Source organism: Cupriavidus campinensis (genome assembly GCF_905397395.1).
Taxonomy (GTDB): domain Bacteria; phylum Pseudomonadota; class Gammaproteobacteria; order Burkholderiales; family Burkholderiaceae; genus Cupriavidus; species Cupriavidus campinensis.
The window spans coordinates 112,409-157,291 of sequence record NZ_CAJPVH010000007.1 but is presented as its reverse complement, the minus strand read 5'-3'; the positions used below and the strand labels follow the sequence as shown (position 1 = coordinate 157,291).

The 44,883-nt window shown below is 65.9% G+C and carries 38 protein-coding genes and 4 tRNA genes (1 of these 42 running past the window's edge); 15 read left to right on the top strand and 27 right to left on the bottom strand.

Going from position 1 to position 44,883, the window contains the following annotated elements; translation table 11 throughout:
* Positions 1 to 280, bottom strand: a 280-nt coding sequence (locus tag KHO18_RS07115) for a biotin/lipoyl-containing protein (protein ID WP_322791028.1), incomplete at its 3' end; no start/stop codon positions are given.
* A gap of 181 nt (positions 281 to 461) precedes the next feature.
* Positions 462 to 3,149, bottom strand: a complete 2,688-nt coding sequence (aceE, locus tag KHO18_RS07110) for a pyruvate dehydrogenase (acetyl-transferring), homodimeric type (RefSeq protein ID WP_144195825.1) — start codon at positions 3,147 to 3,149, stop codon at positions 462 to 464.
* 328 nt (positions 3,150 to 3,477) lie between these two features.
* Here aceE and KHO18_RS07105 point away from each other — a divergent pair, with 328 nt between their 5' ends.
* From KHO18_RS07105 to KHO18_RS07075, 7 genes are all read left to right on the top strand, one after another.
* Positions 3,478 to 6,108: a PAS domain S-box protein gene (locus KHO18_RS07105; RefSeq protein ID WP_211942948.1), complete on the top strand. Its 2,631-nt coding sequence runs from the start codon at positions 3,478 to 3,480 to the stop codon at positions 6,106 to 6,108.
* 164 nt (positions 6,109 to 6,272) lie between these two features.
* Positions 6,273 to 6,905 carry a response regulator transcription factor gene (locus KHO18_RS07100; RefSeq protein WP_092292841.1) on the top strand — a complete coding sequence of 211 codons (633 nt, stop codon included), beginning with the start codon at positions 6,273 to 6,275 and terminating at the stop codon, positions 6,903 to 6,905.
* Between the two features lie 261 nt (positions 6,906 to 7,166).
* The gene (gene folD / locus KHO18_RS07095) at positions 7,167 to 8,021 is read left to right on the top strand and encodes a bifunctional methylenetetrahydrofolate dehydrogenase/methenyltetrahydrofolate cyclohydrolase FolD (protein WP_144195829.1); all 855 of its coding nucleotides are present in this window, start codon (positions 7,167 to 7,169) and stop codon (positions 8,019 to 8,021) included.
* A gap of 133 nt (positions 8,022 to 8,154) precedes the next feature.
* Positions 8,155 to 10,242 carry a M3 family metallopeptidase gene (locus KHO18_RS07090; protein ID WP_211942947.1) on the top strand — a complete coding sequence of 696 codons (2,088 nt, stop codon included), beginning with the start codon at positions 8,155 to 8,157 and terminating at the stop codon, positions 10,240 to 10,242.
* Positions 10,243 to 10,284: 42 nt separating this feature from the next.
* A complete protein-coding gene (locus tag KHO18_RS07085; protein WP_144195833.1) occupies positions 10,285 to 10,683 on the top strand; it encodes a hypothetical protein in 399 nt (132 codons plus the stop codon).
* A 40-nt stretch (positions 10,684 to 10,723) separates the two neighbouring features.
* Entirely contained in the window at positions 10,724 to 11,521 is a 798-nt protein-coding gene (gene xth, locus KHO18_RS07080; RefSeq protein ID WP_144195834.1) for an exodeoxyribonuclease III, read from the top strand.
* Between the two features lie 27 nt (positions 11,522 to 11,548).
* On the top strand, positions 11,549 to 13,453 hold the full coding sequence (locus KHO18_RS07075) for a SulP family inorganic anion transporter (protein ID WP_144195836.1): 1,905 nt from the start codon (positions 11,549 to 11,551) through the stop codon (positions 13,451 to 13,453).
* Positions 13,454 to 13,579: 126 nt separating this feature from the next.
* Here KHO18_RS07075 and KHO18_RS07070 read toward each other — a convergent pair whose 3' ends face one another.
* Positions 13,580 to 13,843, bottom strand: coding sequence for a DUF1488 family protein (locus KHO18_RS07070; RefSeq protein WP_061959393.1), 264 nt, complete (start codon positions 13,841 to 13,843; stop codon positions 13,580 to 13,582).
* Positions 13,844 to 14,100: 257 nt separating this feature from the next.
* On the opposite strand from KHO18_RS07070, the gene KHO18_RS07065 reads away from it, so the two are divergent.
* Positions 14,101 to 14,176, top strand: a tRNA-Lys gene (locus KHO18_RS07065).
* A gap of 73 nt (positions 14,177 to 14,249) precedes the next feature.
* On the opposite strand, the gene KHO18_RS07060 is transcribed toward KHO18_RS07065, so the two are convergent.
* Positions 14,250 to 15,638, bottom strand: a complete 1,389-nt coding sequence (locus KHO18_RS07060; RefSeq protein ID WP_144195838.1) for an 8-oxoguanine deaminase — start codon at positions 15,636 to 15,638, stop codon at positions 14,250 to 14,252.
* Positions 15,639 to 15,762: 124 nt separating this feature from the next.
* Positions 15,763 to 16,662 carry a LysR family transcriptional regulator gene (locus tag KHO18_RS07055; RefSeq protein WP_144195840.1) on the bottom strand — a complete coding sequence of 300 codons (900 nt, stop codon included), beginning with the start codon at positions 16,660 to 16,662 and terminating at the stop codon, positions 15,763 to 15,765.
* 116 nt (positions 16,663 to 16,778) lie between these two features.
* On the opposite strand from KHO18_RS07055, the gene KHO18_RS07050 reads away from it, so the two are divergent.
* The 5 genes from KHO18_RS07050 (at position 16,779) to KHO18_RS07030 (ending at position 24,413) form a co-directional block, all read left to right on the top strand.
* Positions 16,779 to 16,854, top strand: a tRNA-Lys gene (locus KHO18_RS07050).
* A gap of 218 nt (positions 16,855 to 17,072) precedes the next feature.
* Complete coding sequence (locus tag KHO18_RS07045) at positions 17,073 to 18,053, top strand: Bug family tripartite tricarboxylate transporter substrate binding protein (RefSeq protein ID WP_144195842.1); 981 nt, start codon at positions 17,073 to 17,075, stop codon at positions 18,051 to 18,053.
* A gap of 195 nt (positions 18,054 to 18,248) precedes the next feature.
* Positions 18,249 to 18,581, top strand: a complete 333-nt coding sequence (locus KHO18_RS07040) for a hypothetical protein (protein WP_144195844.1) — start codon at positions 18,249 to 18,251, stop codon at positions 18,579 to 18,581.
* Positions 18,582 to 18,872: 291 nt separating this feature from the next.
* Positions 18,873 to 19,394, top strand: a complete 522-nt coding sequence (locus KHO18_RS07035; protein WP_144195846.1) for a MarR family transcriptional regulator — start codon at positions 18,873 to 18,875, stop codon at positions 19,392 to 19,394.
* Positions 19,395 to 19,535: 141 nt separating this feature from the next.
* Positions 19,536 to 24,413, top strand: a complete 4,878-nt coding sequence (locus KHO18_RS07030; RefSeq protein ID WP_144195848.1) for an NAD-glutamate dehydrogenase — start codon at positions 19,536 to 19,538, stop codon at positions 24,411 to 24,413.
* Positions 24,414 to 24,451: 38 nt separating this feature from the next.
* Here the strand turns inward: KHO18_RS07030 and KHO18_RS07025 are convergent, their stop codons facing one another.
* From KHO18_RS07025 to KHO18_RS06950, 16 genes are all read right to left on the bottom strand, one after another.
* Positions 24,452 to 24,850, bottom strand: a complete 399-nt coding sequence (locus KHO18_RS07025) for a hypothetical protein (protein ID WP_144195850.1) — start codon at positions 24,848 to 24,850, stop codon at positions 24,452 to 24,454.
* Between the two features lie 77 nt (positions 24,851 to 24,927).
* Entirely contained in the window at positions 24,928 to 25,146 is a 219-nt protein-coding gene (locus KHO18_RS07020; RefSeq protein WP_144195853.1) for a hypothetical protein, read from the bottom strand.
* A 179-nt stretch (positions 25,147 to 25,325) separates the two neighbouring features.
* Entirely contained in the window at positions 25,326 to 25,742 is a 417-nt protein-coding gene (locus KHO18_RS07015; protein ID WP_144195855.1) for a hypothetical protein, read from the bottom strand.
* Between the two features lie 473 nt (positions 25,743 to 26,215).
* Positions 26,216 to 26,292: transfer RNA gene (locus KHO18_RS07010), tRNA-Pro, on the bottom strand.
* Between the two features lie 64 nt (positions 26,293 to 26,356).
* Entirely contained in the window at positions 26,357 to 26,791 is a 435-nt protein-coding gene (locus tag KHO18_RS07005; protein WP_144195857.1) for a MerR family transcriptional regulator, read from the bottom strand.
* Positions 26,792 to 26,973: 182 nt separating this feature from the next.
* Complete coding sequence (locus tag KHO18_RS07000) at positions 26,974 to 27,390, bottom strand: integration host factor subunit alpha (RefSeq protein WP_144195859.1); 417 nt, start codon at positions 27,388 to 27,390, stop codon at positions 26,974 to 26,976.
* Between the two features lie 74 nt (positions 27,391 to 27,464).
* Positions 27,465 to 29,912 (bottom strand): phenylalanine--tRNA ligase subunit beta, encoded by a 2,448-nt coding sequence (gene pheT, locus KHO18_RS06995; RefSeq protein WP_211942946.1) that lies wholly within the window; start codon positions 29,910 to 29,912, stop codon positions 27,465 to 27,467.
* Between the two features lie 66 nt (positions 29,913 to 29,978).
* Positions 29,979 to 31,004 (bottom strand): phenylalanine--tRNA ligase subunit alpha, encoded by a 1,026-nt coding sequence (gene pheS, locus KHO18_RS06990; RefSeq protein WP_186296762.1) that lies wholly within the window; start codon positions 31,002 to 31,004, stop codon positions 29,979 to 29,981.
* A 181-nt stretch (positions 31,005 to 31,185) separates the two neighbouring features.
* A complete protein-coding gene (rplT, locus tag KHO18_RS06985) occupies positions 31,186 to 31,542 on the bottom strand; it encodes a 50S ribosomal protein L20 (protein WP_092292801.1) in 357 nt (118 codons plus the stop codon).
* A gap of 26 nt (positions 31,543 to 31,568) precedes the next feature.
* Positions 31,569 to 31,766: a 50S ribosomal protein L35 gene (gene rpmI / locus KHO18_RS06980; protein WP_006575466.1), complete on the bottom strand. Its 198-nt coding sequence runs from the start codon at positions 31,764 to 31,766 to the stop codon at positions 31,569 to 31,571.
* 167 nt (positions 31,767 to 31,933) lie between these two features.
* Positions 31,934 to 32,455: a translation initiation factor IF-3 gene (gene infC, locus KHO18_RS06975; RefSeq protein WP_144195865.1), complete on the bottom strand. Its 522-nt coding sequence runs from the start codon at positions 32,453 to 32,455 to the stop codon at positions 31,934 to 31,936.
* Positions 32,456 to 32,502: 47 nt separating this feature from the next.
* Complete coding sequence (gene thrS / locus KHO18_RS06970) at positions 32,503 to 34,410, bottom strand: threonine--tRNA ligase (protein WP_144195867.1); 1,908 nt, start codon at positions 34,408 to 34,410, stop codon at positions 32,503 to 32,505.
* A 375-nt stretch (positions 34,411 to 34,785) separates the two neighbouring features.
* Positions 34,786 to 34,862 (bottom strand) — tRNA-Val (locus KHO18_RS06965).
* A gap of 21 nt (positions 34,863 to 34,883) precedes the next feature.
* Positions 34,884 to 37,115, bottom strand: coding sequence for a RelA/SpoT family protein (locus tag KHO18_RS06960; protein ID WP_144195869.1), 2,232 nt, complete (start codon positions 37,113 to 37,115; stop codon positions 34,884 to 34,886).
* A gap of 16 nt (positions 37,116 to 37,131) precedes the next feature.
* On the bottom strand, positions 37,132 to 37,494 hold the full coding sequence (locus KHO18_RS06955) for a RidA family protein (protein WP_144195871.1): 363 nt from the start codon (positions 37,492 to 37,494) through the stop codon (positions 37,132 to 37,134).
* 39 nt (positions 37,495 to 37,533) lie between these two features.
* A complete protein-coding gene (locus tag KHO18_RS06950; RefSeq protein WP_144195873.1) occupies positions 37,534 to 38,415 on the bottom strand; it encodes an alpha/beta fold hydrolase in 882 nt (293 codons plus the stop codon).
* A gap of 173 nt (positions 38,416 to 38,588) precedes the next feature.
* Between KHO18_RS06950 and KHO18_RS06945 the strand changes: the two genes are divergently transcribed.
* Positions 38,589 to 39,365 (top strand): 3-hydroxybutyrate dehydrogenase, encoded by a 777-nt coding sequence (locus KHO18_RS06945; RefSeq protein ID WP_211942945.1) that lies wholly within the window; start codon positions 38,589 to 38,591, stop codon positions 39,363 to 39,365.
* A gap of 94 nt (positions 39,366 to 39,459) precedes the next feature.
* Here the strand turns inward: KHO18_RS06945 and KHO18_RS06940 are convergent, their stop codons facing one another.
* Positions 39,460 to 40,098 carry a CoA transferase subunit B gene (locus KHO18_RS06940; protein WP_144195876.1) on the bottom strand — a complete coding sequence of 213 codons (639 nt, stop codon included), beginning with the start codon at positions 40,096 to 40,098 and terminating at the stop codon, positions 39,460 to 39,462.
* Positions 40,099 to 40,109: 11 nt separating this feature from the next.
* On the bottom strand, positions 40,110 to 40,808 hold the full coding sequence (locus KHO18_RS06935) for a CoA transferase subunit A (RefSeq protein ID WP_144195878.1): 699 nt from the start codon (positions 40,806 to 40,808) through the stop codon (positions 40,110 to 40,112).
* 211 nt (positions 40,809 to 41,019) lie between these two features.
* Here KHO18_RS06935 and KHO18_RS06930 point away from each other — a divergent pair, with 211 nt between their 5' ends.
* Positions 41,020 to 41,565: a PAS and helix-turn-helix domain-containing protein gene (locus tag KHO18_RS06930; RefSeq protein ID WP_144195880.1), complete on the top strand. Its 546-nt coding sequence runs from the start codon at positions 41,020 to 41,022 to the stop codon at positions 41,563 to 41,565.
* 21 nt (positions 41,566 to 41,586) lie between these two features.
* On the opposite strand, the gene KHO18_RS06925 is transcribed toward KHO18_RS06930, so the two are convergent.
* The 4 genes in view from KHO18_RS06925 to KHO18_RS06910 are tightly spaced (at most 37 nt apart) and all read right to left on the bottom strand, a layout consistent with a single transcriptional unit that may run on beyond the window.
* Complete coding sequence (locus tag KHO18_RS06925; RefSeq protein ID WP_211942944.1) at positions 41,587 to 41,985, bottom strand: acyl-CoA thioesterase; 399 nt, start codon at positions 41,983 to 41,985, stop codon at positions 41,587 to 41,589.
* Between the two features lie 22 nt (positions 41,986 to 42,007).
* Positions 42,008 to 43,036, bottom strand: a complete 1,029-nt coding sequence (locus KHO18_RS06920; RefSeq protein ID WP_144195884.1) for a DctP family TRAP transporter solute-binding subunit — start codon at positions 43,034 to 43,036, stop codon at positions 42,008 to 42,010.
* Between the two features lie 37 nt (positions 43,037 to 43,073).
* Complete coding sequence (locus KHO18_RS06915) at positions 43,074 to 44,378, bottom strand: TRAP transporter large permease (protein ID WP_144195886.1); 1,305 nt, start codon at positions 44,376 to 44,378, stop codon at positions 43,074 to 43,076.
* On the bottom strand, positions 44,375 to 44,883 hold the 3' portion of the coding sequence (locus tag KHO18_RS06910) for a TRAP transporter small permease (protein WP_211942943.1). The gene runs 85 nt beyond the window's last position; 509 of the gene's 594 nt are visible here — the last part of the coding sequence; its start codon lies off the right edge, out of view; its stop codon occupies positions 44,375 to 44,377. The genes KHO18_RS06915 and KHO18_RS06910 overlap by 4 nt, the downstream gene beginning before the upstream one ends.

Genomic DNA, 44,883 nt, shown 5'->3' with positions numbered 1-44,883 from the left:
CGGCAGCGGGGGCCGGGGCAAGTGCGGCGGCGCCGGCACCTGCCGGTTCCAGCATCACCAGCACCGAGCCTTCGGCCACGTTGTCGCCCACCTTGATGCGGACTTCCTTGACGGTGCCGGCCTGCGGGCTGGGCACGTCCATGGTCGCCTTGTCCGACTCCAGCGTCACCAGCGCGTCTTCCGCGTTGATGGTATCGCCCGGCTTCACGTGCACTTCGATGACGGGTACGGCGTCGTAGTCGCCGATATCCGGCACCTTGATTTCAATCGCTTGACTCATTCAGTGTCTCTCCTGGGCAGCCGGCACTCGCGTCTACACACGACAAACGCTCGGCGAGGTTACTCTCGCCTCACGCTTCTGTCACGTTGCCACGCCGCAAGGCGCCGCCGGGCCAGCCGGGGGCGCCCGCGGCGCGGCGGGTGCCGCACTGCGGGGGGGTTCAGGCGTGTAAGTCCGGGAATCAGACCGACATCGGGTTCGGCTTGCTCGGGTCGAGGTTGTACTTCTTGATCGCCTCGGCGACCTTTTCACGACCGATCGCGCCTTCGTCGGCCAGCGCCTTCAGCGCGGCCAGCGTGACCCAGTGGCGATCCACTTCGAAGAAGTGGCGCAGCTTCTCGCGGGTATCCGAGCGGCCGAAGCCGTCGGTGCCCAGCACCACATAGCGGCGCGGCACGAACGGACGGATCTGCTCGGCGAACGCGCGGATGTAGTCCGTGGAGGCGATGACCGGGCCGCGCACGCCCTTGAGCTTCTGGGCGACGAACGACTCGCGCGGCGTCTCGGTGGGGTGCAGCAGGTTGTGGCGCTCGGCGGCATTGCCTTCGCGGGCCAGCTCGGTGAAGCTCGGGCAGCTCCACAGGTCCGACTCGACGCCCCAGTCCTTCTTGAGCAGCTCGGCGGCGGCGATCACCTCGCGGAAGATCGTGCCCGAACCCAGCAGCTGCACGCGCGGCGCGTTGCTGTTTTCCACGCCCTTGCGGAACTGGTACATGCCCTGGACGATGTCGCGTTCCACGCCAGCCGGCATTTCCGGATGCTCGTAGTTCTCGTTCATCACCGTCAGGTAGTAATAGATATCTTCCTGTTCGGCGTACATGCGGCGCATGCCGTCCTGCATGATCACGGCCAGTTCGTACTGGAACGTCGGGTCATACGAGATGCAGTTCGGGATCACGGCGTGGAACACGTGCGAATGGCCGTCCTCGTGCTGCAGGCCCTCGCCGTTCAGCGTGGTCCGGCCCGAGGTGCCGCCCAGCAGGAAGCCGCGCGAGCGCATGTCGGCAGCGGCCCAGCACAGGTCGCCGATACGCTGGATGCCGAACATCGAGTAGTAGATGTAGAACGGGATCATCTGCACGCCGTGCGTCGAGTACGACGTGGCGGCGGCAATCCAGTCGCACATGGCGCCGGCTTCGTTGATGCCTTCCTGCAGCACCTGGCCAGTCTGCGATTCCTTGTAGAACATCAGCTGGTCGTGATCCTGCGGCACGTACTTCTGGCCTTCCTGGTTCCAGATGCCGACCTGGCGGAACAGGCCTTCCATGCCGAACGTGCGCGACTCGTCGGGCACGATGGGCACCACGTGCTTGCCGATCTTCTTGTCCTTGAGCAGCGTGTTCAGGATCCGCACGAAGGCCATGGTCGTGGAGACTTCGCGGCCTTCGCCCGTGGCCTTGAGCAGCGCGTCGAACGCGGCCAGCTCGGGCACCGGCAGCGCTTCCGCCTTCAGGCGGCGGCTGGGCAGGTAGCCGCCCAGCTCCATGCGGCGGGCGCGCATGTATTCGAGTTCCTTCGAGCCATCCTCGAAGGTCAGGTACGGCACGTCCTCAATCTTGTCGTCCGACACCGGGATGTTGAACTGGTCGCGGAACTTGCGGATCGCGTCCACCGGCATCTTCTTCTGCTGGTGGGCCACGTTCATGGCCTGACCGGCATCGCCCATGCCATAGCCCTTGATGGTCTTGGCCAGGATCAGCGTCGGCTGGCCCTTGTGCTCGCTGGCGGCCTTGTAGGCGGCGTAGATCTTGTGCGGGTCATGGCCGCCACGGTTCAGGCGCCAGATGTCGTCGTCGGACCAGTCGGCCACCATGGCCTTCAGTTCCGGCGTGTTGAAGAAGAACTCGCGCACGTAGGCGCCGTCCTTGGCCTTGAAGGTCTGGTACTCGCCGTCCACGCACTCCATCATGCGTTTCATCAGCAGGCCCTTGGTGTCGCGTGCCAGCAGCTGGTCCCAGCGGCTGCCCCAGACCACCTTGATCACGTTCCAGCCCGAACCGCGGAATTCCGATTCCAGTTCCTGGATGATCTTGCCGTTGCCGCGCACCGGGCCGTCCAGGCGCTGCAGGTTGCAGTTGATCACGAAGACGAGGTTGTCCAGCTTCTCGCGGCCGGCCATGCCGATCGCGCCGAGCGATTCCGGCTCGTCGGTCTCGCCGTCGCCCAGGAAGGCCCAGACCTTGCGGTCGCCGGCCTTGGCCAGGCCGCGGCTGTCCAGGTACTTCATGAAGCGCGCCTGGTAGATCGCCATGATCGGGCCCAGGCCCATCGACACGGTGGGGAACTGCCAGAAGTCCGGCATCAGCCACGGGTGGGGGTACGACGAAATGCCCTTGCCGTCCACTTCCTGGCGGAAGTTGTCGAGCTGCTCGGTGGTCAGGCGGCCCAGCAGGAAGGCGCGCGAGTACACGCCCGGCGCCGAGTGGCCCTGCACGAAGACCAGGTCGCCGCCGCTCTGCTCGGACGGGGCGCGCCAGAAGTGGTTGTAGCCCACGTCATAGAGCGTGGCGGCCGACGCGAACGACGAAATATGGCCGCCCACGTTGGTGTGCTTGTTGGCGCGCAGCACCATGGCCATCGCGTTCCAGCGCGTGTACGAGCGGATGCGGTGCTCGATATCCTGGTCGCCTGGAATGCGGGCCTGCTGCTCCACCGGAATGGTGTTGATGTACTGCGTCTCGGCGTGGAACGGCTGGGTCACGCCATTCACCCGTGCGTATTCGATCTGCTTCTCAATCAGGAAAGCGGCGCGATCTGCACCTTCGGCCGCCAGCACGCCCTGCAGGGCATCCAGCCATTCATGCGTTTCCTGGGGATCGGCGTCGTTGGCGCTGCTCGCGCCGAGAATCTGCTCTGGTACGGCTGACATGAGACTGTCTCCTGGTGAATTCCTGGCGAGCGCACGAGATCCGCCCGCATTGTCTGGTCGAAGCGATTCTATGGAAGCACAGCAGAGGCTGACAAGCGAAATTTTCAGATTACGGATTCGTTTCTTATAATGTGAAATATTGCGGCGGTGCACCAGAGCGCGCGCGCCGCAGGCCGATGTCGCCCGCGCATTGATCGGACGCCGCTTCCTCGCCAGCCCTGCCCGGGGCACGATCCGCGCAAACTTGAGCAGGTGCCGCATAGGCGCTTTCCCCAAGCGACGCACCGCAATAATCCCTATACACTGGCCGGTCAGCCGTCAATCCCTTATGCAGTTCTTCCAACGACTCCTCTCCGGCCTGCGCACGGCCATGCTTCCCCCCAATCCCTCCGGGGCCGTGACCCCGGCCACGGTGGAAGCGTCTGCCGCCGCGCACCATGCCGCCCAGCACGCGGCCCACGCCGGACGCGACGGCGATCCCCATGACGACGTAGCGCACGATGGCGCCGACGCCCACGAAGCCGACGGCCCCTTCGCCGCCGCGCCGCGCCGGCTCTGGTGGCTGCGCTGGCGCAACCTCGTGGCGACGAGCTGGTTCATGTTCATCCCGCTCGTGGCCATTGTGCTCTTCACCGTGGCGATGGGCGTCATCCTGTGGTCGCTGCATGAGACGGAGCGCCAGCAGCAGCGCGACGCGCTGTACCGCGACGCCGCCTGGGCGCAGCAGCGCGTGCGGCTCTCGCTGCTGAGCAACCAGGACCAGCTGGCCTCGCTGGCGCGCGACATCGCCGCCGCGCAGCTCGACCAGGGAGCCTATCGCACGGCCGCGCAGGAAATCTTGCGAGAGAACCCGGAAATCGTCTTTGTGAACTGGCTCGATGCCACGCGGCGCGGCCGCTGGTCGCTGCCGTCCACGTCGGAGTTTGCCGGCCGGTTGCGGGAGACCGTCGACCATCCGCTGGAGCCGGAAGTCCTCGACACCTTCGACGCCGCCCGCGAGACCCAGCGCGTGGTCTACTCCCGCCCGCTGATGAACGAGCGCGGCGACAGCTTCATGCTGATGGAAGTGCCGATCGTGCGGGACAACGAGTTCCTCGGCACCCTCGGCGCGCTCTATTCGATCAACGGCATCCTGACCCACCTGCTGCCGCCCGAGTTGACGGAGCGCTACCGCTTCTCGCTCATCGACAAGAACAACCAGACGCGCGCGAGCACGTCGCTGCGGCCCGTGCCGGGCAATGCGCTGTCCTACGAAGTGCTGCTTGATCCACCCGGGCATTCGCTTTCGCTGCGCGCGGATGCCTACCCGCCGCCGTCGAACCTGCCTAACAACATGCTGCTGTGGCTGGTGGTGGGCCTGTCCTGCTTCCTGCTCTGGAGCCTGTGGAGCATGTGGCGGCACACCAGCCGCCGCTCCGAGGCGCAGCGCGCCCTGCTGGCCGAGACCTCGTTCCGCCGGGCGATGGAAAACTCGATGCTGATCGGCCTGCGCGCGCTCGACCTGAACGGCCGCATCACGTATGTGAACCCCGCCTTCTGCCGCATGACGGGCTGGACCGAGGGCGCCCTGGTCGGCCGCGTGCCGCCGTTCCCCTACTGGCCGCCCAACGACCAGCAGGAGATGCAGAAGCAGATCGACCTGACGCTGCAGGGCAAGTCGCCCGCCACCGGCTACGAGATGCGCGTGATGCGCCGCGACGGCAGCAGCTTCTTCGCACGGATGTACGTCTCGCCGCTGGTGGACGGCCGGGGCCGCCATACGGGCTGGATGAGTTCGATGACGGACATCACCGAGCCCAAGCGCGCCCGCGAGGAATTGGCCGCCGCGCACGACCGGTTCACGACCGTGCTGGAGAGCCTGGACGCCGCCGTGTCCGTGCTGGCCACTGACAAGGCCGAGCTGCTGTTCGCCAACCGCTACTACCGGCAGCTGTTCGGCTGGGAGGCCGAGGGGCACCTGAAACTCGCCGGCGACGACTTCGACCGCGAGCAGATGTCGAGCGACAACACTGACTTTGTCGACGCCTACGCCGGCCTGCCGGCCTCGGAGCTGATGCCGTATGCGTCCGATGCGCGCGAGGTCTTCGTGCCGGACATGCAGAAATGGTTCGAAGTGCGCCGCCGCTATATCCAGTGGGTGGACGGCCACCTGGCGCAGATGCAGATCGCCACCGACATCACGGTGCGCAAGGCCGCCGAGGAAATGGCGCGCCAGCACGAGGAACGGCTCCAGTTCACCAGCCGGCTGACCACCATGGGCGAGATGGCGTCGTCGCTGGCGCACGAGCTGAACCAGCCGCTGGCGGCCATCAACAATTACTGCATGGGCGCCGTGGCGCGGCTCCATTCGGGGCGCAGCACGCCGGAAGACCTGATTCCGGTGCTCGAGAAGACGTCGGCGCAGGCCGTGCGGGCGGGCACCATCATCAGTCGCATCCGGGGCTTCGTGAAGCGCAGCCAGCCGCAGCGGCGCGAGGCGTCCCTCCATGACATCGTGGCAGACGCCGTGGGCCTGGCCGACCTGGAAGCCACGCGCCGCCGCGTGACCATTCTCACCCGCCTGCCCGCCCCGCCGCTGCTGCTGTATGTGGACCCGGTGCTGATCGAACAGGTGCTGGTGAACCTGCTCAAGAACGCCGTGGAAGCCATGGCCGGGCTGCCCGCCATGCGCGCCGCCGGCGTGGTGCGCCTGCACGCGCGCATCGAGCCGGTGGAATTCGGCCAGTGCGTCTGCATCGACGTGATCGACCAGGGCCCGGGCGTGGACGAAGCCACCAAGGAACGGCTGTTCGAGCCATTCTTCAGCACCAAGTCCGACGGCATGGGCATGGGCCTGAATATCTGCCGCTCGATCATTGAATCCCACCAGGGCCGGCTCTGGGTGGAAAACAATGTGGACGGGATCGGCTGTACGTTTAAAATCACGTTGCCGCTGCAGCCTGCGCTCCCCGAGCAATAGCCCGGGCACCCCGGTGAGACAGACGCGATGAGACCCTCCGCCGCGGGGCTTGGGTGGGTCGCCGCAGATCTGCCACTCGACCGGGTAGTGTTGCGCATGCCGCGAGGCGGTTACACTTAGTTGCAAACGACTTGGTCGTTAACGAATTTGCCCCAGGAGACTTCATGACCGCAACGCCCAGTCCCACTCCGCATCGTGGCGAGACCGTGTTCATCGTCGATGACGATGAAGCCATGCGCGACTCGCTGACCTGGCTGCTGGAGGGCAATGGCTACCAGGTGCGCAGCTTCAACAGCGCCGAGCAGTTCCTGTCCGCCTACGATGCCGGCCAGGTATCGTGCCTGATCCTGGACGTGCGCATGCCCGGCATGAGCGGCCCGGAACTGCAGGAACGCATGCTGGCCGAGCACATCGACATTCCCATCGTGTTCATCACCGGCCACGGCGACGTGCCGATGGCGGTGTCCACGATGAAGCGCGGCGCGATCGACTTCATCGAGAAGCCGTTCGACGAATCCGAGCTGCGCGCGCTGGTGGAGCGCATGCTCCAGAAGGCCCGCACCGACCATTCCGCCGCCCGCGAGCAGCGCGCCGCCAAGGACCTGCTGGGCAAGCTGACCACGCGCGAGCAGCAGGTGCTGGAGCGCATCGTGGCCGGCCGGCTGAACAAGCAGATCGCCGACGACCTGGGCATTTCCATCAAGACGGTGGAGGCGCACCGCGCCAACATCATGGAAAAGCTCAACGTGAACACCGTGGCGGATCTGCTGCGACTGGCCCTGTCGCGCAACAGCTGATCGGCTGGATGGACGGGGAAAAAACGGCGCAAAGGCGCCGTTTTTTTATGGATCGTCGATCAGGAGGTTGGCGGAAAAAGTAATGCAAACAGCACAATCATGCCGAACTGGGTGTGCCACAAACTGTCCCGTCCGAGCAGCTTGCACCGCGCCAACTGCCCGCCGATGGGCGCCAAACCCTTATAATCCGGCTTTGTCCGCGACGCCGCCGCCACGCGCGCGCCGCCTGCCCCGACTTCCCAGCCTCTCCCGCAGAATCCCATGCCCGCCCAACTGATCGACGGCAACGCCCTTGCCAAACAAATCCGTACCGAAGCCGCCCAGCGCGCCGCCCGCCTGACCGAGAAGGGTCACCAGCCCGGCCTCGCCGTGGTGCTTGTGGGCGAGGATTCCGCCAGCCAGGTCTATGTGCGCAACAAGGTCAAGGCTTGCGAGGACAACGGTTTCCATTCGTCGCTGGACCGCTATCCGGTCGATCTGTCCGAAGCCGACCTGCTGGCGCGCATCGACGCCCTGAACAACGACCCCAAGATCCACGGCATCCTGGTGCAGCTGCCGCTGCCGAAGCACATCGACAGCCACAAGGTGCTCGAAGCCATCGCCCCGGAAAAGGACGTCGATGGCTTCCACGTGGCCAACGCCGGCGCGCTGATGACCGGCGCCCCGCTGTTTCGCCCGTGCACGCCCTATGGGTGCATGAAGATGCTGGAATCGATCCAGTACCCGCTGCGCGGCGCGCGTGCCGTGGTAGTGGGCGCCTCGAACATTGTCGGCAAGCCGATGGCCATGCTGCTGCTGCAGGCCGGCGCAACCGTGACAATCTGCAACAGCAAGACGCGTGACCTGGCCGCCCATACGCGCGAGGCCGACGTGATCGTGGCTGCCGTAGGCCGCCGCAACATCATCACCGCCGATATGGTCAAGCCGGGCGCAGTGGTCATCGACGTCGGCATGAACCGTGACGACGCCGGCAAGCTGTGCGGCGACGTGGACTTCGCCGGCGTGCGCGAAGTGGCCGGCCACATCACCCCGGTGCCGGGCGGCGTGGGGCCGATGACGATCACGATGCTGCTGATCAACACCCTCGAAGCCGCCGAGCGCGAAGCCGGCCTGTAGTCCGCTGGCCGCCGGGTCCTAATCGGCCCCCAATCGGCCCGATAGGAAAGTCGAACTGGAAATTTCCGCGCAGACGCCTCATCTTTGCACGTGTGAACGTATAAAGACCGAGGCTCGCCAACCGAGAACCGCCATGACCGTGAACAACGACCGCGCTACCAATCCCCTGCTCGACTTTACCGACCTGCCCCGCTTTGCCGAGATTCGTCCCGAGCACATCAGCCCGGCGCTGGACGTGCTGCTGGCCGACGCACAGGCCGGCGTGGCCCGCGCCGAAGACCCGGCCACCCCGGCCACCTGGACCAGCGCAGTGGAAGCCCTCGAGGCCGCCACCGAGCCGCTCGGCCGCGCCTGGGGCGTGGTGGGCCACCTGAGCGCCGTGGCGGACACGCCCGAGCTGCGCAAGGTCCACACCGACAACCTGCCCCGCATGACCGAATTCTGGTCGTCGCTGGGCCAGAACCTCGCGCTGTTCGAGAAGTACAAGGCCGTGGCCACCGGCCCCGAGTTCGCGGGCCTGACGCCTGCGCGCAAGCAACTGCTCGAAAACGAGCTGCGCGGCTTCCGCCTCGGCGGCGCCGAGCTGCCCGAAGACCGCAAGCCCCGCTTCGCCGAGATCCAGGAGCAGCAGGCCCAGCTTTCCAAGGCCTTCTCGGACCACGTGCTCGACGCCACCAACGCCTACGCCCTCTATATAGAAGACGAGTCGCGCCTGGCCGGCATTCCCGCCGATGCGAAGGAAGCCGCCGCGATCGCCGCGCAGAAGGATGAAAAGGCCGGCTGGAAGTTCACGCTGCACTTCCCGTCCTACTACCCGGTGCTGCAATACGCCGATGACCGCGCGCTGCGCCAGACCATGTACGAAGCGAGCGTGACGCGCGCCTCCGAACTGGGTGCACAGTACGGCAGCGGCCAGGCCGACTGGGACAACACCGCCAACATGCGCGAGCAGCTGACGCTGCGCCGCGAGGAAGCGCAGATGCTTGGCTACAACAACTACGGCGAGGTCTCGCTCGTGCCGAAGATGGCCGAGTCCCCTGCGGACGTGCTCAAGTTCCTCGACGAACTGGCCGTCAAGGCCCGCCCCTACGCCGAGCGCGACTGGGACGAGCTGCGCCAGTTCTCCGCAGCCGAGCTGGGGCTGGCCGAACTGAAGCCGTGGGACGTGGCCTACGCCTCCGAGAAGCTGCGCCAGCAGCGCTATTCGTTCTCGGACGACGAAGTGAAGCAGTATTTCCAGGAGCCGAAGGTGCTCGAAGGGCTGTTCGGCGTGGTCGAGAAGCTGTTCTCGGTCAGCATCCGCCCCGACGAGGCCCAGACCTGGCACAAGGACGTGCGCTTCTTCCGCGTGGTGTCGCCGCAGGGCGCGCTGCTCGCCCAGTTCTACATCGACCTCTACGCACGCGAAGGCAAGCGTGGCGGCGCCTGGATGGACGACGCGCGTGGCCGCAAGGAGCGCGACAACGGCACCGTGCAAACCCCGGTGGCCTACCTGACCTGCAATTTCACGGCGCCCGTGGGCGGCAAGCCGGCGCTGTTCACGCACGACGAAGTCATCACGCTGTTCCACGAGTTCGGCCATGGCCTGCACCACATGCTGACGCAGGTGGGCGACCTCGGCGTATCCGGCATCAACGGCGTGGAGTGGGATGCGGTAGAACTGCCGTCGCAGTTCATGGAGAACTTCTGCTGGGAATACGAGGTGCTGTCGAAAATGACCGCCCACGTCGAGACCGGCGCCCCGCTGCCGCGCGCACTGTTCGACAAGATGCTGGCGGCCAAGAACTTCCAGAACGGCATGATGACGCTGCGCCAGATCGTCTACTCGTCGTTCGACATGCACTTGCACACCGACTATGACCCGCAGGGCCAGACCTCGGTACTGGAGCTGTCGCGCAAGATCAACGACAGCAAGCACGTGGTGCCGCAGTCGCCGCTGTCGCGCTGGCCGAACACGTTCAGCCACATCTTCGCGGGCGGCTACGCGGCCGGCTACTACAGCTACAAGTGGGCCGAGGTGCTGTCCGCCGACGTCTACGCCGCGTTCGAGGAAGCCGGGCAGCTGTCCGGCAGCGTGCTCGATTCGGCAACTGGTGAGCGGTATCGGCGCGAGATCCTGTCGGTGGGCGGCAGCCGTCCGGCGATGGAATCGTTCGTGGCCTTCCGTGGCCGCGCGCCGCAGATCGACGCGCTGCTGCGCCACGGAGGCATGGCGGCGTAATCGTCACACCTCCATCCCGCTTCGCTGACCAGGCGCCCGGCCATGGACTTTCCTTTCCCGATTCGTCAGGAATGTCCGCCGGGCGCTTGCGTCTGCAACCGGGAGGTCTTGCTGGACGACCCCCAGGCCGACCATCGCATCCTGCGGTTGACGCTACAGGAAGAAAAGAAGCTCGTGGCACGGCTGGAGCAGGTGGCCTCGCTAGAGGAACTGCGGCGCATGGAAGCCCGGATGGCCGAATTGCTGGGCATCGAGGTGACCATCACGCCGAGCGCGAACGAAGTCCGCACGACGCGCGGCTTCCGCATCGAACTGGCCGACCGCCCGGGCCTGTGCCGCAAGACCCGCCAGAATATTCCCGCCGCAATCCGCCGCAGCATGGACGCCCATCCGGAAATCGCCTACGCCATCCTCGACCAGGGCGACCTGCTGGGTGGCTGAGTCCTCTCCCTCTAATAAGAACACTCCACACCGAACAACGATGAGAATCGCCAGCTGGAACGTCAATTCCCTCAAGGTGCGCCTGCCACAGGTGCTGCAATGGCTCGCCGCGCAGGACGCCGCCGGCACGCCCATCGACGCGCTCTGCCTCCAGGAACTCAAGCTGCCCGACGACAAGTACCCGCTGGCCGAACTCGAGGCGGCCGGTTTCCATAGCGTCTACACGGGCCAGAAGACCTACAACGGCGTGGCGATCGTCGCCCGCGACGGCACCATGCCGGTGGCCGCAGACGTGGTGCGCAACATCCCCGGCTACGAGGACGCCCAGCAGCGCGTGGTGGCCGCCACCTACGGCGATGTGCGCCTGATCAGCGCCTACTTCCCGAACGGCCAGGCGCTCGATTCGGACAAGTTCGTCTACAAGCTCGACTGGCTCCAGGCCATCACCCGCTGGCTGCGCGAGGAAATGACGCGCTACCCCAAGCTGGCGCTGCTCGGCGATTTCAACATCGCCCCGGAAGACCGCGACGTGCACGATCCTGCCAAGTGGGAGGGCCAGAACCTGGTCTCGCCCCAGGAACGCGACGCCTTCAAGGCGCTGATCGCGATGGGCCTCGTCGATTCGTTCCGCCTGTTCGAACAACCGGAGAAGATGTTCTCCTGGTGGGACTACCGGATGATGGGCTTCCGCCGCAACGCGGGCCTGCGCATCGACCATATCCTGCTGTCTCCCACGCTGGCGGCGGCCTGCACGACTTGTGGCATCGACAAGGAGCCGCGCCGCTGGGAGCAGCCGTCGGACCACACACCCGTCGTGGCCACGCTGAAACTCGACTGAACGGCGCGGCTGCGGCATCATCGCCGGATGACCGCGCCCCCGCTTTCCCCACAATCCCCCCATTCCCCTAAACCGGCGGCGGATGCCGGGAACCGCCTGCTCCGGCTGTTCCCGTGGCGCCGCCGCGTGACGCCGGCCACGCTGCGCGCCGATCTCATCGCCGGGCTGCTTGGCAGCGTGCTGGTGCTGCCGCAGGGCGTGGCGTTTGCCACGCTGGCCGGCCTGCCGCCGCAATACGGCATCTATACCGCCGTGGTGCCGTGCATCGTGGCGGCGCTGTTCGGGTCGAGCTGGCATGTGATGTCCGGGCCGACCAATGCCAACTCGCTGGCGCTGTTCGCCATGCTGAGTCCGGTGGCGTTCGTGGGCAGTCCCGCCTATATCGCGCTGGCGCTGGCCGTGACGATCCTCGTGGGGGTGTTGCAGCTGGCGGTAGGCGCGCTGCGGCTGGGGTCGCTGGCCAACTTCATCTCGCCGTCGGTGCTGCTCGGCTTCACCTGCGGCGCGGCCACGCTGATCGGGCTCTATGCGCTCAAGGACCTGTTCGGGCTGGCGGTACCCACTGGCACCAGCGCGTTCGGCGTGGTCCGCTTCCTGTTCGAGAATGCCGCCACGATCAACTGGAGCGCTGTCATCGTCGGCGCGGTCACGCTGGCGGTCACGCTGATGGTGCGGCGCATCTCGCGCCGGCTGCCGTTCATGCTGATCGGCCTGGTGGGCGGCTTCGGCGTGGCGCTGGCGCTCAACCACTGGGAAGGCGCGCAGCATGTGAATGTGATCGGGCCGATTCCGTCGGCCCTGCCGCCCTTCCAGGTGCCGGACATCAACTGGCGCACCGTGCCGGACCTGCTCGGCATTGCCGCCGCGCTGACCATCGTCGCGCTCGGGCAGTCGATCTCGATCGCCAAGGCCGTGGCGGCGCGCTCGGGCCAGCATGTGGATGCCAACCGCGAGTTCATCGGCCAGGGGCTGTCCAATATCGCGGGCGGGCTGTTCTCGGGCTATATCTCATGCGGCTCGCTGAACCGGTCGATGCCGAACTTCGAGGCCGGCGCGCAGACGCCGCTGGCCAGCGTGTTCTCGGCGGTGCTGCTGGTGGTGCTGGTCATGGTCAGCGCCCCGCTACTGGCGCAGATTCCGTTGGCGGCCATCGCGGCGATGCTGCTGCTCGTGGCCTGGGGCCTGCTCGATCTAGCGCGGCTGCGCCGCATCGCCAGCCTCTCGCGCACGGAATTCGCCATCGCGGTGGGCACCTTCGCCGCCACGCTGGTGATCCGGCTGGAGATGGCCGTGCTGCTCGGCACCATCCTGTCGCTGGTGGCTTACCTGTATCGCACCTCGCGTCCCGCAGTGCGCAGCCTCGTGCCCGACGCCGACGACCCCGGCCGCCGCTTCACCCCCCTCGACGAACTCCGCCGCCCGCAGCCCGAATGCCCGCAGCTGAAGCTGCTGCGCATGGAAGGCGCGATCTACTTCGGCGCGGTGCAATACGTGACAGACCGGCTGCACTGGCTGCGCACGGTCAACCCCGGCCAGACGCGCCTGCTGGCGATGACCAAGAGCATGAACTTCATCGACCTGGCCGGCGCCGAGATGTGGGAGACGGAACTCGCCGAGCGGCGCGCAGCCGGCGGCGACCTCTACTTCCACCGCCCGCGCACGCAGGTGCTGGAGACCTGGGAGCAGACCGGTTTCACCGACCAGCTCGGCCGCGACCATATCTTCCAGACCAAGCGGCAGGCACTGCACACGATCGTCCGGCAACTGTCGCCGGAAATCTGCGCGCAATGCCGCGTGCGCATCTTCGAGGAATGCGCACAGCAGCCCGGTGGCGCAGAAGCGCCCACACCGGTACCAGCGGATGCCGAAGCGGCTGGCGCACCGGAGACCGGCATGCATGAAACCGCCAAGACCGAGGCCCTGAACCGGTAGAAAAACCGCGAAAAACTAAGGGATCTAAGCCAGAATGTGCGCCGGCCGGCCGGTAGGGAAACCGTGCCGAAACCGGCGGCGGAGGGTTGCTGCCGTCGCCTTACACGGACGCCGTTGCCGGCGCCATCAGACTGGCGCCACGTGGGCGCGCTTCACCACGACCGGCTGGGGCACGCCCTGCTCGATCAGTACCACGGCGGCGCGCTCGATGGTGTCACGGCCCGCGCGGAACGCCTCTTCCAGCGACAGCACCTGGTCGGCACTGAAGCCTTCCCACAGCGCCTCGCGTGTCACCACGCAGGTCACTTGCTCACCATCGACAATCGCGTGGAACAGCAGGCCCTCATTATTGATGTCGTAGCGATCTTGCTCTTGGAATTTGATTTCCATCATCACAGCCCTCCATATGCAAGTGGAGAAGCATCCTAACATGGCTCGACGCCTATCGTCTGCGATCCCCTGCACTGTGCCATGTGAATGCGATTCGTCTCACTGACCAGCGCGACGGCGTGCAAGTTCCGTCGGCATGGCGCCGAGCGCGACAGGGTCGCACGGCGACATGACAATGCCGTGAGCGCCACTGGCGCGGGGCGATGCATGGAATATTTGACAACGCCGAAAACGGTGATAAAATCTCGGTCTTCGTTGGGGCGTTAGCTCAGTTGGTAGAGCAGCGGACTCTTAATCCGTAGGTCGAGTGTTCGAGTCACTCACGCCCCACCAGCGAATTCAAAAGCCCGGAATCAGCAATGATTCCGGGCTTTTCTTATTCTCGGCCCCTCCAGGCGCGCTTGCATCAATCCGCGCCGGCCGCCCGCTCGAACAGCGTGCGCGCCAGCCGGCGGTGATCGCCAAGCACCACGGGGAGGTCGGCTGTCAGCAGTTCGCCATCGCGAACCACCACGCGGCCATTGATGATGCTCGTGGCCACGTTGCCCGGCGTGCAGAAGACCAGCGCCGCCACCGGATCATGCCCGGCGCCCGCGTAGCCCACGCCCGACATGTCGAAGGCGACAATGTCCGCCGACATGCCCGGCGCCAGCGCACCGATGTCGTCACGGTTCAGCACCCGCGCGCCGCCGAGCGTGGCAATCTCCAGCGCCTCACGCGCACTCATCGCCGCCGGGCCAAAGCCCACGCGCTGGAGCAGCATGGCCTGGCGCGCCTCGCCCAGCATATGGGCGCCATCGTTCGATGCACTGCCGTCCACGCCCAGCCCCACCGGCACACCGGCATCCCGCATCCGCCGGATCGGCGCGATGCCAGACGCCAGCCGCATATTCGAGCACGGGCAATGGGCCACGCCCGTGCCGGTGCGCGCGAACAGCGCCACGCCCTCCTCGTCCAGCTTCACGCAGTGCGCGTGCCAGACATCGTGCCCGACCCAGCCCAGCTCCTCGGCGTACTGCGCCGGCGTGAGGCCGAATTTCTCACGCGAATAGGCGATGTCGTTGTCGTTCTCGGCCAGGTGGGTATGCAGGGAGACGCCGTAGTGCCGCGCCATGACCGCAGACTCGCGCATCAGGTCGCGCGAGACCGAGAACGGCGAGCACGGCGCCAGCACCATGCGCAGCATGGCGTGGCGGGAATCGTCGTGGTACTGCTCCACCAGCCGCTGGCTGTCGCGCAGGATGGCGGCCTCCGACTCCACTACCACGTCCGGCGGCAGGCCGCCCTGGCTGCGCCCGACGCTCATCGAGCCGCGCGCCGCGTGAAAGCGCATGCCCATCTGCTGCGCCGCCTCAATCGAATCATCCAGCCGCGCGCCGTTCGGATACAGGTAGAGGTGATCGCTCGTCGTGGTGCAGCCGGACAGCATCAGCTCGGCCATCGCCGTCTGCGTGGACACCCGGATCATCTCAGGCGTCAGGTGCGACCACAGCATGTAGAGGTTGGTCAGCCACGAGAACAGCTCGGCATCCTGCGCGGCCGGCACGGCGCGCGTCAGGCTCTGGTACATGTGATGGTGCGTATTCACCAGCCCCGGCATGACCACGTGGCCACGCATGTCGATGACCTCGGCGCGGCCTTCGTCGGCCATGCGCCGCCAGGCTTCCGGCAGCTCGGCGGTGGGACCGACCCATTCGATGGCGGCACCGCTGGCGACCAGCGCGCCGTCCGCGATTTCGCGGCGCTGCGCGTCCATGGTCACTAGGACATCGGCGTGCTGGAGGATCAGGGTCATGGCGAAGGTGTATCGAAGTTGCGGACACCCCGGAGTCTACTGGCGCCACCCATCGCGCCAAAGCGTCAAATTTCGACGTAGCTGTCCACAATTTGTGGACACCCCGCCGCAACCACCCGGCCAGTCAGCGGAACAGCCCGTCCAGCGCCGTGCCGATGGCCTGCGCCATCAACTCGCCCGCCGCACTCATCGGCCCGCGCGCCCGCGCCACCAGCCGCAGGGTCTGGCGCTGCAGGCCGCCGTCGCGCAGCGGCACGAAGACCAGCGTGCCGCGCGCGCGGTCTTCCATCACATCGAGCGGATTGAGCAGCGCCACGCCGGCGCCGGCCGCCGCCAGGCGCTGGATCAGTACCACGGAGGTCGATTCCACGGCCGGTGTGACGTCGATGGATTGGCGCGCGAAGGCATCGTCCACGAGGGCGCGGATCGACAGCGTCGGCGCGGGGAGGATCAGCGGGTAGCCGGCCACCTCGGCGAGCAGCGCAGATGACTGCGCGGCCAGCGGATGCCCCGGCGCAACCACCGCGCCAATCGACCAGTCCCGGCTTGCGGCCACGCGGAAGGCGGCCACCTCGGGCAGGTCGTAGCCGAGCCCGAGGTCGGCACCGCCCTGCTCCACCGCGGCGACAATGCCGTCCACCGGCAGGTCCGCCACGCGTACGGCAATGCCCGGGTGCTGCTGGCGGAAGTCGTGGACGAGCGAGGGCATCAGCGCGCCGGCCAGCCCGGAGGTGGTGGCCACGGTGACCATGCCGCGCCGCGCGCCCTTGATCTCGGCGATGCGCGCCTGGAGCGCATCGTGCTCGCGTAGCGTCTGGCGCACATGGGCGAGCACTATCTCGCCCAGCGGGGTGAGGTGCAGCCGTTTGTGGATGCGCTCGAACAGCGGCGCACCCAGCTCGGCCTCCAGATCGAGGATCTGGCGATTGATGGCCGTCGGCGCCACGTGCAGATGCTCGGCCGCGCGGCGGATGGAGCCGCGCCGGACCACCTCGTCGAAATACCGCAGAACGCGCGCGTGCATGGAGATGCCCGAAAGCCGAAGTGCGCGCATTGTAATCCGCTGGCATTGCGGTGCAAAAAAATGCGCCGAGGGACTTGCGTCGTATTCGGTACCTTGCTACAATCTTTTTCTTCGTTGGGGCGTTAGCTCAGTTGGTAGAGCAGCGGACTCTTAATCCGTAGGTCGAGTGTTCGAGTCACTCACGCCCCACCAGCGAATTCAGAAAAGCCCGGAATCCACAAGGTTCCGGGCTTTTTGCTTTGCAGCACCCGGTTTGCTTTGCCTCAGCGGCATTGCGCCGCACTTTCCCGCCCGCCCACCGGGTTCTCACCGATTTCCCTACAGAACCCTTTCAGGGTTGAATGCCTGTCGACGCACATCACGGAACGAAGTTCCGTATTGCGGAACCAAGACAATATCGGAGGCATCTCTTGAAAGCAGTTCTGAAAGCGGGCGCGGCCGTCGCCCTGGCCATGCTGGGTCTGGCGCAAGCGGGCATCGCCCACGCGCAGGCGTATCCCAACAAGCCGATTCGCCTGATCGTACCGTTCGCGGCGGGCGGCACCACCGACATCGTCGGACGCGCCGTGTCCGACGCGCTGGGCCGCGAACTGGGCCAGCCCGTGGTGGTGGAGAACCGTGGCGGTGGCGGCGGCGCGATCGGCGCCGATGCGCTGGCCAAGTCCGCGCCGGACGGCTACACGCTCGGCATCGCCACTGTGAGCACGATGGCGACCAACCCCGCCACCAACGCCAAGAATCCGTACGATCCGATCAAGGACTTCGCGCCGATCACCAACCTGGTGAACGTGCCGAACGTGCTGACCGTGAACCCCAAGGTGCCGGCCAAGAATCTCAAGGAATTCGTCGCGCTGCTGAAGGCCAACCCGGGCAAGTACAGCTACGCCTCGGCCGGCAAGGGCAGCATTTCGCACCTGGATGGCGAGCTGTTCAAGTACCTCACCAAGGCCGACATGGTCCACATTCCGTACCGTGGATCGGGCCCCGCGCTGAATGACACGCTGGCTGGCCAGGTCAACGCCCAGTTCGACAACCTGCCGTCGTCCATGCCGTTCATCCAGTCCAGCCGCCTGCGCGCGCTGGCCGTAGCCGCGCCCAAGCGCGTGGAGGGCCTGCCCGACGTGCCGACCTTCGCCGAAGAAGGCATGAAGGACATGAACAACATGGCCTGGTACGGGCTGGTGGCACCGGCCGGCACGCCGCCCGCCATCGTCGCCAAGATCCACGATGCGGCGATCAAGGCACTTCAGGACCCCGCCGTGAAGAAGCGCCTGCATGACAGCGGCGCCTACCCGGACGGCAACACCTCGCAGCAGTACGCCGCCCAGATCAAGCGCGAACTGGACCTCCGCAAGAAGATCGCGGTAGACCAGAACATCACGCTGGAGTAATACCTGCCTGTGCTGCCGCCACCGTGGCGTGGCGGCAGCATCTCCCGAGCGCAGTTTCTACAAAATTGCTGGCTGCTGCACGCGCACCCCGGTACAGTAATAACAAAGCCATTTTTCTCATCTGCCGTATCTGCACGGAATCTGACGAAATCGGATGAATTCCCGGATATGGCGCATTACCTGCGAGGATTGAAGATGCTGAAGAAGACCGTACCGACCCTGATCATTGCTGCGCTGGCTGGCCTGGGCACCATGCAGCTGGCGCACGCACAGAAGAACTACACGGACGGCGGCGACATCCACAGCGGCAGCCATACCAAGAAGGCCAGCCCGCACGCCAACACGGCCAAGGCCGGCAAGTTCGACCCGTACACCGACGGCGCGAAGAAATCCACCCAGACCGATCTCGCCCCGAAGAAGGCCGATCCGTACACGGACGGTGCCAAGGTCGGCAAGGCTGACCCGTACACCGATGGCGCGAAGTCCGGCAAGCCCGACGTCTATACCGACGGCGCCAAGAAGCAATAATCGACCAAGGTCGTCTTTGACGAAAACAGCCCGCGCATGTCGCGGGCTGTTTTGTTTTTGGCCCCACTTTTCCCCCGCCACGGGTTGCGCACGGCACCTCGTGCAAAAGGCTGATTAGGACTTACCCGATCTGTCACACCAATGTATAGACATTACTGGTAGTGTCTCGCCTACCGGATGACCCGCCCATGAACAGAGGCAGGCACCGGTGCCGCCCGGGCCGGCCAATGCACCGGCCCATGCACAGACGATGCAAGCAGGCGGCAAACCCAGATTGGGAGACCTGAGCCAATGCAGCCGAAAGCACTCGAAATCAATGAGCCGATCGTGCTCGCGCTTGTCGACGCCGTTACCGCGTGGCAAGCCGCCCTCGAACAGACCTTGTCTGTCTCGGGGCTGACCTATCCGAAATGGCTGTTGCTGCGCGCCATCCACACCGGCACCTTCCGACGCGGATTGCCGTTGTCGACCGCCGTGTTCATGGACGTGGCCCAGACCGAACGCCTGCTCACCGAGCTGCGCGAAGAAGGCTGGCTGGCGTTCGAGGCCAATGGCGCCCCGCGCATCGCGGCCAGCGCCGCCGCGCGGCTGGACCGTGCCGGCCAGGGCGTGAAGGCCCTGCACTCGGTCTCGGTGGGCCAGTTCAATGCCGAGGAGCGCGTGGCGCTGACCGGCCTGCTGCATCGCATGACCGGCACGCTGGAGGACCATGCCGAGCGGCATCGCCGCAATGCGGCATGGGAGCGCTCCGAAAGCTCCGTGGTCGTGCCGCCCGAGGTCAGCCGCGCCGCGCTGCGCGCCGTGGCCGCGTGAATCGCGTGAATCGCTTGACCCGCATCTGATCCCCCGGGCGCCTCGCCCGTCTCACCTGCCCGCTGGCGTGGTTTTGTCACCCGGGCAGGTCAAAACTTTCCTACAGTATGAGCATGCACCGGCACACGCCGAGGAGATGCCATGCCTCCGGAAAACGAAGAAAAAGTCGCGCAGTTGCTGGATGACCTCGTCGCGCTCGCGCGCGAGCGGCTCCCCGCCGCCACCTTCGGGCTGCTGGAGCCCCTGCTGCGCCACTACTACGATCTGGCCGATGCCGAGGACCTGCTCGCGCGCAACGTAGCGGACCTCTACGGCGCGATCATGGCCCACTGGCAGACCGCCCAGAAGTTCGTGCCCGGCACCGCGCGCGTACGGGTCTACAACCCGAAGCTCGAGGAACACGGCTGGCACTCTGACCATACGATCATCGAGATCGTCAACGACGACATGCCGTTCCTGGTCGATTCGATCACGATGGAGATCAACCGGCTCGGCCTGACGCTCCACTCCACCATCCACCCGGTCTTCAACATCTGCCGCGACGCCAAGGGGACGATCCTGCGGGTGGGCCTGGGCGGGCGGAACGACGCCGACCCGGCCGGCAACACCACCTGCCGGCTCGAATCGTTCATGCATTTCGAGGTGGACCGTACCGGCGAAGGTGCCCGGCTGGAGACGCTGCGCACCGGCATCGCCCGCATCCTCGGCGACGTGCGCGCCGCCGTGGAAGACTGGCCGCGCATGCAGCAGGTGGCTGAGGACACCATCGCCAGCATGGGCCACGCGCCGGACGCCGCGAGCGCGGAATCGGTCGAGGCGCGCGCCTTCCTCGAATGGATGCTGGACGACCATTTCACCTTCCTCGGCCAGCGCGACTACGAGCTGGTGCCGCGCGACGGGCAGTACTTCCTGCGCGGCGTACCGGGCTCGGGCGCGGGCATCCTGCGCGAGGCGCTGCGCGAGCCGGGCGAGGACGACCTGACCCCGCTGCCCGCCGCCGCCGCGAGCGTCATCGAAGGGGCCTCGCCGATCTTCCTGACCAAGGCCAACTCGCGCGCGACCGTGCATCGGCCCGGCTACCTCGACTATGTGGGCGTGAAGCTGCTCGACGCCAACGGCAAGCTGTTCGGCGAACGGCGCTTCGTGGGGCTGTACACGTCCTCGGCCTATATGGTCAGCACCAGCGAGATCCCGCTGGCGCGGCGCAAGTGCGCCAATATCCTGGCGCGCGCCGGCTTCCTGACCAAGGGCCACCTGTACAAGTCGCTGGTCACCATCCTCGAGCAGTATCCGCGCGATGACCTGTTCCAGGCCGACGAGGACGAGCTGTTCGAGATCGCCATCGGCATCCTGCGGCTGCAGGAGCACCAGCGCATCCGGCTCTTTGTGCGGCGCGACCGCTTCGACCGCTTTATCTCGTGCCTGGTCTTCGTGCCGCGCGACAAGTACAACACCGACCTGCGCCAGCGCATCCAGAAGCTGCTGATGGAGGCGTTCCATGGCACCGGCTGCGAGTTCACGCCGCTGTTGTCGGAATCCCCGCTGGCGCGCATCCAGCTGACCGTGCGCGGCGAGCCGGGCGCCATGCCCGAGGTGGATACGCGCGAGCTGGAAGCGCGCATCGTGCAGGCCACGCGCCGCTGGCAGGACGACCTGGCCACCGCGCTCCACGTCAGCCGGGGCGAGGAACAAGGCATCGTGCTGCTGCGCCGCTACTGCGACGCCTTCCCCGCCGGCTACCGCGAGGACTACGCCGCCCGCACCGCCGTACGCGACATCGAGCTGATGGAGTACGCGCGCCAGCACCCGAGCGGCCTCGCCATGAACCTGTACCGGCCCATCGAGGCCGCGCCGGGCGCGTTCCGCTTCAAGGTGTTCCGCGCCGGCGAGCCCATCGCGCTGTCCCTGAGCCTGCCGATGCTCGAACATCTGGGCGTGCGCGTGGACGAGGAGCGCCCCTACCTGATCGAGCCCGATGCCGGTGCGCCGGTGTGGATCCACGATTTCGGCCTCGAGATTGCCGCCGACGCCGATGGGCGGCCCCTGGACGTGGAGATCGAGCGCGTGAAGCCCCTGTTCGAGGACGCCTTCGCGCGGGCCTGGAACGGCGAGATCGAAAACGACGATTTCAACCGCCTCGTGCTGCGCGCCGGGCTGGCCGCGCGCGACGTGACCATCCTGCGCGCCTACGCCAAGTACCTGCGACAGGTGGGCTCCACCTTCAGCAATGCCTATATCGAGCGCGCGCTGACCAGCAATCCGAATATCGCCGCGCTGCTGGTGGCGCTGTTCGTGGCCCGCTTCGACCCGGCCGTGGCCACGCCGGGTGACGAGACGCGCACCCAGCGCCTGCTGGCCGAGATCGACGCCGCGCTCGACAAGGTGCCCAATCTCGACGAGGACCGCATCCTGCGCCTGTTCCTGAACGTGATCGCGGCCACGGTACGTACAAACTACTTCCATCGCGACGCGGATGGCCAGCCGCGCCCCTACGTCTCGTTCAAGTTCAATCCGGCGCTGGTGCAGGGCCTGCCCGAGCCACGGCCGATGTTCGAGATCTGGGTCTACTCGCCGCGCGTGGAGGGCGTGCACCTGCGCGGCGGCCGCGTGGCCCGGGGCGGGCTGCGCTGGTCGGACCGGCGCGAGGACTTCCGCACCGAGGTGCTGGGCCTGATGAAGGCGCAGATGGTGAAGAACGTGGTGATCGTGCCGGTGGGCTCGAAAGGCGGCTTCGTGGTCAAGCGCCCGCCGCCCGCCACCGACCGCGACGCCTATCTGGCCGAGGGCGTGGCCTGCTACCAGACCTTCCTGCGCGGGCTGCTCGACCTGACTGACAACCTCGTCTCCGGCGAGATCGTGCCGCCGCCCGAGGTGGTGCGCCACGACGAATCGGACCCCTACCTCGTGGTGGCCGCGGACAAAGGCACCGCCACGTTCTCGGACTACGCCAACGCCATCTCGGGCGAGTACCGGTTCTGGCTGGACGACGCCTTCGCCTCGGGCGGCTCGGTCGGCTACGACCACAAGAAGATGGCGATCACCGCGCGCGGGGCGTGGGAGAGCGTGAAGCGCCATTTCCGCGAGATGGGCGTCGATATCCAGACCACGCCGTTCACGGTGGTCGGCATTGGCGACATGTCCGGTGACGTGTTCGGCAACGGCATGCTGCTTTCTCCGCACATCAAGCTGCTGGCCGCGTTCGATCATCGGCACATCTTCCTCGATCCGGACCCCGACTGTGCCAGGAGCCTGGCCGAGCGCGCGCGCCTGTTCGCCCTGCCCCGCTCAAGCTGGGCCGACTATGACACCGCGCTGATCTCGGCGGGCGGCGGCATCTATCCGCGCACCGCCAAGACCATCGCCCTCACGCCGCAGGTGCAGGCGGCGCTGGGCATCACGGCCAGCACGCTGTCGCCGGCGGACCTGATCCACGCGCTGCTGATGGCGCCCGTCGACCTGCTCTACAACGGCGGCATCGGCACCTACGTCAAGGCGACGTCCGAGACCCACCAGCAGGCCGGCGACCGCACCAACGACGCGGTGCGCGTGAATGGCGCCGAACTGCGCTGCAAGGTGGTGGGAGAAGGCGGCAACCTCGGCTTCACCCAGCTTGGGCGCATCGAGTTCGCGCGCAACGGGGGCCGGATCAATACCGATGCCATCGACAATTCGGCCGGCGTCGATTGCTCCGATCACGAGGTCAATATCAAGATTCTGCTAGGCATCGTGATGGCCGATGGCGAGATGACCATCAAGCAGCGCAACACGCTGCTGGCCGAGATGACCGACGAGGTGGGCCTGCTGGTGCTGCAGGACAACTACTACCAGACCCAGGCGCTCTCCGTGGCGGGCCGTCAGGCGACGGAGCTGCTCGACGCCGAAGCGCGGCTGATCCGCTGGCTGGAGCGCGCGGGCCGGCTCAACCGTCCGCTCGAATTCCTGCCCCCCGAGGACGAGATCGCCGAACGCAAGGCACTCGGCGCGGGGCTGACCTCGCCCGAACGCGCGGTGCTGCTGGCCTATAGCAAGATGTGGTTGTACGACGAATTGCTGGTCTCGGACCTGCCCGAGGACGCCCTCGTCTCGACGCTGCTGGCCGACTACTTCCCCGAGCCGCTGCGCGTGCGCCATGCCGAGCCGATGCAGCGCCATCCGCTGCGGCGCGAGATCCTGGCCACGCACCTGACCAACATCCTCGTGAACCGCGTGGGGCCGACCTTCATCCATCACCTGATGGAAGAGACCGACGGGCGTCCGGCCGACATCGTGCGCGCCTGCCTGCTGGCGCGCGACGTGTTCGGGCTGTCCGGGCTCTGGGCGCGCATCGACGCCTTCGACAACCGTGTGGACGACGCCATCCAGGCGCAGATGTTCGGCGCGCTGGCGCGGCTGCTCGAGCGCGCCACACTCTGGTTCGTGCGCTACCTGCGTGGCGGCGGCACGGTGGAGCCGGGCGCGACGCGCTTCGTCGAAGCCGCGCGCTGGCTCACGCCGCAGCTGCCCAAGCTGCTGCCGCCCGAGGGCGCCGAGGCCATGGCCGAGCGGGCAATGACGCTGATCGAAGCCGGTGTGGATGACGACCTCGCCCTGCGTGTGGCGGCCAGCGATGCCGCCGCGGCCGCGCTCGACGTGGCCGAGGTGGCGGCCAGCTGCCAGCGCAGCCTGGATACCGTGGCGGCGGTCTACTTCGCCCTCGATTCGGAACTCAATTTCGGCTGGCTGCGCGAGCGCGCGTTTTCGCTGCCGGCGGACACCCACTGGGACCTGCTCGCCCGCACGACCACGCTGGAAGACCTGGGCCGGCTCAAGCGCGCCCTGACCACCAGCGTGCTGGGCCAGTCGCGCGAGGTGGACGACGCACCGACGCTGATCGAGGACTGGCGCAAGAGCCGCCAGGTGGCGCTGGACCGCTTCGCGCAGATGCTGGCCGACCAGCGCGCGTCGGGCGCCACGGGGGCCTCGGCGTTGTCGATGCTGTCCGTTGCGGTGAAGGAAATCGGCTTGCTGGAGCGCGCCTGAGCGGCAGTGGACGGCGATTCAGCGGTTACAACTGAAGATCAGCGCTCGTCGGCGTCGATGACATCGTCATCGTCGTCCATGTCGCGCAGTGCGGGCAGGTCGTCGTCATCGGCGCCGTCAAGGTCGTCGCTGCCGTCGCCGCGCGCACGGAACTCCAGGCCCAGGCGGAGGAAGAGGTCGAACGCATCGGCCAGCAGGTGCTTCTGACGTGGCAGCAGGCTTGCGTACGGCATGTCGTAGATCGACTGGTGCGTGCCGCGCGCACCCTTCAGGCCGCGGTCGCGCGCGATGTCGGACAGCAATGCGGCGAAGCCGGACAGGTCCTGCGCGGCCAGCGCGGCATTGAGCACGCGGGCAATCACTTGTGGGGATGCACCTGACCATCCAATGAGTTCGGCATTGGAGGCGGCGTCGTGGGATAAGTCGCTAATGTCCATCTCCGTCTTAACGGTCCCACAGTCGCCGGCTTGAGGCGTCTTGCTTTTCGCCATGCGCGTCGACCCCCTTGCGTCGATCAGCTCCGTCGGGCCTTCGGCGGCGCGGCGTCCGCGCCGGAGGCTTCGCGCCGGAGTTGCTTGTAGTCGATGCTCCCGTCCGCACGGTGCGAGGCCATCAGGCGGTTGCGCGCGCCGCAGAGCGGGCAGCGGAAGATGGGGCCCTGCCCCTCGTTCTTGATCACCACCTCGGCGGGCATCCATCGCGCACCACAGGGTTGGTTCTGACATACAAACATCACGGACTCCAAAAGACGCTGCAAATCGTAACACGTGTGTCTGTCGCGTCACACCTTGCAGGGCCGCCATTTGGCCCCTACCTTGGCGGGATAGCGGGCGCCACGGGCGGCGTTAGGTTGAGAATAGGTTGGGATCGATCGGGCCACGCGGCGGGCTGCGTCTTACCCGATCTGCTGCATCAGCCGTTGTTCTGGATCCAGTGCCGCGCCCACGCGCCGCCCGCCATGCGTGCCTCGGCGGCAGTCGGATACGTGGCCGGCGGGCCGCCCGCCTCCTGCACCACCGCGCCGGCCTCCCAGATATCGCACCATGCCTTGTACCGGGCGGGGGCGAGCGCCTGCCAGAACAGGTGCACCACGAAGCCGCGGTATTCGAACATGTCAGCGCCGCTCTCCGGCGCTGCAGACGGTGCCCGGGCGGCATCCTCGACGGGCAAGGCGGCCGGAGATACTTCCGGAGATACTTCCGGCGACAAATCTGCCGACACATCGGCCCGGGCGCGCGCCATGGCGCGCATTGCGCACAGGCTCGCGGCCATCGCGCCAACCAGCACGCCCGCGCCAAACCAGCAGGCCCTGATTTCACGTTGCCCCATCGCGCCCTCCCGCAGCGATGCTCTCCTATGGCGAGACGCGCAGGAGGAGCGGGGGTTCCCTGATTTCAGGTTATACCAAAGCGACCTGCACGGTGCATTCAAACGCTGGGGCGGCAGGCCACAATGAAAAACGCCGCGCCGAGAAAATCGGGCGGCGTTGTTTCGTCGAGGATTGCGCGCGGAACGCGCCGTTCATTCGAGGAGCTTCACCACCGTGGTCAGCAGCCAGCCCACCGCCACGCAGGCACCGACCCAGCCGGTACCAATCAGGAAAATATCACGCCAACTCATGACTCACCCTGCGTTTCAAATCATCGTCCAAGGCTAGGCGACGATGCTGCGGGAGGGAACGCAGGAAATGTAAAGAAGTTTTGCGGCGCATCAAGCGCCGGGCGACCAGACCCGCGCGTATTGCCGAAAAAACCCGCCAAAGAAAAACCCGCTTGGCTTTGACACCAAGCGGGTTTCTTGTCTGGTCGGGGCGAGAGGATTTGAACCTCCGACCACCTGCACCCCATGCAGGTACGCTACCAGGCTGCGCTACGCCCCGAAGCAAAAGATTATATCAGCAACAATTCATTGGTGGCTAGTCATTGGCACGGCGCATTGCAAAATTATCCATGCCGCGCGATCTCCTTCAATTGCGCCAGCAGGTTTTGCACTGCCACCAGCTCACCGCGCAAGCTATTGAGATCGACCGACAGCACCGGCGCCGTGGCAACCGGCGCCATCGGCTCGGCCTCGCTCTCCTCCAGCGCCGCGCCGAGGCCATGATGGCGACCATCATCGAGGCGGTTGCGCGCCCCGTTGATGGTGAATCCCTGCTCGTACAGCAACTCGCGAATACGCCGGATCAGCAGCACTTCGTGATGCTGGTAGTAACGCCGATTGCCGCGCCGCTTCACCGGCTTGAGCTGGGTGAACTCCTGCTCCCAGTACCGCAGCACGTGCGGCTTGACGGCGCAAAGCTCGCTCACTTCGCCAATCGTGAAGTAGCGTTTTGCGGGAATCGGCGGCAGCGCAACGCGCTCGCTGGATTTTTCCGACATGCGATGGGAAGTCAGGCGTCAGGCCGAAAGGCGCGACTCGGTTGGCGCGACATGCGCGCGAGCATTGCAGGATACAGACTGCAAGTGCCGCGGGCAATCCACCGTTCGAGGCAAGGGCGTGGCGTGTCGGACGACCGCGACGAGCCGGGAGGCGCCAGCGGGAAAACCCGGGCGCCGGAACGTCAGCCCGGCACCGCCAGACCGGCGCGCTCCTCGACCAGACCCTTGAGTTTCTGGCTGGCGTGGAACGTCACCACGCGACGCGCGGTGATTGGGATGATTTCGCCCGTCTTGGGGTTGCGGCCCGGACGCTGCGGCTTGTCGCGCAACTGGAAGTTGCCGAAGCCGGACAGCTTGACGCTGTCACCGTGTTCCAAGGCTTCACGAATCACGTCGAAGAAGGCTTCGACCATGTCCTTGGATTCACGCTTGTTCAGGCCAACCTGGTCGAACAGCATCTCTGCGAGTTCGGCCTTCGTGAGGGTGGGCACTTCGGTCGCGCGGGCTTCCGGCGATGCGTCGTCCAGTGAGTCGGCGTGCCGATCGCTGACCTCGCCCAGGTCTGCAGCATTCATGGAATTCGCGTCTCGATCGTTCATTCTTGATCGCTCTTCTGAGGTCTGTCTGGCGATCCGCCCGGGAGCTGTGCCCGGGCGCCCCAGGTTTCAGCGACCTATCCGCGCAGCCGGGCCGAGAAGCCCGCTGCCAGTGCATCGATCATACAGCGCACTGCGCTGTCGACCGTCTCGTCCTGGAGGGTCGCCCCAGTATCTTGCAACGTCACACGGAACGCAAGGCTTTTCTCGTCGGCCCCGATCGCGGCGGAAGCCGCCTTCGGACGGAATTCGTCGAACAGCGCCAGGCTCTGCACGTAGTGGCCAAAACCGCCTTGATCCAGCGCCGCGCGCATCGCATCGAGCAGGTCCTGCACGCGCACCAACTGCTTGACCACCACGGCCAGGTCGCGCACGGCGGCCGGGAACTTCGAGATCTCTGTGTACGCCGGCAGACCGACGTCGCGCAGCGCATCCAGGTCCAGCTCGAACGCTACCGGCGCCTGGGTCAGTTCGTATTCCTGGAGCCAGCGCGGGTGCAGCTCGCCCACTACGCCAACCGGCTTGCCGTCCACGATCACGCGCGCCGCGCGGCCCGGATGCAGCGCAGGATGCGCCACCGGCTCGAAGCGCGCCGTACGCGGGTGGAACAGCGACTCCACGTCGCCCTTCACGTCGAAGAAGTCCACCGGACGCGTGGCGATGCCCCACTGCTCGTCGAACGCCGGGCCGTAGGCGATGCCGGCGGCCACCATCGGCTGGTGATAGCCGGCCACGGTCAGGCCGCCATCCGTCACGTTTCCGTCACGATGGAACACCCGGCCCACTTCGAACAGGCGCACGCGCGCAGCCTTGCGGTTGAGGTTGTAACGGACCTTGTCCACCAGCCCGCCGAGCAGCGTCGAACGCATCACGGCCAGCTGGCTCGCGATCGGGTTCAGCAGGCGGATCGGGTTGTCGTTGCTGGCGAAGTCGCGCTCCCATTTCTCTTCCACGAAGGCGAAGTTGATCACCTCCTGGTAATCGCGGGCGGCCAGCGCGTGACGCACCACGTGGGTAGAGCGGCGTGCCTCGTTGGTCGGACGCATCTCGCTCTCGGCGATCGGCGCCAGCGCCGGAATCCGCTCGAAGCCATAGATACGCGCCACTTCCTCGATCAGGTCTTCCTCGATCTCGATGTCGAAGCGGTAGCTCGGCGGCGTGACGGCAAACACCTCGCCCTCGGCACCTTCCGAGCGCGTGAACAGCAGGTTCAGGCGCTGGAACACGTCGGCGATCTCTGCCGACGACAGCTCGATGCCCAGCACGCGCTCGGCACGCGCCACGCGCAGGCTCACCGGCTTGCGCTCGGGCAGGTTCACCACCTGATCGTCCACCGGGCCGGCCTGGCCGCCGCAGATGTCGAGGATCAGCGCGGTAATGCGCTCGATGTGCTCCACCGTCGTGGCGTAGTCCACGCCGCGCTCGAAGCGGTGCGCGGCATCGGTCGAGAAGTTGTAACGGCGCGCGCGGCCCTGGATGGCGTTCGGCCACCAGAATGCGGCTTCCAGGTAGATATTGGTCGTGTCCAGCGACACAGCAGTGCTGTCACCGCCCATGATGCCGGCCAGGCTTTCGATCTCCTTGTCGTCGGCGATCACGCCCACCTGCTCGTCCACGTCGACCGTGTTGCCGTTCAGCAGCTTGAGTTGCTCTCCCTTGCGGCCCCAGCGCACGTCCAGCCCGCCGTGGATCTTGTCGAGGTCGAACACGTGGCTCGGACGGCCCAGCTCCAGCATCACATAGTTGGAGATGTCCACCAGCGCCGAGATGCTGCGCTGGCCCGAGCGCTCCAGGCGCTGCACCATCCACGCCGGTGTGGCGGCACGTGCGTTCACGCCACGGATCACGCGGCCCGAGAAACGGCCGCAGAGGTCCGGCGCCGAGATCTTCACGGGCAGTTTGTCGGCGAGCGTGACGGCCACCGGCTTCATGTCCGGCAGCGTCAGCGTCGCGCCGGTCAACGCGGAAACTTCACGCGCCACACCGTGGATCGACAGGCAGTCCGCCTTGTTCGGCGTCAGCTTGATCGTGAAAATCTGATCATCCAGATCCAGATACTGACGAATATCCTGGCCGACCGGGGCGTCGTCCGGCAGGACCATCAGGCCGCCGTGGTCCTCGGACAGCTTCAGTTCGCGCGCCGAGCACAGCATGCCGTAGCTTTCCACGCCGCGCAGCTTGCCGATCTTGATCTCGAACGGCGCACCGCCTGCTTCCGCCGGCGGCAGCACGGCGCCGACCATGGCGCACGGCACCAGGATGCCAGGCTTGACGTTAGGCGCGCCGCAGACGATCTGGAGCGTCTCGCCGGTGCCGGCATCCACCTGGCAGACGTTGAGGCGGTCAGCGTTGGGGTGGCGCTCGGTGGCCAGCACACGGGCCACGACGATCTTGCTGAACGGCGGCGCAACGGGGCCAACCTCTTCCACCTCGAGCCCGGCCATGGTCAGGCTGTGCGACAGCGCGTCGGTAGAGATCTTTTCAGGATTGGCGAAAGTACGAAGCCAGGATTCCGAGAATTGCATGGCGCTTCTGATCCGGTAGGTATTCTGTGATGTTCTGTGACGATGAGCGATGCGGCCTGGGGCTGGTCAGGCGAACTGGCGCAGGAAGCGCACGTCGCCCTCGAAGAACAGCCGCAGGTCATTGATGCCATAGCGCAGCATCGTCAGGCGCTCGAGGCCGGAGCCGAACGCGAAGCCGATATAGCGCTCGGGGTCGAGGCCCATGTTGCGCAGCACGTTCGGATGCACCTGGCCCGAGCCCGAGATCTCCAGCCAGCGGCCGCTGCCGAAGGCCATGTCGATTTCCGCCGACGGCTCGGTGAACGGGAAGTACGACGGGCGGAAGCGCACCTGGATGTCATCGCGCTCGAAGAACTTGCGCAGGAAATCGGTGTAGACACCCTTCAGGTCGGCGAAGCTCACATGCTCGCCAATCCACAGCCCTTCCACCTGGTTGAACATCGGCGAGTGCGTGGCGTCGCTATCCACACGGTAGGTGCGGCCCGGGCAGATCACCTTGATCGGCGGCATCGGCTTGCCGGCGTGCTTCTGCACGTGCATGCGCGCGTAGCGCACCTGCATCGGGCTGGTGTGCGTGCGCAGGAGCAGCAGCTTGTCGTCGCTGTCGCGGCCGTCCACATAGAACGTGTCCTGCATCGAACGGGCCGGATGATTGTCCGGGTTGTTCAGTGCGGTGAAGTTCATCCAGTCGGTCTCGATCTCGGGACCATCCGCCACGTCGAAGCCGATGGAGCCGAAGATCTGCTCCACGCGTTCCCAAGTGCGCATGACCGGATGCAGGCTGCCGCGCGACACGGCGCGGCCGGGCAGCGTCACGTCGATGGCCTCGGCGGCCAGGCGCGCGTTCATCAGCGCATCGGCCAGCGCCTGGCGGCGCGCCTGCAGGGCACCTTCCACCTGCTGCTTGACCTGGTTGATGCGCGCGCCTTCGGTCTTGCGCGCCTCGGGGTCGAGCTTGCCCAGGCCCTTGAGCAGCTCGGTCAGCGCCCCGGTCTTGCCCAGGAAGCGGGCCTTTTCGTTTTCCAGCGTGGCGTTGTCGTTGGCGGCGGCGAAGGCGGCCTGTGCATCGGCGACGATTTGATCCAGATCCAGGGACATGACGGCAATCGTGGAAAGGGTTAGCACTGTGTGCGGTATCTCATTTCGGGTGCCGTTTCACTGTGCATGACACGGCATTCGAAATGAAAACGGGGCTCGGTGAGGAGCCCCGTTTCAGCAGACCTGGCGGTCGGCGCTTGCCCGGAAGCGCCCTGGGGCGCTTCCGCAGCCGGCATCAGGCAACGGAGGCTTTCACCTGGTTGACGATGGCGGCAAAGGCAGGCTTGTCGTGGATAGCCATGTCCGACAGCACCTTGCGGTCCAGTTCAATCGAAGCCTTCTTCAGGCCGTTCATGAACACGCTGTAGGTCAGGCCATGCTCACGCGTTGCCGCGTTGATACGTGCAATCCAGAGCGCACGGAACACGCGCTTCTTGTTGCGACGATCGCGGTATGCGTACTGGCCAGCACGCATGACCGCCTGCTTGGCGATGCGATAGACGTTATTGCGACGGCCGCGGTAACCCTTGGCAGCGTCGATGACTTTCTTGTGACGGGCCCGTGCAGTGACCCCACGTTTGACTCGAGGCATGTATTACTCCTTTCGTTGTCGTTGGGTTATGCGTAGGGCATCATCGCGCGAACCGACTTCAGGTTCGTCTCATGGACGTCCTGGGTGCCGCGCAGTTGACGCTTGTTCTTGGTGGTCTTCTTGGTCAGGATGTGACGCTTGAAGGCCTGGCCGCGCTTGAACGAACCGTTCGGGCGCGCCGTAAAGCGCTTGGAGGCGCTTTTCTTGGTCTTCATCTTAGGCATGAAAAACTCCAGCTCTATGACATGCATGCAGGTGGACGGCTCACGCCGACGCTTGCAAGACCCGCATCCACTTGTTGTTGTACGCAGCCACGGGGACCACGTACGGTTTTCCGCGCAGCACGACGCCGGGATGTACGTGACATCCCGGCCGTCGCCCCGCGCGAGAATTACTTCTTCTTCTTGGGGGCCAGCACCATCACCATCTGGCGGCCTTCCATCTTCGGCATCTGCTCGACCTGACCCAGCTCCTCCAGGTCCGCCTTCAGACGCTCCAGCATGCGCGCACCGATTTCCTGGTGGGCCATCTCACGGCCGCGGAAACGCAGCGTGATCTTGGTCTTGTCACCATCCTCCAGGAAACGCTTCAGGTTGCGCAGCTTGACGTTGTAGTCGCCATCATCCGTGCCAGGACGGAACTTCACTTCCTTGACCTGGATGATCTTCTGCTTGAGCTTGGCGTCATGGGCGCGCTTGGCTTCCTCATACTTGAACTTGCCGTAGTCCATGATGCGGGCCACGGGTGGAGCCGCGTTGGGCGCGATTTCCACGAGATCCAAGTCCTTGTCCTCGGCCAGGCGCAATGCGTCCATGAACTTGACGATGCCGAGCTGCTCGTTATCAACCCCTACCAGGCGCAGTTCCGGCGCGCTGATCTCACGGTTGATACGGTGACCTTTGTCTGTAGCGATGTTCCGTTACCTCAAGAAGACAAAAAAACAAGCCGTGCTCATCACCCTCAGGCTTTGCTGGCAACGTCCTGTTGGAGACGTTCCACAAACGCGGAGACGGGCATCACACCCAGATCCACGTTGCCACGGGCACGCACGGCCACTTGATTGGCATCCTTCTCCTTTTCGCCCACTACCAGCAGGTAGGGAATCTTCTGGAGAGAATGCTCGCGGATTTTATACGTAATTTTCTCGTTACGCAAATCGGCCTTGGCCCTAAACCCTTGTTTTTGCAAGAGTTGCACGACGCTTTCGGCATATTCCGATTGCGAATCGGCAATATTCAGGACCACCACCTGCTCCGGCGCCAGCCAGGCGGGCAAAGCACCCGCGTGATTTTCGAGCAGGATGCCCAGGAAGCGCTCGAACGAACCGAGGATGGCACGGTGGAGCATGACCGGACGCTTGCGCGAGTTGTCCTCGGCGACGTATTCGGCACCCAGCCGCTCCGGCAACACCAGATCCAGCTGCAGCGTGCCGCACTGCCACGAGCGGCCGATAGCATCCTTGATGTGGTATTCGACCTTCGGGCCGTAGAAGGCGCCCTCGCCCGGCAGCTCTTCCCACTCCACGCCACAGGCGCGCAGGGCCAGGCGCAGGCCTTCCTCGGCATGGTCCCAGATCTCGTCCGAGCCAGCGCGCTGGGCCGGGCGCAGCGACAGCTTGACCGCCACGTCCTTGAAGCCGAAATCGTCATAGATCGAGAACGCGAGTTCGTTGAACGCCTTCGCTTCTTCCACGATCTGGGCTTCCGTGCAGAAGATGTGTGCATCATCCTGCACAAAACCGCGCACGCGCATCAGCCCATGCAGCGCGCCGGACGGCTCGTTGCGATGGCAGGCGCCAAACTCGGCCAGGCGCAGCGGCAGGTCCCGGTACGAACGCAGCCCGTGGTTGAAGATCTGCACATGTCCAGGGCAGTTCATCGGCTTGATCGCGTAGTCGCGCTTCTCCGATTCCGTGACGAACATGTTCTCCTTGTAGTTCTGCCAGTGGCCGGACTTTTCCCAGAGCGAACGGTCCATCACCTGCGGCGTGCGGACTTCTTCATAGCCGCCTGCGCCCAGGCGGCCGCGCATGTACTGCTCCACCGCCTGCCAGACCTGCCAGCCCTTCGGATGCCAGAACACCATGCCCGGCGCCTCCTCCTGCAGGTGGAACAGGTCGAGCAGCTTGCCGAGCTTGCGGTGATCGCGCTTCTCGGCCTCTTCCAGCATCGTCAGGTAGGCGTCCTGGTCTTCCTTCTTCGCCCAGGCCGTGCCGTAGACGCGCTGGAGCATCTCGTTGTTCGAGTCGCCGCGCCAGTAGGCGCCAGCCACCTTCATCAGCTTGAACACCTTGAGCTTGCCCGTGGACGGCACGTGCGGGCCGCGGCACAGATCGACGAAATTGCCTTCGCGATAGAGACCGATTTCCTGGTCCGCCGGAATCGACGCGATGATCTCGGCCTTGTACTTCTCGCCCATCGACTCGAACAGCGCCACCGCCTCGTCGCGGTTCCACACTTCGCGCGTGACTTTCTCGTCCTTGCGGGCGAGCTCCGTCATCTTCTTCTCGATGGCAACGAGGTCTTCGGGCGTGAAGGGGCGCTTGTAGGCGAAGTCGTAGTAGAAACCGTTGTCGATGACCGGGCCGATCGTCACCTGCGCCTCGGGATACAGCTCCTTGACGGCGTAGGCCAGCAAGTGAGCCGTCGAGTGGCGGATCACGTCGACGCCATCGGCATCCTTGTCCGTCACGATGGCGAGCGCGGCGTCACGGTCGATCCGGTAGCTCGTATCGACGAGCTGGCCATCCACCTTGCCAGCAAGTGCCGCCTTGGCCAGGCCCGAGCCGATGCTCTGGGCCACTTCGGCCACCGTGACAGGGCCGGGAAATTCGCGACGGGAACCGTCCGGCAGCGTGATTGCGATCATCTTGCACCTTTTGAGGGGTCCGCTCGCCAGCATTCTGCGCCTTGGCGGGCGGATCAAAGTCAATGTCTGCGGTAGCGGCGAGGCCAGCCACCATTTGTTCCTTGCCGCGCATCGCGGACGATGCGGCAGCTTATCAGGCCGCTGGCGAACGACAGACGAAAAAAAACGCGGCCAAGGCCGCGTTTTTCTCAATCTACCCGGATCACCCCGGGGCGAAGGCGCACCTCGACTACTGTCGCTGACCAGCGGTAGTAGTTCGAGTTGTCTTGTTCATGATGCGTTTCCGTGCCTGTAGAAGTCGATCGGATCTGCCGTCACGCCAGCCTTCGATGCCGACGGGGTAATACGTATTTTTACTGCTTTACTGCAATTCGTTGGTAGGCTCGATTGGACTCGAACCAACGACCCCCACCATGTCAAGGTGGTGCTCTAACCAGCTGAGCTACGAGCCTAGCGAAGCCGCAAGTATAGCATCACTTTCTTTTCGCCTGCAACACCCCTTGTACATCTTCGATGATGGAAAGCGCGCGTTGCAACTGCGTGGCCTCCGAGACCTCGGCCGTGAACTGCATCCGCGCTACGCCCTTGCTCGAAAGCGTCTTCACGCCGGTGACGTTGATCTTTTCGCGCGAGAGGACTTCGGAGATGTCGCGCAGCAGGCCCTGGCGGTCCACGGCTTCCACGTGGATGTCCACCGGGTACACGGCGTCGCTGCGCTTGCCCCACGCCGTCTGGATCACGCGTTCGGGCGCACGCGACGACAGTTGCTGGAACGTATGGCAATTGCGGCGATGGATCGACACGCCGCGCCCCCGCGTGACGAATCCAACAATCTCGTCCGGCGGCGCCGGCTTGCAGCAGCGGGACATCTGCGTCATCAACGAGTCCACGCCCACCACCAGCACGCCGCTCTTGGCGCCGCGCGCCACGCTGGTCGCGCGGCTCTTCTTGGTGACGGCTTCTTCCTCGTTGAACTGTGGCTGCGCCTCGCCCTCCGGGTGCCGCAGCGCATGCTCCACATGGCGCAGGCTGAACTCCTCCTTCGCCACCGCCGCGAACAGCTCGTCCGGGGTCTTGAAGTGGAGCCGGCTGGCCAGGTCGTCGAGGTTGACCGCGGTCTTGCCCTCGCGCTGCAAGGTTTTTTCGATCAGTGCCCGGCCCTGCGCGATGGTCTCCTGCGAGTCCAGCGCGTTGAACCACGCGCGCACCTTGGCCCGCGCGCGGCTGCTGGCGAGGTAGCCCAGCTCCGTATTGAGCCAGTCGCGCGACGGCCCGCCCTGCTTGACCGCGACGATCTCCACGGTCTGCCCGTTCCGCAGCGGCGTGTTCAGCGGCACCATCGCCCCGTCCACGCGCGCGCCACGGCAGCGGTGGCCGAGGTCGCTATGCAGGTAATAGGCGAAGTCCACCGGCGTGGCGCCCTGCGGCATCGCTACCACGCGCGCCTGCGGGGTCAGCACATAGATATGGTCGTCGATGGCCGCATGCTTGAGCTGCTCCCACGGCGAATCCTCGTGCGCGACCGAGTGGTCGGCATCGTCCTTCCACGCCAGCAACTGGCGCAGCCAGGCGATCTTCTCGTCGTAGCGCTCGCTGGCCGAGAACTGCCCGCTGTAGCCCTTGCTGCCGGCTTCCTTGTAGCGCCAGTGCGCCGCCACGCCGTATTCGGCGAAGTGGTGCATCTCCTGCGTGCGGATCTGCACCTCGAACGCGCGGCCATCGTCGCCGATGACCACCGTGTGCAGGGACTTGTAGCCGTTGGACTTCGGCCGCGAGATGTAGTCGTCGAACTCGCGCGGAATCGGCTGCCAGATATGGTGGACGATGCCGAGGACCGTGTAGCAATCCTTGATGTCGTCCACGATCACGCGGAACGCGCGCACATCGTACAAATCGGCGAAATCGAGTTCCTTGCCGCGCATCTTCTTCCAGATGCTGTAGATGTGCTTGGGCCGGCCGGTGACCTCGGCGGGGATGCCGGCCGAGGCCAGTTCCGACTGCAGCCGCTCGATCGCCTGCGAGATATAGCTCTCGCGCTCGATCCGCTTCTCGTCTAGCAGTTTTGCGATGCGCTTGTAGGTATCCGGCTGTTCGAAGCGGAAGGCGAGATCCTCCAGCTCCCACTTCATCTGCCAGATCCCGAGCCGGTTGGCCAGTGGCGCGTAGATATCCAGCGTCTCGCGCGCCACGCCCGGCAGCGGCATGTTCTTGGTCTGCGCGAGCCAGCGCAGCGTCTGGAGCCGTGACGCCAGGCGCACCAGCACCACGCGGATGTCCTGGGCGAAGGCCAGCAGCATCTTGCGCAGCGCCTCCACCTGTTCCTGGCGGGCAGCGACCTCGGATTTCGACGATTCCGAGACATCGGTCTGCGACACCGCGATGGCACCGATGCGCAGCAGCTGCCGCACGCCCTTCACCAGCCGCGCGACTTCCTCGCCAAAGCGCGGCTCGATCTGCGGCTCGGTGTCCGGCACGAAGGCCGCCATCGCGAACAGGCAGGCCGCGGCGCGCGCGGCGTCGTCCACGCGCAGGCCGTCGAGGATGCGCAGCATCCCCTCGGCGTGAGACAGGACGGTCTCGCCGGTGGGCAGCATCGCGGGCTGCGCCCCGTCGGCGGTCTCGCGCACGAACGCCAGCGCGCGCTCGACCAGCCCGGCATCGGGCACGCCTGCGACCTGACTCGTGAGATCGGTGGACGTCACCATGTCAAACCATCCACCATCAGTGCAGCGCGGCCGTCACCACCACTTCGATCAGGTAGTCGGGATTGGCCAGCTTCGCCTCGACGGTGGCGCGCGGCGGCGTGTTGCCCTGCGGCACCCAGGCATCCCAGACCTCGTTCATCTCGCCGATACGGGTCACGTCGGTCAGGAAGATCTGGCACGACAGGATGCGCGTCTTGTCGCTGCCGGCCTCAGCCAGCAGGCGGTCGATATGGCCCAGCACCTCGCGCGTCTGGCCGCGCAGGTCTGCCTTGGGGTCCACTTCCGGTACCTGGCCGGCCAGATAGACCACGCCGTTGTAGACCGCGTACTCGGAGAGGCGCGCGCCAACATGGGCGCGCTTCAGGGCATTGGTACTCATCGCAATTCCATTGATTTCGGGATGGGATCCGGCGCGGCCTCACGTGCCCAGGAAGAAGTCCCGGGCGATGGCCACCTGGGCCGGATCGATAAATGTCGGTGCATGCCCCACATCGGGGACTTCCACCGTGGAAACCTGTTTGCCACGCGCCTGCATCTCGGCCATGGTCTCGCGCAGCAGCAGATCGGACTGCGCGCCGCGCACCACCAGCGTCGGGCCCTGGATGGCCGCGAACATCGCCCAGAGCGCGGCCTCGCCGGCCTGCACCATCTCGGGCGTGGTCTCCTTGAACGGCACGGCCAGCGCAGGATCGTAATGCAACCCCCATTCCATGCCCTCGGCGGCCTGCACCGGCTTCAGGATCGCGCCGTTCAGCTCGCGCCACTGCTCGGGCGTGTGCCGGCCGAACGAAGCACTGATGGTCTGGAGGTAGGCCAGCCCTTCCTCGAAGGTCTTGAAGCGCACCGGCAGCCCAAGGTAGGCGCCGATGCGCTCCACCGCCTGCGGGGCCAGCCGGGGGCCGACGTCATTGAGCAGCAGCTTGCGGATCGGCGATTTTGGCAGGCTCGCCAGCCCCATGCCGATCAGCCCGCCCATCGACGTGCCGAACCAGTCCACCTGCTCCACGTTGAGCCGTGCGATCAGCGTGACCATGTCCGAGACATATTGCGGCACGATGTAGCGGCGCGGATCGGCCAGCCACTCCGAGCGCCCGCGCCCCGCCACGTCAGGGCAGATCACGCGATAGTCGCCGGACAGGGCACGCGCCACGGTATCGAAGTCGCGCCCGGTGCGGGTCAGGCCATGCACGCACATCAGCACGCGCGGATTGGCCGGGTCGCCCCACTCGTGATAGGCCATGCGATGCAGGCCGGCGGGACTGATGCACTGAACGAAGCCGAGGCGCGGGCTGGAAGACATCTGAACTCCCTGCGAGGGTGGGGACTGCGTTTCGGGGGCGCATGCTGGCCGCAATTCTCAGCGAATTACGACCACGCTCCGGAAGATTCCGGGCGTTTGGGCAAAGCAGGATTGTACGCCCTGCGAGTACAATGCCACAGCACATCACCCCCCTACTCCCGACGGAGGCTTACATGCTCAAAGGCAAGACGGCACTGGTGACTGGCTCGACCAGTGGGATCGGACTCGGCATCGCGCAGGCACTGGCCGCGCAGGGCGCCAACATCATCGCCAACGGTTTTGGTGACGTGGACGGCGCAAAGGCCGAGATCGCGCGCGCTGGCGGCGGCATCCAGGTGGGTTACCACGCCGCGGACATGAGCCGCGCCGCCGAGATCGAGGACATGATGCGCTACGCCGAGCGCGACTTCGGCGGCGTGGACATCCTCGTCAACAACGCCGGCATCCAGTTTGTCGCGAAAATTGAAGAATTTCCGACGGACAAGTGGGACGCGATCATCGCCATCAACCTGACCTCCGCCTTCCACACGACGCGGCTCGCGCTGCCGTCGATGAAGGCCAAGAACTGGGGTCGGATCATCAACGTGGCTTCCACGCACGGGCTGGTGGCGTCGGCGGAAAAGTCCGCCTACGTGGCCGCCAAGCACGGCATTGTCGGCTTCACCAAGGTCACCGCGCTGGAAACCGCGCAGACCGGCGTGACGGCCAACGCGATCTGCCCGGGCTGGGTGCTGACGCCGCTGGTGCAGAAGCAGGTGGAAGCGCGCGCGCAGCGCGACGGCATTCCGGTCGAGCAGGCCAAGCGCGAACTGGTGATCGAAAAGCAGCCGTCCGGCGAGTTCGTGACGCCCGAGGAACTGGGCGCGCTGGCCGTGTTCCTCTCCAGTGAAGCCGCCCGCCAGGTGCGCGGCGCGATCTGGAACATGGACGGCGGCTGGGTGGCCCAGTAAGGCCAAAGCCCCGCCCCAAGACAAAAACCCCCGCCGGCTTGCGCTGGCGGGGGTTTTGGCTTTCAGGCTTTCAACCGCGTAAGCGGCGATCCGCTTACAGCAGTGTCGCGCCCGTCTTTGCCTGGATTTCCTCGCGGCTGACGCCGGGCGCCGTTTCCACGAGTTTCAGGCCATCGGAGGTCACGTCGATCACGCCGAGGTCGGTGATGATGCGGTTGACCACGCCCACGCCGGTCAGCGGCAGGTTGCAGTCGGCCATGATCTTGATGTCCTCGGTGCCATCCTTCTTCTTGGCGGTGTGTTCCATCAGCACCACCACGCGGCCGACGCCGGCCACGAGGTCCATCGCGCCGCCCATGCCCTTGACCATCTTGCCCGGGATCATCCAGTTGGCCAGGTCGCCGCGCTGGCTGACCTGCATCGCGCCCAGGATGGCCAGGTTGATGTGACCGCCGCGGATCATCGCGAACGAGTCCGCCGAAGAGAAGATCGACGAACCCGCCAGCGTGGTCACGGTCTGCTTGCCGGCATTGATCATGTCGGCGTCCACCTCTTCCTCGGTCGGGAAGGGGCCGATACCGAGCAGGCCGTTCTCGGACTGGAGCCAGACCTCCATGCCTTCCGGCACGTGGTTGGCCACCAGCGTCGGCAGGCCGATGCCGAGGTTCACGTAGAAGCCGTCCTGGAGTTCGCGGGCCGCGCGCGCGGCCATTTCGTCACGTGTCCATGCCATGATGTCTCTCCTTACTTGGCACGCACGGTGCGCTGTTCGATGCGTTTTTCGGGGGTGGCGTTCAGCACCAGACGCTGCACGAAGATGCCGGCGAGGTGCACGTCGTCCGGGTCGATCTCGCCCACTTCGACGATTTCCTCGACCTCGGCCACGGTGATCTTGCCGGCCATCGCGCACATCGGGTTGAAGTTGCGCGCGGTGCGGCGGAAGACCAGGTTGCCGGCCTTGTCGGCCTTGTAGGCCTTGACCAGTGCCACGTCGGCGGTCAGCGAACGCTCCATGACGTACTGCTGGCCGTCGAATTCGCGGATTTCCTTGCCGTCGGCCACGATGGTGCCCACGCCGGTCTTGGTGAAGAAGGCGGGAATGCCGGCGCCGCCGGCGCGCAGCTTCTCCGCCAGGGTGCCCTGCGGCGTGAATTCCAGCTCCAGTTCACCGGCCAGGTACTGGCGCTCGAACTCCTTGTTCTCGCCCACGTACGACGAGATCATCTTGCTGATCTGGCGCGTGGCCAGCAGCAGGCCCAGGCCGAAGCCGTCCACGCCGGCGTTGTTCGAGATGCAGGTAAGTTGCTTGGCGCCGCTGTCGCGCAGGGCGGCGATCAGCGCCTCGGGGATGCCGCACAGGCCGAAACCGCCCACGGCGATCGTCTGGCCGTCGCGCACGACGCCCGCGAGCGCCTCCGCGGCGCTGGCGTAGACCTTGTTCATGTTTGCTCCTTCCTCGGTAGTCCGGCGGGGATTCTCCCCGGATGGGGGCGGTCCCTCGGCATTTTGGTCCCACGGGCGCCAGGCGCCACGCCGGGAAATTGTAACGGTACAATCGGCTGTCAGCCGGGTGACTGGCTGGCATCCGCTGCCGACCGCAAGCATACGTCAACGGGTGCCGCCAGCGCCATTACGTAAAAGTACATAAGGGACAATGCCCCCCATCGACTACCAGACCGCCTTCCAGCTCGCCCCGGTGGGGCTGGTGCTGTCACGCGCGCGCGTGATCGAGGACTGTAACGACGAGGTCTGCCGGATCTTCCACACCACGCGCGACGCGCTGGTGGGCGAGTCCTTCCAGGTGCTCTACCCCACCGCCGACGAGTTCGAGCGCACCGGCGCCCGCATCGTGCCGATCATGAACACCAAGGGCATGTATTCGGACGAACGGATTATGAAGCGGGCCGACGGGGAACTGTTCTGGTGCCACGTCACCGGCCGCGCGCTGGACCGGCGCGAGCCGCTTGGGGCAGGAATCTGGACCTTCGAGGATTTGTCGCAGAAGCGGCCGGTCACGGCCGACCTGACGGCGCGCGAGCGGGACATCGCCGCGCAGCTGGTGGACGGCAAGACCAGCAAGGAAATCGGCAAGCTGCTGTCGATCAGCCCGCGCACGGTGGACATCTACCGCGCGCGGCTGATGAAGAAGTACGGCGCCCACACGGCGGTGGACCTGGTGCAGCGGCTGGTGAATCACTAGGGGGCGTTGCACCCCGCCGGATCAGGCGATCAGCGCCCGGATGGCCTCGGGCACCGGAACGGACTTCTCCGCCGCGTAATCGCTCCACACCACCTTGGCGCCGCCCTCGGCCCAGATCACGTCGGGCAGGTCCGTGCGGCGGATCTCGATACGCGTCTCGAAGCTCGTGCGGCCAACCTGGCCCGCGTAGACGCGCAGCTCGATGTCGCCCGGGAATCGCAATTGTTTCAAAAATGTCATGTGAGCGTTGATGATGACCGGCCCCTGGCCGCTCTCATCCTTGCCGTTCCGGCCGATCGACCGGAACCACTCGATCCGCGCCTGCTCCAGATACTGGAAGTAGACCGTGTTGTTGACATGGCCCATGGCGTCCATGTCGCCCCAGCGGATGGGCATGACGCAGGTGAAGACGTGTTTCATTGCAAATCCCGGACGCACTCGTTTATCGCTTGGAAATCGCCGTCTCCGCCTTGGCGACGAGGTCCGAGCCGATCTGCTTCTTCCACTTGTCGTAGACCTTGACCGTGGCCTTGCGGAACGCGTCGTGCTCGGCCGGGCTCAGCTGCGTCACCTTCACGCCGTGCTGCTCCATCTCCTTCCACGCCGGCGCGCCGGGTTCCACCAGGCCCTTGCGGGCCAGTGCGATTTCCTGCTTGCCAGCGTCGATGGCGGCCTGCTTCACGATCTCGCGGTCAGCCGGCGTCCACGACTCCCAGATCTGCTTGTTGACCACGAAGATCAGCGGATCGGCCACGTAGCCCCAGGTGGTCACGTACTTCTGGCCCACCGTGTACAGCTTGGCGGCGGCGAACACGCTCTGCGGGTTCTCCTGGCCGTCCACCGCGCCCGAGGCCATCGCCGGCTGCGCATCGGCCCAGCTCATCTGCGTGGGGTTGGCGCCCAGCGCGTTGAAGGTCTCGATGTACAGCGGCGAGCCCACCACGCGCAGCTTCAGGCCCTTGAGGTCTTCCGGCTTGCGGATCTCGCGCTTGGAGTTGGACACCTCGCGGAAGCCGTTCTCGCCCCAGGCCAGCGGCACCACGCCGGCCTTCTCCAGCGTGGCGAACATCGACTTGCCGACTTCGCCCTGCGTCAGCGCGTCCAGCGCCTTGTAGTCGGGCATCAGGAACGGCAGCGAGAACAGGTTCAGCTCCTTCACCTGCGGCGACCAGTTGATCGTGGAGCCCACGGCCATGTCGATCACACCCTGGCGGATGGCCGAGAACTCGCGCGTCTGGTCGCCGGCCACCAGCGAGGTGCCCGGATACAGCTTGATATTGATGCGGCCGCTGGTGCGCTGGCGCACCAGGTCGGCCCAGATCTCGCCGCCCTTGCCCCAGGGGAACGCGGGGCCCAGCACCAGCGACATCTTGTACTCGGACTTGTAGCTCTGGGCCATCGCACCGGCCGGCGCCAGGGCGGCGGCGGCAATCGTGGCGGCTACGGACAACATCAGGGCACGGCGTTTCATGCGGGAATCTCCTCGTCGGTTTCTAGTTTGATTTCGATCAATAGCCCAGGTAGTCGGGCAGCCACGTGGCCAGCGGCGGGAAGGCCAGCACCATCAGCATGGCGACGAACATGGCCAGCAGCATCCAGATCACCCAGGGCACGGTTTCTTCCATGCGCACGCGGGCAATCCGGCACGACACCATCAGGTTCACGGCCAGCGGCGGGGTGAACTGGCCCAGCGCCACCTTGAGCGTCAGCACCACCCCGAACCACACCGGGTTCCAGTGGAAGGCGTTGGAGATGGGCAGCAGCAGCGGCACGAAGATCAGGAAGATCGAGATGCCGTCCAGGAACATGCCCACCGTCATCAGCAGCAGCACGATCAGCGCCAGCACGCCGTACTCGCCCAGGCCGGAATTGGCGATGGCATGGGCCAGCGGGTCGATCACGCCGAGCGTGGACAGCGCGTAGGCGAAGATGCCCGCGAGCGCCACCACGAGCAGGATCACCGCCGAGGTCTCGGCCGCTTCCTGGAAGATCACGAACAGGTCGCGCAGGCCGATGCTGCGGTAGATCACCATGCCGACGAACAGCCCGTAGACCACGGCCACCACGGCGGCCTCGGTCGGGGTGAACCAGCCGGCACGCATGCCGCCGAGGATCAGGAACGGCGCCACCAGCCCCCAGGCCGCTTCGCGCAGGCTCTTCCAGAACGGCGGGCGCGGCAGCCCGGCCTCGATATGCCCCATGTTGTGCTTGCGCGCCAGCCACACGGCCGGCACGATCAGCGCCACGCCGGCCAGCAGGCCCGGAATCATGCCCGCCGCGAACAGCGCCGGCACCGATGCGCCCGGCACCAGCACGCTATAGATAATGAAGGCGACCGATGGCGGGATCAGGATGTCGGTAGCCGCCGCCGCGCCGACCACGGACGCGCTGTACGCCGGCGGATAGCCCGCGCGCGACATCGCCGCGATCATCACGCCACCCACGGCCGCCGCGTTGGCCGGGCCCGAGCCCGAGATGCCGCCGAGGAACATCGCCACGAGAATCGCCACCAGCGGCAGCATGCCCGGGCCACGCCCCACCACGGCAATCGCGAAGGTCACCAGCCGCGCCGCCACGCCGGAGCGGTCGAAAATCGACCCCACCAGCACGAACATCGGAATCGCCAGCAGCGGGTATTTGGCCAGGCCAGCGTAGAAGTTCTGCGGCACGGCCAGCAGGCCGAACATCTGGGTGTCGAGGTTGGACAAGCCGATGGCAACCAGCCCGCCCAGCCCCAGCGACACGCCAATCGGCACGCCCAGCAGCATCAGGCCGATAAAGACCACGAACAGGATAATGGCGACGAGCGTCATTGCACGCCCTCCCCGCCCTGCTCGCTAAGCGCCCGCAGCGCGCGGACATTGCGCCAGGCCAGCGCCAGCGCGCGCAGCACGATCGCCGCGGACAGCACGGGCAGCCAGATCGAGTACCACCAGCTCGGCACGCCAATGCCGGGCGAGGTCTCGCCGAACGCGTATTCATCCCAGGTAATCCGCACGCCGAGCACCGCCAGCGCCAGGAACATCACCGCCACGCCCAGCGCGGAGACGATGGCCAGCCGCTTCTGCCGCGCGGCGCTGCCCCGTTCGAAGAAGAACTCGATGCGGATATTGCGGTCGCGCGCCACGGCGGCGCTGCCGGCGACCAGCGCCAGCACGATCATCAGGAAGACCGAGAACTCCTCGGTCCAGGCGAACGATTCGTCGGTGAAGTAGCGGACCACCACGTTGGCGAACGTAATGGCCACCAGCAGCACCATGACGATCACGCCAATCCAGTCCTCGATACGCGGCGAAATGCGGAATTCACTGTCGCGGG

Bases quoted from the DNA above. Each gene is read 5' to 3' on its own strand.
- aceE (WP_144195825.1), bottom strand. From the start codon at position 3,149: ATGTCAGCCGTACCAGAGCAGATTCTCGGCGCGAGCAGCGCCAACGAC.
- KHO18_RS07105 (WP_211942948.1), top strand. From the start codon at position 3,478: ATGCAGTTCTTCCAACGACTCCTCTCCGGCCTGCGCACGGCCATGCTT.
- KHO18_RS07100 (WP_092292841.1), top strand. From the start codon at position 6,273: ATGACCGCAACGCCCAGTCCCACTCCGCATCGTGGCGAGACCGTGTTC.
- folD (WP_144195829.1), top strand. From the start codon at position 7,167: ATGCCCGCCCAACTGATCGACGGCAACGCCCTTGCCAAACAAATCCGT.
- KHO18_RS07090 (WP_211942947.1), top strand. From the start codon at position 8,155: ATGACCGTGAACAACGACCGCGCTACCAATCCCCTGCTCGACTTTACC.
- KHO18_RS07085 (WP_144195833.1), top strand. From the start codon at position 10,285: ATGGACTTTCCTTTCCCGATTCGTCAGGAATGTCCGCCGGGCGCTTGC.
- xth (WP_144195834.1), top strand. From the start codon at position 10,724: ATGAGAATCGCCAGCTGGAACGTCAATTCCCTCAAGGTGCGCCTGCCA.
- KHO18_RS07075 (WP_144195836.1), top strand. From the start codon at position 11,549: ATGACCGCGCCCCCGCTTTCCCCACAATCCCCCCATTCCCCTAAACCG.
- KHO18_RS07070 (WP_061959393.1), bottom strand. From the start codon at position 13,843: ATGGAAATCAAATTCCAAGAGCAAGATCGCTACGACATCAATAATGAG.
- KHO18_RS07060 (WP_144195838.1), bottom strand. From the start codon at position 15,638: ATGACCCTGATCCTCCAGCACGCCGATGTCCTAGTGACCATGGACGCG.
- KHO18_RS07055 (WP_144195840.1), bottom strand. From the start codon at position 16,662: ATGCACGCGCGCGTTCTGCGGTATTTCGACGAGGTGGTCCGGCGCGGC.
- KHO18_RS07040 (WP_144195844.1), top strand. From the start codon at position 18,249: ATGCTGAAGAAGACCGTACCGACCCTGATCATTGCTGCGCTGGCTGGC.
- KHO18_RS07035 (WP_144195846.1), top strand. From the start codon at position 18,873: ATGCAGCCGAAAGCACTCGAAATCAATGAGCCGATCGTGCTCGCGCTT.
- KHO18_RS07030 (WP_144195848.1), top strand. From the start codon at position 19,536: ATGCCTCCGGAAAACGAAGAAAAAGTCGCGCAGTTGCTGGATGACCTC.
- KHO18_RS07025 (WP_144195850.1), bottom strand. From the start codon at position 24,850: ATGGACATTAGCGACTTATCCCACGACGCCGCCTCCAATGCCGAACTC.
- KHO18_RS07020 (WP_144195853.1), bottom strand. From the start codon at position 25,146: ATGTTTGTATGTCAGAACCAACCCTGTGGTGCGCGATGGATGCCCGCC.
- KHO18_RS07015 (WP_144195855.1), bottom strand. From the start codon at position 25,742: ATGGGGCAACGTGAAATCAGGGCCTGCTGGTTTGGCGCGGGCGTGCTG.
- KHO18_RS07005 (WP_144195857.1), bottom strand. From the start codon at position 26,791: ATGTCGGAAAAATCCAGCGAGCGCGTTGCGCTGCCGCCGATTCCCGCA.
- KHO18_RS07000 (WP_144195859.1), bottom strand. From the start codon at position 27,390: ATGAACGATCGAGACGCGAATTCCATGAATGCTGCAGACCTGGGCGAG.
- pheT (WP_211942946.1), bottom strand. From the start codon at position 29,912: ATGCAATTCTCGGAATCCTGGCTTCGTACTTTCGCCAATCCTGAAAAG.
- rplT (WP_092292801.1), bottom strand. From the start codon at position 31,542: ATGCCTCGAGTCAAACGTGGGGTCACTGCACGGGCCCGTCACAAGAAA.
- rpmI (WP_006575466.1), bottom strand. From the start codon at position 31,766: ATGCCTAAGATGAAGACCAAGAAAAGCGCCTCCAAGCGCTTTACGGCG.
- thrS (WP_144195867.1), bottom strand. From the start codon at position 34,410: ATGATCGCAATCACGCTGCCGGACGGTTCCCGTCGCGAATTTCCCGGC.
- KHO18_RS06960 (WP_144195869.1), bottom strand. From the start codon at position 37,115: ATGGTGACGTCCACCGATCTCACGAGTCAGGTCGCAGGCGTGCCCGAT.
- KHO18_RS06955 (WP_144195871.1), bottom strand. From the start codon at position 37,494: ATGAGTACCAATGCCCTGAAGCGCGCCCATGTTGGCGCGCGCCTCTCC.
- KHO18_RS06950 (WP_144195873.1), bottom strand. From the start codon at position 38,415: ATGTCTTCCAGCCCGCGCCTCGGCTTCGTTCAGTGCATCAGTCCCGCC.
- KHO18_RS06945 (WP_211942945.1), top strand. From the start codon at position 38,589: ATGCTCAAAGGCAAGACGGCACTGGTGACTGGCTCGACCAGTGGGATC.
- KHO18_RS06940 (WP_144195876.1), bottom strand. From the start codon at position 40,098: ATGGCATGGACACGTGACGAAATGGCCGCGCGCGCGGCCCGCGAACTC.
- KHO18_RS06935 (WP_144195878.1), bottom strand. From the start codon at position 40,808: ATGAACAAGGTCTACGCCAGCGCCGCGGAGGCGCTCGCGGGCGTCGTG.
- KHO18_RS06930 (WP_144195880.1), top strand. From the start codon at position 41,020: ATGCCCCCCATCGACTACCAGACCGCCTTCCAGCTCGCCCCGGTGGGG.
- KHO18_RS06925 (WP_211942944.1), bottom strand. From the start codon at position 41,985: ATGAAACACGTCTTCACCTGCGTCATGCCCATCCGCTGGGGCGACATG.
- KHO18_RS06920 (WP_144195884.1), bottom strand. From the start codon at position 43,036: ATGAAACGCCGTGCCCTGATGTTGTCCGTAGCCGCCACGATTGCCGCC.
- KHO18_RS06915 (WP_144195886.1), bottom strand. From the start codon at position 44,378: ATGACGCTCGTCGCCATTATCCTGTTCGTGGTCTTTATCGGCCTGATG.